Source organism: Mesorhizobium sp. WSM4308, from assembly GCF_002294905.1.
GTDB lineage: Bacteria > Pseudomonadota > Alphaproteobacteria > Rhizobiales > Rhizobiaceae > Mesorhizobium.
The window spans coordinates 110,243-166,909 of record NZ_NSFW01000003.1 but is presented as its reverse complement, the minus strand read 5'-3'; the positions used below and the strand labels follow the sequence as shown (position 1 = coordinate 166,909).

Below are 56,667 nucleotides of genomic sequence, written 5' to 3'. Positions count from 1 at the left end.
GTCCAGGCCTCCTTCAGCGTGATGTCGGTGAGGTAATAGCGCACCAGCTCGCAGATACGCGGGCCGCCGTCGACATGCGGGATGATCTTGATCAGGAAATTGGGCGCGGCGAGCGCGGCGAGCACGGAATCATGGTCGGCTTCCCGGTGTTTGTAGCCCATCGTGCCGGTGGCGCACAGAACGCTGCCATAATGCAGCGTGCCGACGATCACCTCGCCTTCATGGATGATCTTGGGATTGGCCAGTTTCTTCGGAAAGCCCCACAGCTCGCGGCCGCCGGCGATCGGCGCGTCGTCGTCGAGATACATCGAGTGGACGTAGCCGCCATGCTGGCCCTTGTACTTCACCGGAATGACCTGGCCGGTCTCGGTATAGTCGCCGAAGCCGGTGGAGTCGGGCATGCGGATGAATTCATACTTGACCAGCGGTTCGTCGATCTCCAGGGGCGCCGGCACGACGGCCTCCAGCGCCTCGCGTGTCGTGCGATAGGTGATGATGATGTATTCGCGGTCGAAGAACCGGTAGGGACCTGGCGGGAAGGACGGGTTGGTCAGCGGCATCGCATAGGCGCGCTTCACGACATCGGCGATTTCCAAGCTGCACCCCCAAGGTTCTGTCGGATGAATTTCGTTCAGGAATGACCGCGCGAATGCGCAACCGATTATGTTGCACGGCACCATGACAGTGCCGTGTCAGCCAAACGACCGTGGTTTCGCGGCGGGCGAGGCCGTGCCGGCGCTGTCGTCTGGCTGTAATCGCATCGACACATGGCTCTGTCATTGTCATGTTGCGACGCACAATTATATGCTGTCATTCCCCTCCCACCTCTCGCGAGATCACCATGGGTTCCCTGTCTTCGAAGAATGCCCTCGTCACCGGCTCGACCAGCGGTATCGGCCTGGCCATTGCCCGCGCCTTCGCCGCCGAGGGCGCCAACGTCACAATCAATGGTCTTGGCGACCCCGCGGCCATCGAGCAGGAGCGCTTGGGCATCGAGAGGGATTTCGGCGTCAAGTGCCGCTACTCCGACGCCAACATGATGGATGGGGGGGCGGTAAGCGCCATGGTGCATGATGCCGAGGCGGCGTTCGGCAGTCTCGACATCCTAGTCAACAATGCCGGCATCCAGCATGTCGCGCCGATCGAGGAGTTTCCCGACGACAAATGGGAAGCCATCATCCGCATCAATCTTCTGGCGGCCTTCTATGCCATCAAGGCTGCGGTGCCGGGCATGAAGGCGCGCAAATGGGGCCGCATCATCAACACGGCTTCGGCGCACGCGCTGGTCGCCTCGCCGTTCAAATCGGCCTATGTGTCGGCCAAGCATGGCATTGCAGGGCTGACCAAGACGGTGGCGCTGGAAGTCGCGCAGGACGGCATCACCGTCAACGCCATCGCGCCCGGCTATGTCTGGACGCCGCTGGTCGAAAAGCAGATCCCCGACACGATGAAGGCGCGCGGCATGACCGAGGAACAGGTCAAGCATGACGTGCTGCTCGCCGCACAGCCGACGAAGGAATTCGTCACTGTCGAGGAACTTGCCGCGCTGACGCTGTTCCTGTGCTCCGATGCCGCCAGGCAGATCACCGGCACGACCTTGCCAATGGACGGCGGCTGGACGGCACAGTAGAGGGGCAATCGAGCGTCGCGTGTTCTGGCCGGCGCCACGCGGCACCGGCGGGAAGGGTACGGCCAGTTCCATGAAAATCATCCAGCTCTCCGATCCGCATCTGATGACGCCGGGTGGCCTGCTCTACGGGTCCGATCCGCTCGTAAGGCTGGAGGCCTGCCTTGCCGACATCGGCAAGAACCACGCCGATGCCGAACTGGTGGTGATCTCAGGCGACCTGACCAATGACGGCGAGCGTGCGGCCTATGCGGCGTTGCGGGACGGGCTGGCGCAATTTTCGCCGCCCTGCCGGCTGATGCTCGGCAACCATGACGACCGGACGCTCTTCCTCGAAATGTTCCCCGATGCCGCCGCCGAGCAGGGGTTTGTGCAGAGCGTGTTCGATGGCACAGAGGGCCGGCTGATCCTGCTCGACACGCTGGACAGCGGCCATGTCGAGGGCAGGCTCTGCCCGGCGCGCCTCGACTGGCTCGACGAACGGCTGCAAGAGGCGGGCAACCGGCCGGTCTTCCTGTTCATGCATCACCCGCCGTTCCGGATACACATGCCGGTGCTCGATGAGGTCAGGCTTGCGGACGCCGATGCCTTCCATGACGTGCTGTCGCGCCACGGCAATGTCCGCCATATCTTCGCCGGCCATGTCCACCGGCAGATCGCCGGCAGCTGGCGAGGAATACCGGTCAGCACGCTGCGCAGCACCAACCACCAGACCGCGCTCGATTTTTCGCAGAGCTGGAGCCTGGGGCACGAGCCGCCCGCCTATGCCGTGATCTTGATCGATGCGGAGGGGGCGATCGTGCATTTTCACGATTTTCCCGTCGGCGCTGCTGACCGGGCTCCGTAAGGCCGTCCATCCCTGGATAGCGGTCCTGACGACACAGTCGCCATGGCCGGTGGACAAGTCCTGTGCCGCCGTCGCGGCTGTGGGCTTTTACACTTGTTCGCAGTCTGCGCAGCGACGTCAAAAAGCATTCGGATTTGGACATTAGTCTTGACAGAAATACAGATGTTCAATACCCGTCAAGCGAATGAACAAGCCTGCAATGTGGGAGGAATGAGCGGTATGGCTTCCAATATTTCGTTGACGGGCCTTGCCCGCGATCTCGATGAGCGCGGCAAATCGGGCAAGCCCATCCGCATCGGCCTGATCGGCTCCGGCGAGATGGGAACCGACATCGTCACCCGCGTCGCCCATATGTCCGGCATCGAGATCGGCGCGATCTCGGAACTGAACCTGCCGGCCGCCAGCAAGGCGGTGGACATCGCCTTCCAGGAAACCGGCCATGCGCGTGAAGTGTCGAACGCTTCGGCGATGACGGCTGCCATGGAGGCCGGCAAGGTGGCGGTCACCAATGACGCCAGCCTGGTCATCAACAATGATCTGATCGACGTGGTGATCGACGCGACCGGCGTTCCCGCCGTCGGCGCCGAGATCGGCCTGCGCGCCATGGAGCATGGCAAGCATCTGGTGATGATGAATGTCGAGGCCGACGTCACCATCGGCGCCTATCTGAAGAGCGAGGCCGACCGGCTGGGCGTCACCTATTCGCTGGGCGCCGGCGACGAGCCGTCCTCCTGCATGGAGCTGATCGAATTCGTCTCGGCCATGGGCCATCCCATCGTCGCCGCGGGCAAGGGCAAGAACAATCCGCTCAACATCGACGCCACGCCGCCGGCCTACGAGGAGGAGGCCAGGCGCAGGCATATGAATGTGCGCATGCTGGTGGAATTCGTCGACGGTTCGAAAACCATGGTCGAGATGGCGGCGATCGCCAATGCCACCGGGCTGGTGCCCGACAAGGCCGGCATGCATGGCCCCGCCGCGACTCTCGGCGAGCTCTCGAAAGTACTGGTGCCTGAAAAGGATGGCGGCGTGCTGTCCAGGGTCGGCGTCGTCGACTACTCGATCGGCAAGGGCGTGGCGCCCGGCGTCTTCGTCGTCGCCGACATGTCGCATCCGCGCATTTCGGAGCGCATGGAAGACCTGAAGATGGGCAAGGGCCCGTATTTCACCTTCCACCGCCCCTATCACCTGACCTCGCTCGAAGTGCCGCTGACCTGTGCCCGCGTCGTGCTCTACGGCAAGGCCGACATGGTGCCGCTGGCCAAGCCGGTGGCCGAAGTCGCCGCCGTGGCCAAGAAAGACATGCAGCCCGGCGAGAAGCTCGATGCGATCGGCGAATATTGCTACCGCGCCTGGATCATGACGGCGCCGGAAGCGCATGCCGCCAGGGCCATTCCCTGCGGGCTGCTGCAGGGCGGCTCGGTCACCGCGCCGATCAAGAAGGGCGAGCTGATCACCTATGCCAATGCCGCCCCGGCCCCGGGCTCCAAGATCGCCGAACTGCGCGCCCGCCAGGACAAGCTCGTCTACGGAACCGTGGGAGCCTGATCATGGCCGGAGCCAGCAAAGCCGTCGCGGACAGTCGCGCCAACCTGCCTTTCGTCTATCGCCAGTACAGCGCTGAGCAGCTCAAGCAGGTGCTCTACAAGATGTACCTCATCCGCCGCTTCGAAGAGGGCGCGGAGGAGAGCTACACGCGCGGCCTGATCCACGGCACCATGCACCTGTCGATCGGCCAGGAAGCCAGCGCCATGGGCATCTGCATGCCGCTTGGCGAGGATGACCAGATCACCTCGACGCATCGCGGCCATGGCCACTGCATCGCCAAGGGCGCCGAGGTCAAGCGCATGTTCGCCGAGTTCTTCGGCAAGACCACCGGCTACTGCAAGGGCCGCGGCGGTTCGATGCACATCGCCGATGTCGCCAAGGGCAATCTCGGCGCCAACGGCATCGTCGGCGGCGGCATTCCGATCGCCGTCGGGGCGGCACTCTCCTCCAAGATGATGAAGACCGGCAAGGTCGTCGTCTCCTTCTTCGGCGACGGCGCCAACAATGAAGGCGCCTTCCACGAGGCGCTCAACATGGCGGCGGTCTGGAAGCTGCCGGTCATCTTCGTCTGCGAAAACAATGGTTACGGCATGTCGACTTCGACCGCCCGTTCGACCGCGGTCAAGAACATCGCCGACCGCGCCGCCGCCTATTCGATGCCCGGCGTCATAGTCAACGGCAACATTTTCTCGGAGGTCGCCGAGGCCTCGTACAAGGCCGTCGAGCGCGCCCGCGCCGGCGAGGGGCCGACGCTGATCGAGTCCAAGACCTACCGCCATCGCGGCCATTCCAAGAGCGACCGCAACCGCTACCGCACCAAGGAAGAGATCGAGGACTGGATGTCGAACCGCGACCCGATCACGCTGTTCGAGAACGAACTGCGCGACTTCGGCTTCATCGACGACAAGGGCATCGAAGCCATTCGCAGTGAGGTGGCGCAGGAGATCGCCGATGGCATCGAGTTCGCCAAGGCGAGCCCGTCGCCTGACGTCAGCGAGACCGGAAATTACGTGTATACGGAGCAGGCGTGATGGACGCGATGGTGCGTGAACTGAGCTACGCCCAGGCGATCCAGGAAGCCATGGCGATCGCCATGGACATGGACGAACGCGTCTTCCTGATGGGCGAGGATATCGGCGTCTATGGCGGCGCCTTCCAGGTGACCGGCGATCTGGTCGAGCGCTATGGCACCGAGCGGGTGATCGACACGCCGATCTCGGAACTGGGCGGCGCGGGCGTTGCGGTGGGTGCGGCGCTCACCGGCATGCGGCCGATCTTCGAGTTCCAGTTTTCCGATTTCGCCACGCTCGCCATGGAGCAGATCGTCAACCAGGCGGCCAAGATGCGCTTCATGCTGGGCGGCGAGGTTTCGGTTCCCGTGGTGATGCGCTTTCCCGCGGGCTCGGGCACAGGCGCGGCCGCGCAGCACAGCCAGAGCCTGGAGGCCTGGCTCGGCCATGTGCCAGGGCTGAAGGTCATCCAGCCGGCGACGCCCTATGATGCCAAGGGCATGCTCCTGGCCGCCGTCGCCGATCCCGATCCGGTGATGATCTTCGAGCACAAGCTGCTCTACAAGATGAAGGGTCCGGTTCCCGAGGACTATTACACGGTGCCGATCGGCAAGGCCGACATCCGCCGCGAAGGCCGCGACCTCACCATCGTCGCCACCTCGATCATGGTGCAGAAGGCGCTCGACGCCGCCGCCACGCTGGAAGCCGAAGGCATCGACGTCGAAGTCGTCGACCTCCGCACCATCCGGCCGATGGACAAGCAGACCGTCATCGACAGCGTCAAGAAGACGTCGCGGCTGATGTGCGTCTACGAGGCGGTCAAGACGCTGGGCATCGGCGCCGAGGTCAGCGCGATGATCGCCGAGAGCGAGGCGTTCGACTATCTCGATGCGCCGATCGTGCGGCTGGGCGGTGCCGAGACGCCGATCCCCTACAATCCGGAGCTCGAAAAAGCCACGGTGCCACAGGTTCCCGACATCATCAGCGCCGCGCGCGACCTCGTCAAAGGGGTTCGCTGAGACATGCCGACCGAAGTCATTCTTCCCAAGGTCGACATGGACATGGCGACCGGACAGATCTCGCGCTGGTTCGCCGAGGAAGGCGCGCGCGTCAAGAAGGGCGATGTGCTGTTCGAGATCGAGACCGACAAGGCGGCGATGGAGATCGACGCGCCGGCCAGCGGCGTGCTGCGCGACGTCACCGGCAAGGAAGGCATCGACATTCCGGTCGGCGCGCCGGTTGCGTGGATTTATGCCGACGATGAGGCTTATGGGGCTGATGTCACTGCGGCAAAGCAGGACAAAGGGCCAATCTCCCCACCCGTGGAGGAGATGTCGGCGAAGCCGACAGAAGGGACCCCGCCAACGTCGCATTCGGTCACGCCCCCCTCTGCCCTGCCGGGCATCTCCCCCACAAGGGAGGAGATTGGCCAATCGCCGTCGGGCGCACGCGCGACACCGCTTGCGCGACGTCTGGCTCGCGAGGCAGGACTTGCTCTTGCAAGCATCATCGGCACCGGCCCATACGGCCGCGTGGTCAAGGCGGACATTGACGCGGCGATTGCCAAGGGTGGCTTCAAGGAGGCGGTGATCCCTGAGGCTCCCGCCGCTGCTATCGCAGCAGTCCCGTCAGCAAAGCCGATGTCGGACGACCAGGTGCTGAAGTTGTTTGAACCCGGCTCCTACGAACTCGTCCCGCACGACAACATGCGCAAGACCATTGCGCGTCGCCTGGTCGAGGCCAAGTCCACCATCCCGCATTTCTACCTCACGCTCGACTGCGAACTCGATGCGCTCCTGGCCTTGCGCACGCAGATCAATGCGGCCGCACCAATGAAAAAGACCGAGAAGGGTGACGTGCCTGCCTACAAGCTGTCGGTCAACGACATGGTCATCAAGGCGATGGCGATGGCGCTGAAGGCGGTGCCGGATGCCAATGCCTCGTGGACCGAAAGCGCCATGGTCAAGCACAAGCATGCCGATGTCGGCGTCGCCGTGTCGATCCCCGGCGGCCTGATCACGCCGATCATTCGGCATGCGGACGAAAAGACACTCTCCACCATCTCCAACGAGATGAAGGATCTGGCCAGCCGCGCCCGCAGCCGCAAACTGAAGCCGGAAGAGTATCAGGGCGGCACGACGGCCGTCTCCAATCTCGGCATGTTCGGCATCAAGGATTTTGCCGCCGTAATCAACCCGCCGCATGCGACGATCCTGGCGGTCGGCGCCGGCGAGGAGCGGGCGGTGGTCAAGAATGGCGAGATCAAAATCGCCACCGTGATGTCGGTGACCTTGTCGACCGACCATCGCGCGGTTGACGGGGCGCTCGGCGCGGAACTGCTGGTCGCCTTCAAACGGCTGATCGAGAACCCGATGGGCATGCTGGTCTAGAAGCCTGTCAAAGCAGCCCTGAGGCTCGTGGGACGCCCGTTCCGCGGGCCCGTATCGTCATGCCGTGAGAGCATTCAGCGCTAGGCTGTTGCCTGATCTGTTTGCGCATGCGCAGTGTCATCCACCAGTCATATGCGCCGTGCAGGGAGGAAGAGACGGGGAGCCGGCCAGGGGCCGGACCGGTCATGCACAGACAAGACAGGAGGTCTCATGAAGACGCTACTCATCAAGCTGCTGGCCAGCCAGCTGGCGCTCGCGGCAACTTTGTTTGCCGGCGTGGCAAACGCCGAAACACTGACGCTCTACACATCGCAGCCGGAAGCCGACGCGGCCAAGACCGTGGACGCCTTCAAGAAGGCGCAGCCCGGCACCGACGTGACCATCTATCGTTCCGGGACCAGCGACATCCTCACCAAGATGGCGGCCGAGTTCGCCGCCGGCAGCCCGCAGCCCGACGTGCTTTTGATCGCCGACGCGGTCTCGATGGAGCTGTTGAAGAAGGACGACCGGCTGCTGCCTTATCCCGAAGCCAAGCTCGATGGCATCGAAGCCGATGCCTATGACGCCGACAAGACCTATTTCGGCAGCAAGCTGATCACCACCGGCATCGTCTACAACACTGCGGCTGCTGAAAAGCCGCAGCATTGGGCCGATCTCGCCAAACCCGCCTATGCCGATGGCCTGGTCATGCCGAGCCCGCTCTATTCGGGTGCGGCCGCCTATCTGCTTTCCGGCTTTGCCGGCGATAGCAACTATGGCTGGGACTTCTTCCAGAAGCTTAAGACCAACAACACCGTCAGTGTGCGCGGCAACGGTGCCGTGCTGAAGTCGGTGGCATCAGGCGAGAAGCCCTATGGCATCCTCGTCGACTTCATGGCGATGAACGCCAAGAAGAAGGGCTCGCCGGTCGAGTTCGTGTTCCCGAGCGAAGGCGTGCCGGCGGTGACCGAACCGGTCGCCATCATGAAGACCGCGAGGGATGTCGACGGCGCCAAGAAGTTCGTCGACTTCATTCTGTCGGATGAAGGCCAGAAGCTGGCGCTGTCCATGGGCTATCTGCCGGCGCGTGCCTCGGTCGGCCGTCCCGAATGGCTGCCGGACGGCGTCAAGGTCAAGGTGATGCCGTTCGACACCAAGGCGATCGTCGCCAAGACCGACGCCGACAAGGCGAAGTTCCAGGAACTGTTCGGCGGCTGAGCCGGCAATCGCGGCGGGATGTCGTTTCGGCGGCATCCCGGATCTCAGGAAACACAACCATGCCAACACGCATCAGGGAAAGCCGGGGCCAGGAAATGGCCCTGACGGCGGCGGCAGCCATCGTCATCGTGCTGCTTTCGCTGCTGCCCATGCTGCGCCTGGTCAGGGAGATCGTGGCACCTGGCGGCACGCTGTCGACCGTGGCCATTGCGGCCGGGCTGAGAAGCCCGGCGACCTGGATCGCGACATGGCATACGCTGGTCGTCGGCATCGGCGGCACCTTGCTTGCGGTGCTGTCGGGAACGCTGGTGGCGGTGCTGGTCTCGTTGACCGACATACGCGGCCGCAGCACACTGGTGCTGTGCTACGTCATGCCGCTGATGATCGCGCCGCAGGTGACGGCGCTGGCCTGGCTGCAGCTGTTCGGCCCGGCAAGCCCATTCCTCAAGCTGTTCGGAGCCGCGCCGCCGCTCGGCACGAAAAACCCGCTTTACTCGACGTCAGGCATCATCCTGCTGTTGGGCGTCCAATATGGCCCGCTGGTGTTCCTGCTGGTGCGTGCCGGCCTGCGCAAGCTGCCGCGCGAACTGGTGGAGGCGGCACGCGCCGGTGGCGCCGACTGGTTCACGGTGCTGGTCACCATCGTGCTGCCGCTGATGACGCCGTCGATCATGGCGGCGGCGGCATTGGCCTTCGTGTCCTGCGTCGGCAATTTCGGCATTCCGGCTTTCCTCGGCATTCCCGCCAACTACCTGGTGCTGCCGACCCTTATCTATCAGAAGCTGGCCGGCGGTGGTCCGGCCGTGCTCGGCGAGACCGCGTTCCTATCGGTGCTGATCGGCGTCATCGCCATGGCTGGCATTCTCGCCCAGGAGGTGATGGGCCGCCGCCGCGACTACCGCATCTCCTCGACATCGCTGCCGGCCGAACCCTACGAACTCGGCCGCTGGCGGGCTATTGTCCAGGCCGGCCTGTGGCTGCTGATCGTGCTGGTGCTGTTCCTGCCGCTGTTCGGGCTGGTGCTGACCTCGCTGGTGCCGGGCTATGGCATCGCGCTCACCGCCAAGACGGCGACGCTCGACAATTATCGTTTCGTGCTGTTCGAGCATGACGCCGCCAACCGCGCCTTCTTCAACAGTTTCTGGCTGTCGATCGCGGCCGCCTTCTTCGCTGTCGTGGTCGCCGTGCTGATCGGCTACCTCATCGCCTGGGGCAAGCAGCGCTGGGTGCGGCTGCTCAATCTGGCGGTCGAACTGCCCTATGCCTTGCCCGGCGTGGTGCTGGCGATCGCCTCGCTGCTGCTCTTCCTCAGGCCGATCCCACTGACCGGCATCCAACTCTACAACACGGTCTGGATCATCCTCTACGCCTACCTCGCCCGCTTCCTGGTGCTGGCGCTGCGGCCGACCATCAGCGGCTATCACCAGATCGACCGGGCGCTGGAGGAGGCCGCGCAGGTGGCGGGCGCCGGCCTGTTCACGCGCATGCGCACCATCATCTTTCCACTGGTCGCGCCGGCGGCGATCGCCGGTGGTCTGCTGATCTTCATGACGGCGCTCAGCGAACTCACCGTCTCGGCGCTGCTGTGGTCGTCAGGCTCGGAGACGATCGGCGTGGTGATGTTTTCCTTCGAACAGGGCGGCGATTCCAACTATGCGGCGGCGATGTCGGTCATCACGGTCGCGGTCACCTTCGTGCTGATGCTGGTGACCAATCTGCTTGCCCCTTACCTTCCCAGCGGAGTGTTGCCATGGCGCGACTGAGCCTGGACCATGTGACCAAGAGCTTCGCCAACTTCGACGCCGTGAAGGACGTCTCGATCGACGTTGCCGACGGCGAGTTCCTCGCCGTGCTCGGACCTTCCGGCTGCGGCAAGACGACGTTGCTCAGGCTCGTCGCCGGATTCGAGAAAGTGAGCTCGGGCGAAATCCGCATCGGCAGCGATGTCGTGTCGAGCAGCGTCGGCAGCGTCGCGCCGGAAAAGCGGCGCGTCGGCATCGTCTTCCAGAACTATGCGCTGTGGCCGCACATGACGGTGGCCGAGAATATCGGCTATTCGCTGAAGGTGGCGAAGCTCGACAAGGCGGTGGCGCGCCAGAAGGTGGAAGACGCGCTGGCTCTGGTCAATTTGCAGGGACTGGGCGAGCGCAGGCCGGCCAATCTTTCCGGCGGCCAGCGCCAGCGCGTGGCGCTGGCGCGCTGTCTCGTCGCCGCACCGTCGCTGGTGCTGTTCGACGAGCCGCTCGCCAATCTCGACGTGCATCTGAGGGCCTCGATGGAGGATGAGTTCGCCGCTTTTCACAAGCGCACCGGTACGACCATCGTCTACATCACCCACGATCAGGCCGAGGCGATGGCGCTGGCCGATCGCATCGCCGTGATGGATCATGGCCGCCTGGCACAGCTGGCGACGCCGCGCGAGCTCTATCATGAGCCGGCAAATGAGATGGTGGCGTCTTTCATCTCGCAAGGCATCCTGCTGCCGGCGGATGTCCTGACGGGCGAAGACGGCGGCCATTGCAAGGTCAGGGTCCTGGGAACCGAGCTGGTGGTCCGCTGCCGCCCCGGCGAACGGCCGCGTGCGGGTGCTAAGATCTGCTGCCGGTCGGCCGATCTCGACGTCTCGCCGGATGGGCCAGGCTTTGACGGTCTCGTCAAACGGGTGATCTACCAGGGTGGCGGTGCGCGCATCGAATTCGCGCCCGCCGCGGCGCCCGACCTCACTTTGCATTTCGAGCAGCCAGACCCGGTTGCGCTCGGGAGCGGAGCCCAGGCACGGCTGCGCATAAGATCCGGCTGGCTGATCCCGGCGGGGCCCGGTTCGTGATGATGCTGGACCTGCTTGGCGGCTTCGGGGAAAAGGGCCGGACCAGCCTTGCCGTCGGCAGCGGCGGCGACCGCATCCTGCTCGATATAGGCATCAAGGTCGGCGCCTCCGGCGCGGAATATTATCCGGCGCTCGACGGTCCGGTCGACGACATAGACGCTCTTCGTCTCGCACGCCCACGAGGATCATGTCGGTGCGCTGAGCTGGCTGTTGTCGCGCGTGAAGAATCCTGAGTTCACCGACGGCGACGACCCATGGCTTGGCGCGCTGATCGCGTCATTGTGGCAATCGCGCCAACTGGGCGACAGAAGGCCATTGGTTGAGCGTGAACCTGCCGACCGCGCTGCCGGCGGAAATCCGGCAGCCGCGCATCGGCCGTGACAAGATCGGCCGCACGGCCGAGATCGTGGAAAGCGAAGGCGATCGTACCGTCATCACGGTGCCGCGCGGGCGCGCTCACGCCAGTGAGCCGGGCGACAAGAACGAGGCGATCGATACCGGCTTCGTCAGCATCAACAGGCTGAACTGGTTTGGCGAAACGCGGCTGGACGAACGGTTTGTGGGCGGGATTCTGGACTGAGCTTCCTATGTCCGACCGTCCCGATCACCAAGCTGTCAGCGGCTAAACCGCGCCAATCCGATGCCTGTGCTTGAAGCAGCCGCTATTTCATTCCACATCGGGCGCAATGAACGGCAAGATACGAGAGTGGTTTCGCAATTGGCGATGGGCCATGGCCGCATCGCTGATCCTGCATGCCTTGATCGCAGCGTTCTTGTTCTTTGGCGTGCCGAGATCCGAGCAGCAGCCGCAACAGCAGGAACAGCCCGTCAATGTCGCGATTGTGCCGCCGCCCGAGAAGCCTAAGCCGAAACCTGCTCCAAAGCCACCTGAGCCGAAACCCGAAAACAAGGCTGAAAAGCCGCCTGAACAAAAGCCGCCTCCGGAGCCCCCGAAACCGCCAGACGACCATGTTCTGAAGCGCGTTTTCCAGTACGGCCAGAAAGATACGGGGCCGGAGAAATCGCTCGACGGAAGCAGCGCCAAACCCAACACGCCGTCACCGGACAAGGATGAGGCGGCGAAGCCGCCTATAACACCGACACCCGCGCCGACCCAGCCCGCCCCGGCTGCAACGCCGCAGCAGAAGGCAGAGCCCAGCAAGCCTGACGAGAAGCCGGCTACCGCCGCGCCGGACGAAAAGCCCGCGCAAGGCGAGGAAAAGCAGGAGGCCGCCTCGCCGGACGCCAATCCCGCGCAAAACGAGGAGAAGCAGGCGACCGAGGACGCTGACAAACAGCAGCCGGACAAACATGGGGTCGCACCGCAGCCCGCCGAAAAGCAAGCGGTTGTGACACCAAAGCCATTGGCGGCCGAGACTGGTAGCAAGCCAGCGCCTCCAGCCTCAACCGGAAAGGCAAAGCCCAAACCGGCCAAGACGTTGACGTTCAAACCCGCAAGGGCCTTCAAAGCGCCGATCGGGAATGCTGGAAGGTCAAATCCCGCCAACGACGATGTTGCAGGATCGCCAATCTATTCCGGCCTTCCGGGTGTCAGAAAGCTTTACTCGCAGGGAGCAACCGGCAATGCCTTCGCCACAACCTCCATGGAGAATGTGCCGCGCGGTCAGCGCGTGGCCACCCTTTGCGGCAATGTTCTGAGCCAGGAACTGCAAAGCGCCGACTATTCGGTCAAATGGGTGCCAACCATTACGCTGGACAAAGGCAATGTTCTCAACCCTAGCCAAGCGGCCTTCAGCACCAGAAACACCTGGTACAATCTAAATTTCCGATGTGAAGTCGATCCCGATGCGACCAGGGTCCTATCCTTCAACTTTCGTGTGGGGTCATTGGTCCCGCCTGGCGAATGGGCTAGCCGTGGATTCACCAAGTATCCGCTGAATTAGGCCGGCACGCCGAGCCCGGATAATTGCCGGCTAATTCTTGCCAGTCCGCGCAGACGAAATCGGCACCGGCCGCCGTCAGCCGCGCGGTGTGCCCGGCACAGGTGTGGCCGTCGCCGGTATAGCCGATCGCCGTCATGCCGGCGGCGGCGCATTGAGCCGCCCGGGCGCCTTGGTCGGGCCGCCCTGGGTGTGGTGATGCAAATCGACAAGCTGTCGCGGCCATATGCGCAAATCCGGTGCTTATGCTTGAAGCCGCCGCTATTTCATTCCACATCGGTCAGGATGAAGGACGAGGCACGAGAACGGCGCCGGTATCTGTTGTGGGGCATTCCCGCATCGCTGATCCTGCACGTGCTTGCCGCGGCGCTCCTTGTGTATGGCCTGCCCGTGCCTCTCCAACCGCCGCGCGAGGAGCAGCCAGTCAATGTCGCGATCGTGCCTCCGCCCGATCAGCCAAAGCCGAAACCTGTTTCGCCTGCGCCAAAGCCACCGGAACCGAAGGTTGAAAAGCCGCCTGAGCAGAAAATTGAAAAACAACCTCCGTCGGAGAAGCAGCCGCCAGGCGAGGTCCTGAAGCCTGTCTTTCAGTTCGGCGACAAGGATACCGGCCCGAGGAAATCGCTGAACGGGACCAGCGCCCAAGACAGCTCGCCGTCGCCGGCCAAGGATGACGATCCGAAGCCGCCTGTCGGGCCGAAGCCTGCAGACAGCCAACCTGTCACGCCGGCAGACGCCGAGGGGCAGGCAGCTTCAAGCGCGGAGATGGATAAACAACAGGCAGCTAAACAGGAGCCAGACAAGCAGGCGGCGCTCGACGACGCCAAGCAACAGGGCGGGGCACCAGCGCCTTTGGCTGCCGATAGCGGCGGCGAGATCGAGCTTCCCACATCAGCCGAAGCACCAAAGCCCAAACCCGCAAATGCGCCGAAGCCCAGCCCCTCGAAGGCCTCGAAGTCTGCATCTCGCAACGACTCGGGCCTTCCGGGTGTTCGCAGGCTCTACTCGCAGGGCGCCACCGGCGATGCGCTGGCCACGACCTCGATGGGCGGGGTGCCTCGCGGTCAGCGTGTGGCCAAACTCTGCGCCAGCGCGTTGCAGCAGGAGTTGCTGGATGCTTCCTATTTTCCCAAATGGGTACCGTCTCTTCCGCTGAAGGTGGGCAATATTCTAGACGCCCCGGATGTCGCTTTCAGCACGACAACCACATGGTACCATCTGGGCTTTCGGTGCGAGGTCGACACCGATGCGACGAGGGTCCTGTCCTTCAACTTCCGCGTGGGGGTACCAATCCCGCCCAGCGACTGGGGCGGTCTTAGATTACCCAGCCCCTACTAGATCAGGCCGGCACGCCGAGCCCGGACAATTGCCGGCTAATTTCTTGCCAGTGCGCGCAGACGAAATCGGCACCGGCCGCCTTCAGCCGCGCGGCGTGCTCGGCATAGGTGTGGCCGCCGCCGGTGTAGCCGATCGCCGTCATGCCGGCGGCAACCGCGCCCTGGATGCCGAAGGGCGAATCCTCGATGACGATGCAGTCGGCCGGATCGGCGCCCATCCTGGCGGCGGCGAACAGGAAGATGTCGGGCGCCGGCTTGCCGTTCTTGACCATGGAGGAGCTGTAGATCGCCTCGCCGAAGAACGGCGCCAGCCCGGTGACGGCCAGGCTGTGGTTGATGCGCTCGACGGAGGACGACGAGGCGACGCAGCGTTCGCCCTCGAGCGTCTCCAGAAACGCCGCGATCCCCGGGGTCGGTTTCAATTCCTCGGTAAACAGGATCTTGGTCTCGGCCCAGATGTCGCCGTCGGCGGCAGCGGGAAACTGATGGCCGGTCAATTCCCTGATCCTGGCGATGATGTCGGACTGCTTCATGCCGACGCATTGGGCGATGATGCCGCCATGGACGCCCGGCATGCCGTGCTTTTCATAGACGCGTTCGTAGGCCCTGGCGGCCAGCGGCTCGCTGTCGACGAGAACACCGTCGCAATCGAAGATGATAGGCCTTGGTCGCGTCACGCGCTTGTCTCCTCACGTCAAATTTCGCACATCGCTATCGGCAAAAAGTCAAATGTTCAATAGTGCGATGTCTTCAGCGCGTTTTGGGGCTGCAACGGCGGGCAGTCAAAGCTGGCGCAGCGCATCGCTTGCGCGGCCGGATCCGAGCGCCCGTTGCATGGCTTGCCGGGATTGTGCGCGGTCGGGCGTGATCCAGTTCGGCTCCGCACCGAGGAAGCGGTCGAGGAACGCCACCGCATAGGCCGGCATCTCGGTCACATTCTCGCGATAGGACCACCAGGTGCGCAGATCGTCGGCGCATTTGTCGATGCTGGGCGCGTTGCCGAACTCCTGCTCATAGATCGCCGAAATCACCGAGACGCAGTAGTTGGTGTAGAGGAAGCCTTCCGGCCAGAAGCGGATGATGTCCAGCGTGCCGGCATTCTGATCCGTTTCGATGAGTTGCGCGAGGCCGGAGATCTCCCTGGCCGGCGCCTGTTTGATCAGCTCGCGCAGCACGAGGCCGGCGGCAAAGACGATGAAATCGGCGCGGTCGATCGCGGCGAAGCGCTTCTGCGCTTCCATGATCTCGACCCAGTCGAGAAAGGCCCGCGTCAGCTTCGCCTCGTCGATCTCGAAACGCACGCCGAACGTCTCCGAGACCACCTTGGCGCTGCCGCGGAAAGTGGCGCGAAACCAGCGCAGCTGCCGCAGCCGGTGGCGCAGGTCGGGCATAAGGGCCAGTTCATCCCTGAAGGGCAGTTCCATTTCATGCATCCCGTTTGACGACAGGCTAGCACAGCCATGCCGCCGCCGAAATCGGCAGACGGCTCTGTGGATGGCGTAGCGGAGACTAATATCTTACATATTGACATTCGCGGAAACAAATGTTCTCACTTTGATGTTGTCGCGTGCCGGTCCAAGGTGCGGTTCAACGGAGGCTTCGGGAGGAGAACCGAATGGCGATTTGGCAGTGGGGACTGCTTCTGCTGGTTATTGTGTGGGCGCTGCAGTCGCTCGGCGTCTGGCTGCAGATGCGGCACTATTCGGATGTCTTCCGGGGCGTCACCGACCAGTACAAGGACGGCTTCATCGGAGCCGGCAATTTTCGCGGCCGGCTGGCCAAGGGCACCATCGCGCTCGTCGTGGTGACGCCCGACCTGATCGTGCGCCGCCTGATGGTGATGAGCGGCCGGTCCGTCTTCACCAAGTTCAAAAGACATGAAGAATTCGAGGGTGTTCCCCTCGATCGACTCCGGTCCAACCCTGCGATCATGGGGGAGGGGGAACCCGGTGTGGCCGAGGCCGTGAAACGGGCGATCGAACAGATCGACAAAACACGGTCGGAGCCGGGGAAGAAGCCGGGCCTGGCCGGCTTGAACGTAGCAAGGGCTTAGAGGACGCCGCGCACCGACTGGGATAACCGGCGGGCGGCATAAGGAGGAGAAATGTCTGTATTTTCGTTGTTGGCGCAGCATGCCGACATGGCCGTGCACAATCTGCATGTCGCAGGTACTATGGTCTCGGATGCCGCATTGCATGGCAAGCTCGCCGTCGAGCATGCTTCCGACCATCTCGTTGTCCTGGCACAAGCGGACAGCGGACCCATAACCGTCGATCAGTTCAAGGAAAAACTGAAGGAAGTCCAGCAGGAAGAGCAGCTCGGCTGGCTGACCGCCATCGGCAAGTACTTCATCGGCATCTTCCAGAAGGGCGGCGAAGTGTTCGCCGGCTTCGTCACCGGCATCATTCCGACGTTGGTGGTGCTGATGACCGCGTTCTACGCCGTCACCGAACTGGTCGGCGAAGAGCGCGTGCATGGCCTGGCGCGCGGCGCCGGCAGGATTGCCTTGACCCGCTATACGCTGCTGCCGCTGCTGGCGGTGTTCTTCCTCACCAACCCGATGGCCTACACGTTCGGATCGTTCCTGGAGGAAAAGCACAAGCCGGCCTTCTATGACGCGGCCGTGTCCTACGTGCATCCGCCGCTTGGCCTGTTCCCACACATCAATCCGGGCGAATATTTCGTCTGGGGCGGCATTCTCGTGGCTCTGCTCGAGCTTGAGAAGAAGGGCGTTGTCGTCGCCGGTTACCACGTCAAGGTGGCGATCTGGTACGCCATTGTCGGCCTCGTCGTCATCCTGCTCAAGGGCATGCTCACCGAGCGCATCACCACCATCATGGCACGCCGCCAGGGCGTCGAGCTGTAAGGGCGGGGAGGACATCATGGACAGGACATTCAAAGCCGTAAAGATCTCCCGGGGCAACACAGGCTGGGGCGGCCCGCTCGTCATCGAGCCGACCGCGCAGCGCGACAAGGTCGTCTCCGTCACCGGCGGCGGCATCCATCCCGTCGCCCAACTCATCGCCGACATGACCGGCGCCACGGCGGTCGACGGCTTCAAGGCGCCGCCGATCGAAGGTGAGATGGCAGTGGTCGTCGTCGATTGCGGCGGCACCGCACGCTGCGGCGTCTATCCGCGCAAGCGCATCCCGACCGTCAATCTGACGCCGGTCGGCCAGGCTGGGCCGCTCGCCCAGTTCATCACCGAGGACATCTACGTTTCGGGCGTGAAGCCGGCCAACGTCACAATGGCGGACGGATCCGAGGCGGTCACCACTGCGGGGGGAGCAGCATCGATGAGTTCAGGCAATAACACAGCAGCGGCGGCGCCACAGCCGCTGCCGAGCGAAGGCGGTCTGATCGGCCTGATCAGCTCGATCGGACGCGTCATGGGCCGGGTGGTCGGCATCTTCTTCAATGCCGGCCGCCGCACGATCGACCAGGTGGTGCGCAACGTGCTGCCGTTCATGGCCTTCGTGACCATGCTCATCGGCCTGATCCTCTACACCGGCATCGGTGACGTGCTCGCCCAGCCGATGGGACCGCTGGCCAACAACATCGTCGGCCTGCTGATCATCTCGGCCATTTGCGGCCTGCCGTTCCTGTCTCCCATCCTCGGGCCGGGCGCCGTCATCGCGCAGGTCATCGGCGTGGCCATCATCGGCCCGCAGATCGCCAACGGCACGATTTCGCCGGCGATGGCTCTGCCGGCGCTGTTTGCCTACAATACCCAGGTGGGCTGCGACTTCGTCCCCGTCGGGCTGGCGCTCGGCGAAGCCAAGCCGAAGACGATTGAAATCGGTGTGCCGGCGGTGCTCATCAGCCGCCAGATCATGGGCCCCGTATCCGTGCTGATCGCATGGGTCGTCAGCCTGATCGTATTCTAAGGACATGAGAGAATGAGGTTCGCCACATGACGGTTCTGCTGAGAACACGGGTCACTTCCATCGGGCCCGAAGTGGCGGATCTTGCCGAAGGGGGCGTGGTCATCCTGTTTGCGGATGGCTCGCCGCCGGAGCTTGCCGAGGTTTCGGTGCTCCACAAGACGGAGGTCGGACCGAGCGACGGTGCGCCGCAAAAGGGCGCTTCGATCACCCTTGGTCCGGTTTCCGCAGTCATAACCGCCGTCGGCTCCAGCGCGTGGAGCAAGGTGCTCGAGATGGGCCACGTCGTCATCTCGTTCAACGGCGCCACCGAGGCCGAGAGGCCGGGCGAGATCTGCGCATCGCAGGTCGATGCCCAGGCGCTCGTGTTCGCTCTGAAAACGGACGCGATCATCACCATCGCCGCCTGAAGCATTCGCGCCGCGACCCATCTGGTTTTGGCGCTTAAAAAAGCAGAGTATTTGCCATGGAACGCTCGACCATCGTCAGAGTGCATGAAGGTTTGCACGCCCGTCCCGCCACGCGGTTCGTCAAGCTCGCCAAGGGCTTCGAATCCGATGTCGAGCTGGTCAAGGACGGCAAGGCGGTCAGCGCCAAGAGCTCCGTCAAGCTGATGCTGCTGGCGGTCAAGGAAAACCAGGAAGTCACCGTGCGGGCGAACGGCGCCGACGCCATCGAGGCGATCGAAGCGCTGATCGGCTATCTCGAGAATCCCAAGGCGGGTCTCGACGACGAAGCCGAGCCGCAGCGCCCGGCGAATGATGCCGGCCAGGCGGCATCCTTGTCAGCACCCCAATCCGTGCCGGCTGCAACAGGCCAAACGAACGGCCTGCGGGGGGTCGCGGCAAGCGAGGGCGTCGCCATCGGGCCGGCCTTCGCGCATTTCCCGCTCGAGATCGCCGGACAGGGCCGCATGCTGCAGGCGGAAGAGATCGCCGGCGAGATCGACAGGTTCCGTGCCGCCGTCGCCGCCGTCCAGGCGCGCATGGACCGGACCTTGGCGCACGACAGCTTGTCTGCCGCAGACCGCGGCATCGTCGCGGCACTCAGGGATATCGCCGCCGACGACAGCCTGACCGGCGAGGCCGAAAAGGCGATCAGGGGCGGAAACGACGCGGTGTCTGCCGTCATCACCGCAGCCTCCACGATCGCCGCCGATTTCAGCGCGGTCGACGATCACTACCTCAATGCGCGGGCCGACGATGTCCACGCCGTCGGACGGCAGATCTGCCTGGTGTTGCTGGGCCAGGACGACGTCAGCCTCGAAAGCATTCCCGAAGGCGCCATTCTGATCGCCGACGACATCGGCGCCTGGGATCTGGCGCGGGCGCCGCTGAAGCGCATCGGCGGGGTTATTTGCGGCCATGGCGGCGCCACCTCGCACATCGCCATCATCGCGCGCTCGCACGGCATTCCGGCGGTGCTGGGCCTTGGCGACCAGGTCAATGCCTTGCGCACCGCGCGCGACGTGGCGCTCGACGGCAACACCGGCCATGTGATCATCGACCCGGACGCGGCGACGCGCGCCGATTATGCCGGCCGCGTCGAAGCGGCGGCGAAGGAGCGCGCCGGCCTGACCGCCTTCAAGACGGTGACGCCGAAACGCGCCGACGGCAAGGTGATCGAGGTCGCGGCCAATATCGGCTCGCTCGAGGAGATCGAGGCGGCGCAGGAGGCGGGCGCCATGGGCGTCGGCCTGTTCCGCACCGAGCTCCTGTTCATGCGCCATATGCATCTTCCCTCGGAGGACATGCAGGCCGAGACCTATGCAGCGCTGGCCAAGGCCTTCGCGCCCTATCCGGTCATCGTGCGCACGCTCGACATCGGCGGCGACAAGCCGATCGCCGGCATCGAGTTTCCCGACGAGGAGAACCCCTTTCTCGGCTGGCGCGGCATCCGCATGTGTCTTGACCGGCCCGATATCTTCAAGCGCCAGCTTAGGGCGCTGCTGCGGGCCGCCGTGCACGGCAACATCAAGGTGATGCTGCCGATGGTGTCCGATATTTCCGAAGTCACGCGCACCCGCGCACTGGTCGATGAATGCGCCGCCGAACTCAAGGCCGAAGGCGTGCCTTATGCGACATTCGATCTCGGCGTGATGATCGAAACCCCGGCGGCCGTGCTGATCGCGCCGGCGCTGGCCAGGGAAGTGGCCTTCTTCTCGATCGGCACCAATGACCTGACCCAATACATCATGGCCGCCGACCGGCTCAACCCGACGGTCGCCAGGCTCAACGACGTCACCAATCCGGCGGTCATGTCGGCGATCGAGCTGACGGCCAAAGCCGGCGTCGCCGCCGGCATCATGGTGGGCATGTGTGGTGAGGCGGCCGGACGCCCGGATCTGATCCCGGCCTTCATCGAAATGGGTCTGACCGAGCTTTCGATGAGCCCGGCCTCCATTCAGCGCGCCAAGAAGACGATCACGGCCATGGCAGCAGGGGATTAGCCATTCCAGGAAAAGTGTGAGCGGTTTTCCTGGGAAAAGCGCGTAGCGCTATCCCTTGGGAATCGCGTTAAAACAAAGAGTTAGAGCGGTTCGCCGTTTCCATGAAACGGTGAAACGCTCTGGATTTCCGGAAGCGCTGCTGGAGCTTACGGCAAATGCGCAAGCAAGATGGCGAAGACTGGCGTCAGTTCATCGACCGGGCTTGCCTTGGCGCAGGCCTGTACGATGCGATCGTGACGGATATCGGCAGCCAGGATCGCGATCTCCAGCATGTCGGGTTCCGGCGCGCCGTCACGGCCGGTTGTCGCCAAGCCGCAGGCCAGAACCACAGGCGCCAGGCAGCTTATGTCGAGCGCGCGCTCCCCGGCGATTCCCGGCGCGGCTTCGCCAAAGTGCACCGGACGCTGGCTGAGCAACTCGACCAGCAACGCCGCACAAGTGGCCGCGATTGCCTGCAGCCCGGAGCCCGGCGTGGTCAACGCGGACAGGAAATCACCATGGCGCTTGCGCATCGTGGCATGCGCGGCGGCGAAATCGGCTTCGTGGATGCGGGCGTTGTCGATCTTCAGCTCGGCGAGCACCGCCTTCGTCAAATAGTACATGTCGCGCCGGAACAGGCGCTCGGCGCTCAACTGCCGCTCTTCGTTTCCGGCCGGAAAATAGGTGCCGAGGCCTTTCACGGTCGTGCCGTCCACCTTGATCGGGCGCTCGTGCGGGACAAAGGATTCGGCGATCGACAGAGCCTCGTCGACGGCGCTTGCGGCATGGCTGAGCAGGCCTTCGATGCCTTTGCCCGGAAACGGCGGCAGATGGCTGGTCGCTTCGTGCAGCACGCTGGCGTCACCGGTGCCGTCATGGCGGCTTTGCCGGATGATGTCGCGGACCTCCCGCAACCGGTCCTTCAAATTGACGCGGACGTCTTCGGAGATTTGTCGGAGCATCGCGGTCTGCCTCGAAAGTGCCTTGCAGGACGGCCGGCCAGGGCCAGCCACCGACTCTACATTGTTCCTATCGATTGGTAGATCAATAGGCGATACTAGACCAGCATGCAGAATCGGCGACGGCGCGCTCGTCCGTCGCCGCGGGGGAGGGATGATTGGCCAGGCGACGACAAACCGAAGAAGGGCGGGCCGAAGAAGGGCGGACAGGAGCGGAGACGACCGAGCAGGTCGCTGGTGAAAGCCGGACGGACCGCCTCAGGATTCGCGCCGCCTGGATGTATTTCGTCGAGCAGATGACGCAGAACGAAATCGCCGACGTGCTTGGCGTCGGCCGCGTCACCATCGTGCGCATGCTGGCCGAGGCGCGCTCGCGCAACGAAGTGAAGATCACCATCGAGAGCGAATTGTCGGAGATCGTACGGCTGGAGCGCGCTCTGGAGCGGACCTTCGGCCTGCAGCAGGCGCTGGTCGCCCCGCTCACCGCGCCCAATGCCGATCCGATCCCCGCAATCAGCGCCAAGACCGGGGCTTTCCTGTCCGACACGATGAAATCCGGCATGCGCGTCGGCGTCGGCTGGGGCCGGACGCTGTTCTCCAGCCTGCCCTTCATCAGCGCCAAGTCGCTCTCCGATTTCAAGGTCATTTCGCTGCTGGGCGGTGTCGGCGTCGTGCGACGCTACAACCCGGCCGAGTTCGCCTGGCGCTTCGCCCAGATCTTCCAGGGCGACGGCTATCTGATCCCGACGCCGGCCGTTGTCGACAGCGTCGAGACCAAGATCGCGCTGGTCGAGCGCTGCGGCCTGCAGGAGGTCTTTGAGATGGCCAACGTGCTCGATGCGGTTCTGTTGAGCGTCGGCGGCATCGCCTCGGCCACCACCTTCTCTCGCGGCGGTTTTCTCAGGGAAGCGGACCGCGAGGCCCTGCTCGAGCGTGGCGCTGTCGGCGACCTTCTGTTCCATTTCTTCGACCGCAACGGCGATCTGGTCGACCATCCCGTCAACAGCCATGTGATGTCGGTGGAAGTCGACCGTCTGCGCGCGGCGCCAATCCGCATCCTCACCTCCGGCGGCGAGGAGAAGACCGAGGCGCTGCTCGGCGCGATGAACCTGATTGCACCGACGATCCTGATCACCGACGAGGAAAGCGCCAAGCGCATGCTCGAGGCGGTCAGCGCAAGCTGAAGGATGCCGTGATGTAGTCGGGCCAGGCCTGTTGCTCGTCGAAAACGGCGGCAAGGTCCGGCGTGTCCGCCAAAATGCCGCCGAGCACCAGCGCCGTGGCGACGCCGGCGCCGTTGCCGCCAGCTATGTCATGCTCGACGCTGTCGCCGATGCAGACGACGCTGCCGCGGTCAGGTTCGCCGGCCAGCGCCAGGGCCGCGTCGAAGATCGCCGGATAGGGCTTGCCGATGCGGGTGACGCTGCCGCCCAGGCTTTCGTAGAGGTCGGCGATCTCGCCGGCGCCGAAGCGCGGTCCGACCGCCGTCAGCATGATCCTGTCGGGGTTGGTGCAGAAGCACGGCACCTGTCGCGCCGCCGCCGGGGCGAGCAGCCGGCGATAATGGTCGAGGTCGTGGCGGTCGCCCTCGCTGGCCGAAATCAGTACCAGTTCGGCGTCCTCGCCGGCCTCGGTCAGCACAAAGGGCAGGCCCTCGACCGCCGTGCGGTCGTTGTCGCGGCTGATTAGCAGGCATTTTGTCCCCGGACGCAGCTTTCCCGATGCCGCCATCTCGTTGAAGGATCGCCACGCCACCTCGCCGGAGGAGACAAAATGGTCCCAACTGCCGGCGGCGAAGCCGAGCTTCAGCAAGCGGTCCTCATTGGGCCTGGCGCGTTTGCCGGAATTGGAGATCAGCACCACCGTCTTGCCGCCGCGCTTCAGCGCCGACAATGCCTCTACCGCGCCTGGATAAGGAGCCTGGCCGTCATGCAGCACGCCGAACTGGTCGAGCAGGAACACCTGATAGCGCTCGGCCAGCGGCCCGATACCGTCGAGGCGTTCGATTGCTTTCGCGCTCATGCCAGTCCTGCCTTGCTTGCAGCCTTTAGCGCCAGCCGCGCCGTGCCGGCGGCCGCCTCGTCGGAAAGTGCGGGCAGGAAATCGACGCCGAGCTTGCGTCGCCGAATCGCGGTCCAGGCCGGATTTGCGGCGCCGCCGCCGACGCTCCTGACCGAGGTCAGCGCCGGCGCGCCGAGGTCGGCCAGCCTGCGGTAGCCGAGCGCCTCGATCGCCGCCATGCCCTCGAACATCGCCTTGAGATAGTCGGTGTCGCTTTCCGGTCGCGGCGAAAGACGCGGCGGCAAAGTGGGATCGGCGATCGGAAATCGTTCACCCGTCGTACTAAGCGGATAGTAGTCGAGACCGGTTTGCGTCGTAGGATCGATTGCCGCGCTGAGTTCGATGATCCGCGCCAGCGGAAAATGCTGGGCCAGCACCTTGCCGCCCGAATTCGACGCGCCGCCGGCCAGCCAGGTGTCGCCAAGGCGATGGCTGTAGATGCCGAAGCGCGGTGCCGAGATCGGCCGGCTGGACAGGATCTTGATGGTGAGCGAGGATCCCAGCGCCGTGACGCCGTCGCCGGCCGTCGTGGCGCCCGTCGCCAGGAACGAGGCACAGCCATCCGTCGTGCCGGCGACCACGACCACATCGCGCGGCAGGCCGAACAGTTCCGCGGCGGCCACGGTGAACGTGCCGGTGACATCGCCCGGCTCGACCACATGAGGCAGCAAGTCCATGCGCATGCCGGTGGACGCGATCCAGTCCGGCCAGCGGCGCGCCTCGACATCAAAGCCCGTCTTCAGCGCATTGTTCTCGTCACTGACGTCGTAGTGGCCGGAGAAGTTTGCGGCGATCCAGTCGGCCTGGTGCAGCACGGCCGCGATGCCGGGCAGATGCTGGAACCGTAACGCCTTGGCCAGGCCTGAAGTCGCGCCGTGCGCGGCGCTCGCCTCAGGCGCCTCGCGGGCGATGGCTGCCAGGATGCCGGCGTCGTCGACCTTGTCGTTGTACATCAGCGGCTCGGCCAGCGGTTGCCCGGCGGCGTCGACGGGCAGCAGCGTGCCCGACGTGCCGTCGACGGCGATGGCGCGGACAGCAGTGCGGTCGATGCCCGAAAGCAGTTCTGTCAGAGCCGCCCGGACCGCTTGCCACCATGCCGCGGGGGAGCGGGGATTTTGGCCGAATTTGTCGAGCCGGACCGCCGACTGGCCGGCAATGGAAAAATCCGGACGCATGGCGACGGCGCGCGCGCCCGATGTGCCGATGTCGATGCCGATGACAAGAGGCATCATGTCTTCAGTCCTTTGCTAGCCGCCTGTGGCATTGAGCTTCTGGCGATACTGCTCGGCGTCCCAATTGACCAGTTCGTCGTTCTCGGCAGCGGTGAGATAATTCAACCGCGCCGCGACGTCGACGCGAGCCGTCACGTCGGCGAGGCAGCGCTGCATGGCGTCGGCGCCAGCACTGGCGTCGCCGCGCATCAGCACGCCGGCGCCGGGAAACAGGATCGCCACAGGGGCCGTGCCGAGGCGCGCGGCGACGCTAGCCGCGTTCTCGCCTGGCTTGGCCACCACCGAACCTTGGCCGAGGAAGATGACATGGTCGGGATAGAGGCTGCCGGCCTCCGCCATGCGGCGGCTTTGCGCATCGAGCGCAACTGCGTGGGCTTCCAGATCCACCGGCAGCCGGTAGGCGCTGTCGGCGGCAAGCGCTGTCAGGGCCGCGATGTCGGGCGCGGCGGTCGCGCGCGCCGGCCGTGCCAACAGCGAGCGGACGCGATGGAGCAGCCGCTCCGCCTCGGCCACAGTTTGCGCGGCGACGACCAGCCCATGATTGCCAAGGATCAGCACATCGACACCAGGCCGCAGTTTCTCGGCAATGCCGCGGGCGAGCGGCAGACCCGGCCGGCAATAGGGCACATAGGCACATTCGACGCCGCCGAGCCGCCTGGCGACCTCGGCCTCGCCGTCGGCCTGCACGGCAAGCGAAATCGTGTCGACGCAGTGGACATGCAGAACCACGCGTTGCGGCATCAAGGCATGCACCGTGGTTTCGATCGAGGGGCGCAGGCCGCGCGGATTGAGTTCGTCGATGGCGAAGGCCTGCGGCTTGTCGGCGGCGGGATCGCGCTCTTCGACCGCCTTGAGCAGCGGCGCCATCGCCACCGGAACCATGATGTCGTCGCTGAGCGCATCCTTCAGCCAGGTGCCGGAGGCCTTGATCCACAGCGTGTCGCCGGCCTTGAGCGACGTGTTGCCGCCCGCCGCCTGGGTCATATGCGGGTTGAGCCCGATACGGGCTGAAAGCGTCCGCAAGGCCGCCAGTTCCTGCGCGTCAGCTTGGGTTGCCATGGCGCCTTTCCTTCAACGCTTGCCCGGGATCCGCCGCCGGGACCGGGTGTTGGCGCTGATATCGCAGATGCGAGCGACTTACGTCAACAGTGATCTACTATCATCAAAACCAGCTTGCAATCTGACTAATGTTGAGTAAGTTGCACCAATTGCCGTGGAAAATGGCATTGGGAGGAAAAGAGTTGAGCGACTCCGGCCGCCAGCGTCAGATCGTCGAACTGCTGCGGGACCGCCCGTTCGCCTCGGTGCGCGAGCTGCAGGAGCGGCTTGGCGTTTCGGCGGCGACGGTCAGGCGCGACATCGACCGGATCGACGAGGCCGGCGAGGCGCGCAAGGTCTATGGCGGGATTTCCGCGCTCGACGGCGCATCGCATGCGGGTGTTGCCTATGCCCGGCCCTATGACGAGAACCGTGACCTCGCAGTCGAGGCCAAGCGGCAGATCGCGGCCATCGCGGCGACCATGGTGCGCGACGGCGACGCGGTCATCGTCCATGGCGGCTCGACCTGCTTCCATCTCGGCGTCAAGCTCGCCGAGCGCAACATCCGCCTCTACACCAATTCGATGCCGCTCGCGGCCTATCTGAGCGACCATGGCCATTGCAGCCTGACCGTTGCCGGCGGCGAGCTGCATCGCGAACCCGGCATCATCCATTCGTCGGTCCAGGCGACGCCCTTCTACGCGTCGAAATTCTTTCTCGGCGCGCAAGGCCTCAACCAGGAAGGCGTGCTGGAATCGCATCCGCTGCTGGTGCGCTCCATTGTCGATCTCAGCCTGTGCGCCGACCAGATCGTGGTGCTGGCCGACAGCCGAAAACTGTCGATCCACGCGCGCAATGTCGCTCTGCCGCTGTCGCGCATCGGCACGCTGATCACCGACGACGGTCTTTCGGATGCCGATGCGCGCATGCTGGAGGATGCCGGCGTCATGGTGCGGATCGCGTCCACCACGGGAGCCGTCCCGTGAAAGTGGCGGTGCTCGATTTTGGCAAGACCAATTCGAAGCTGTTCGTCTTCGGCCAGGATGGACGCATCCTCGACGAGCGCCGGACCCAACCGAAATGGATGCGCCAGGACGGCTTCAGCGTGCTCGACGAGGCCGCCCTCCATGACTGGGCGCTCGCTGCCGTCACGGAGGCGGTCGAAAACCATCGCGTGGAAGGGGTGATGGTGTCGGGCCATGGCTGCACCTTCGCCCTCGTGGACGACGCGGCGCTGACGCATCCGATCCTCGACTACGAACAGGAGCCGCCGGCCGAAATCGCTGCCCGGATCGATCGCCGCATTCCGGATTTTGCCGAGACGTTCTCGCCCCGCCTGCCGCTCGGCTTCAACTATGGCCGTCACATGCTGTGGCTGCAGGACGTCGATGCCGATGCGTTCGCGGCGGCGAAATCGGTCCTCGGCTACCCCCAGTACTGGAGCTGGCGCCTCGGTGGCAGGCCGATCTCGGAGGTATCCTATCTCGGTTGTCATTCGCATTTGTGGGCGCCGCGCAAACGGGACTTTTCCTCATTGGTCGATGCCGAGGGCTGGCGCCGCCAGATGCCGGCCTTCGCGCGCGCCGGCGCGGTCATCGGCGAGCGGCGTCTTGGCCGAGCGGCACGGCCAATCGCCATCCACAATGGCGTCCACGACTCGAATGCGGCGCTCCATGCCTATCGCCGCCAGGAGCTTGGCCCGCTGACCGTGGTGTCGACCGGCACCTGGGTCGTCGTGCTCAATCCCGACTGCCCGCTGGACGTTCTCGACCGTGACCGCGACATGCTGGTCAATGTCGATGTCGACGGCGGCCCGGTGCCGACCATCCGCTTCATGGGCGGGCGCGAATTCGCCGCCATCAGCGGCGACTGGCAAGGCGCGATCCCGCATGGCTCGATCCAGCAAGCGATCGATGCCGGCATCATGGCGCTGCCGAGCTTCGCGCCGGGCGGGCCGATGCCGGACCATCCCGGCCGCCTGGTCGGGCGCACGCCCGATGCCGCAGAACGCGCCGCGGCGGCGCTGCTCTATGTGGCGCTGATGGTCGATCGCTGCCTTGACCTCATCCATTCTCAAGACACCGTCATCGTCGATGGCGGGCTGAACGCTGGCGGCCTGCTTGCCGGAGTGTTGGCTGAGCTGCGTCCCGGCCAGGCCTTCCTGCAGGGCGCCACGCTGGAGGGCAGCGCCACGGGCGCGGCAGCACTTGCCTTCGAGGGCGTCGGACGCGACTTCGCCGCCGAGGCGCCGGAGCCGGTGCATGCGGCACGCTTCGCCGGCCTTGCCGGCTATCGCGACGCCTGGCGCGATCGCGTTGGCGGGCAGGGCGACGCCATCAAGGCGGCGGGTGGTGCACGATGAGCGCGGCGGCACAAAAGCGGGCAAGCGGCCATCCGGTGCTGGAGATGCGGCACATCTCCAAGACCTTCGGCGCGATCCGCGCCTTGCAGGATGTTTCGCTCACCGTCCAAGCCGGCGAGCTGCATGCTCTGATGGGTGAGAACGGCGCCGGCAAGTCGACGCTGATGAAGGTGCTGTCGGGCGCCTATCGGCCGGATGCCGGCGGCGAGATCCTGATCGATGGCGTGCCCGCCGCGACCGGCGATCCGATCAAGGCTCGCGCCGCTGGCATCGCGGTGATCTATCAGGAGCTGTCTCTGGCGCCCAATCTGACGGTGACGCAGAACATCTTCCTCGGCAACGAGCCGCGGAGCTTCGGCATTGTCGACCGCGACCAGTGCAACCGGCGGGCGAACGAAATCATAGCGCGGCTCGGCGTCTCCTTCTCGGCGCGTGCGCTGGTCTCCAGCCTGTCGCTCGGCGAGCGCCAGCTGGTCGAGATCGCCCGCGCGCTGTCGACCAATGCGCGCATCATCGTCATGGACGAGCCGACGACGTCGCTGACGTCGCGCGAGACCGACAGCCTGTTCGAGGTGATCGCGACGCTGAAGGCGCATGGCATCGCCATCATCTACATCAGCCATCGCATGGAAGAGGTCTACCAGCTCGCCGACCGTGTCAGCGTGCTGCGCGACAGCGGCTATGTCGGCACACTGGAGCGCGCCGACCTCAACGCCTCGCGGCTGGTGTCGATGATGGTCGGCCGCGATCTCTCCGCCTTTTACAAGAAGGATCATCGTCCGCCGGACGCGAAGCGCGCCATCGCACTCTCGGTGCGCGGCATGTCCGACGGACGTCTGCTGAAGAACTGCTCGTTCGACCTGCACAAGGGCGAGGTGCTGGCTCTGGCAGGTCTTGTCGGCTCCGGCCGCACCGAGCTCGCCCGGCTGATCTTCGGCGCCGACAGGCGCAGCGCCGGCACGCTGGAACTCGACGGCAAACCGATCTCAATCGGCTCGCCGCGCGAAGCGCTCGACGCCGGCATCGCCTACCTGACCGAGGACCGCAAGGAACTCGGCTTGTTCCTCGACATGTCGATTTCCGACAACATCAGCATGGGCGTGCTGGCCAGGGACGCGCGGACCGGCGGATTGCGCGACTTCGGCGCCGCCGACAGGCGCGCGGCTAAAGCCATCGCGGACCTGTCGATCCGCACCCGCTCGGCGCAGGCCAATGCCGGCTCGCTGTCGGGCGGCAACCAGCAGAAAGTGCTGCTCGCCCGGCTGCTTGAGACCGAGCCGAAGGTCGTCATCCTCGATGAGCCGACGCGCGGCGTCGATGTCGGCGCCAAGTCGGAAATCTACCGGCTGATCGACAACCTCGCCAACCGGGGCATCGCCATCCTGATGATCTCCAGCGAATTGCCCGAGGTGATCGGCGTCGCCGACCGCGTGCTGGTGATGCGCGACGGCGCCATAGCAGGCGAGGTGACGGCATCCGGAGGCGAGCCGCTGCGCCAGGAGGCGATCATGGAACTTGCGACGGGAGCGGCCCAGGAATGACCGACAGAACGACGACGAGCGTGGATCAGGCGGCGGTCAGTAGCCGGCGGCTGCGCACAACCTTCGCGGCGCTCGGCATGCTGCCGGTGCTGGTGCTGCTGGCGGCCGGCTTCCAGTTCATCAATCCCCGCTTCCTCACCGAGACCAATCTGCTCATCGTCACGCAGCAATCGTCGATCAACATCGTGCTTGCCGCCGGCATGACCTTCGTCATCCTGACCGGCGGCATCGACCTGTCGGTCGGCTCCATCCTCGCCGCGTCGGCGATGGTGGCGGTGCTGGTGTCGTTGGTGCCCGACTGGGGTCTGCTCGGCGTGCCGGCGGCCATCCTCGTCGGCCTCGGCTTCGGGCTCGTGAACGGGCTGCTCGTCGCCTATATCAGGCTGCCGCCGTTCATCGTCACGCTGGGTTCGCTGACGGCCGTGCGCGGCATTGCCCGCCTGCTCGGGCAGGACACGACGGTGTTCAACTCGGACCTGCCTTTCGACTTCATCGGCAATGGCTCGCTGTTCGGCATTCCCTGGCTGGTCGTCATCGCGCTGTCGGTCGTCGTGCTGTCCTGGCTGGTGCTCAAGCGCACCGTGCTCGGCACCTGGATCTATGCCGTCGGCGGCAATGCCGAGGCGGCGCGGCTGACCGGCATCAAGGTGCCGCTGGTGCTGCTCTTCGTCTATGGCGTGTCCGGCCTGCTCGCCGGGCTCGGTGGCGCCATGTCGGCGGCAAGGCTTTACGCCGCCAACGGCCTGCAGCTCGGCCAGTCCTACGAGCTCGACGCCATCGCCGCCGTCATCCTTGGCGGCACCAGCTTCGTCGGCGGCGTCGGCTCGATCTGGGGCACGCTGATCGGCGGCCTGATCATCGCGGTGCTCTCCAACGGGCTCATCTTGGCCGGTGTCTCGGACATCTGGCAGTACATCATCAAGGGATTGGTCATCATCGTGGCGGTCGCCCTCGACCGCTACCGGCTCCAGGCAGGGGCGAGAACGTGAGTGACCTGGTCGCCGGCATCAAAGACCGGCTTGTGTAACGCACCGTGAGAGGCTCGGTGCATCAGGAGGAAGTAAGCGTAATGAAGACCATCGCCAAACTGCTCTGCGGCGCCGCGTTCGCGGCCGTCGCCATCGCGCCGGCATCGGCCAAGGACCTCAACAAGGTCGGCATCTCGGTCGGCCTGCTCGGCAACCCCTTCTTCGTCGCCACCATCAAGGGCATCGAGGACGCGGCCAAGAAGAACAACCCGAAGGTCGAGGTGACGTCGGTATCGGCCGACTATGATCTCAACAAGCAGGTCTCGCAGGTCGATTCCTTCATCGCCGCGGGCGTCGACGTGATCATGCTCAACGCGGTGGACGCCAAGGCGATCGCGCCGGCGGTGAAGAAGGCACAGGCCGCCGGCATCATCGTCGCCGCCTTCGACGTTTCGGCGCCGGGCGCCGACGTCACCGTGATGACCAACAACGTCAAGGCCGGCGAGGAAGCCTGCCAGTACCTGGTCGATCATACCGGCGGCAAGGGCGACTACGTCATCCTCAACGGTCCGGCATCGTCGTCGATCCTGGAGCGGGTAAAGGGCTGCAAGAACGTGCTCTCGCAGCATGCCGACATCAAGATCCTGTCCGACGACCAGAACGCCGAAGGTTCGCGCGACGGCGGCCTGAAAGTGTTCCAGTCGCTGCTCACCCGCTTCGACAAGATCGACGCGGTGTTCGCCATCAACGATCCGACGGCGATCGGCGCCCAGCTTGCCGCCAAGCAGCTCAACCGCTCGGAATTCATCTTCACCGCGGTCGACGGCGCGCCCGATATCGAAAAGGAGCTCTCGTCCGGCTCCTCGATGATCAAGGCCTCGGCCTCCCAGGATCCCTATGTGATGGCCGGCCAGTCGCTGACGATGGCGGCCGAGCTGCTTGCCGGCAAGAAGCCGGCTGAGGCCACAGTGCTTCTCGATCCGAAGCTGATCACAGCCGAGAACCTGAAGGACTACAAGGGCTGGACCGCGGCCCGCTGATCACTCCAACAAGCGCGGCCGGACTTGTCCGGCCGCGCCTATTCTCATCGCCGCAAACCGGAGACGATCATGGCGCGCATCGGAATCCATTCTTTCGTCTGGTCGGCAAGCTCGGAACAGAGCGAGCTTGAACGCACGCTGGCCAACACTAGGGAGGCCGGCTTCGACCTGATCGAATTCTCCTACCTCGACCCGGCCGATGTCGATATTGGCGGGCTTGCCAAACGCATCGCCGATCTCGGCCTCGGCGTGGCGATTAGCATCGGATTGCCTGGTGACGGCGACATATCGAGCGCCGACAAGGCGGTCGCCGCGCGGGGCGTCGAGGTCCTCAACGAGACCATCGCGCTGACGCGCGATCTTGGCGGCCGCAAGGTCGCCGGCATCCTGTCGGCAAGCCACGGCCTGCAGGTCGAAGCGCCAACGCGCGACCAGTGGACCCGCAGCGCCGTAACGCTGGCCAAGGTCGCCGAGACGGCGAAGGCGGCCGGCGTCACGCTCAATCTCGAAATCGTCAACCGCTTCGAAAGCAACCTGCTCAACACCGCCGCGCAAGGTCTCGCCTTCATCGAGGATAGCGGCTCGGACAACATCTTCCTGCATCTCGACACGTTCCACATGAACATCGAGGAAGCCGATGTCGGGCTGGCCATCCGCCACGCCGCGGGCAAGATCGGCTATGTCCATATCGGCGAGAGCCATCGCGGCTTCCTCGGCACCGGGAATATCGATTTCGCCGGGATTTTCGATGCGCTGATCGCCATCGGCTATGCCGACGATCTCAGCTTCGAATCCTTCTCGTCTGAGATCGTCGACGAGAACCTGTCGAAGAAGACCGCGATCTGGCGCAATCTGTGGACCGACAATATGGCGCTCGCCAAGCACGCGCGCGCCTTCATCGGCCTCGGGCTGGAGACGGCGCGGCGCAAGGCGGAACTGGTCTCGGCCCGTCACAAGCCGTAGGGCGGCCGCGGGCGGCAGGCCCCCCGCAGGCGTGATGCCTGGATGCGTAAACGCTCTTCGTTCCCGGGGTGCCTGCATTGCCCCGGTCCCATGCATCGGCTATCCGACCTTGCGACACATGAAGCAGAAGGAACCCGGCATGACGAACAAGACGATCCTCAAATTCGGCCCGGTCGAACACGCGGAAGCCGGCGACCTGCCTGGCTGGGTCGTGGTCGAAGGCCAGCCGACCATGCAAACCGCTGTCCAGCACACGACGGAGGACGGCAAGGTGATGTCGGGAACCTGGCGGGCGTCGCCCGGCACCTATCACGCGACCTACACCGACTATGAGTTCGTGCACATGATCGCCGGCCGCATCATCATCACCCCCGACGGCGGCACACCGGTCGAAGTCGGCCCCGGCGACGCTTTCGTGGTGGAAGCCGATTTCAAGGGAACCTGGAAGATCATCGAGCCGGTGACCAAGCATTTCGTCGTCCGGGTGGCCTGAGCCGGCCGACTCGGTTGTGCCAAGCTTGCAGGTCGGCAATGGGCCGACCTGCAAGTGGCGGGGACCATGCGGTTCGATTTACAACGCCGTGGCTTTATTTGTATCTGATCTGCTGATACATAACCCGTGTGACCAGTGCGGGGCCATATGTCAAATGAAATCATGGTTGTCGATCCGCTTGAGCGGCTCGACCTGTTGAAGAGCCTGGCGAGCGAGGTCCGGGTCCGGATTCTCGAACTGCTGCACCGCAAGGGGCCGAAAAACGTCAATCAGGTGGCCGAAGAACTGGGTCTTCCGCAATCGACGATTTCGGCAAACATCCAGGTTCTTGTCGATGTCGGTTTGATCGAGACGAAATCACAGAAGGCGCGCAAGGGAAGCCAGAAGGTCTGCTATTCGACCTTCTCCGAGCTGGTTGTCGTCTTCAAGGACCGCACCCCGGCGCAGGATCTCGGCGTCATAGAAGTGGCGATGCCGCTTGGGCTCTATACAAGATGCGAAGTTTCCGCTCCCTGCGGCCTGTGTTCAAAGGACGGCGTCATCGGACTTCTCGATGTGCCCGACACCTTCCTTGATCCCGACCGTATGCGGGCCGGGCTGCTGTGGTTCACGCGCGGCTTCGTCGAATACCAGTTTCCCAACAATGCGACGCTTGCCAATGCCAAAGTCGGTGGGCTGGAGTTGGCGATGGAGCTTTCGTCCGAGGTGCCGGGCACATCGAAGGATTGGCCGTCGGACATCACGGTCGCGATCAACGGGCACGAGATAGATACCTGGACGGCGCCGGCCGACTATGGCGACAAGCGCGGCAAGCATACGCCCGGCTGGTGGAAGCTGGCCGGATCACAGTATGGCGACCTCGCACACTGGCGCGTCACGAACAACGGCACCTATCGCAACAACACCAAGGTTTCCAAATGCTCGCTGGCTGACCTGGAGCTCGAGCGGCACCGCTCGATCCGGATACGAATCGGCGTGAAGGATGATGCGCGTCACCCCGGCGGCATAAACATCTTCGGCAGCGGCTTCGGCAATTACAGCAACGACATCGTCCTGCGCCTGCTGAAGGCTTGAGAGCATATTTGGCCCTTGACGGGCGGACGAACTCGACCCTTAACTGATCCACGACCCGGATATAGATCAGAAAGTCGGATTGATAATCCGCAGTGGGAGGGATCATGAAGGCCAGAGTCACGGCGAACGCGGCCTATGCCGTCGCGGATATCGACAAACGCCTTTACGGCTCGTTTCTGGAGCATCTTGGCCGGGCGGTCTACACGGGCATCTACGAGCCCGGACATCCGCAAGCGGACGCGGAGGGGATGCGCAAGGACGTGATCGAGCTGGTGCGTGCGCTCGACACTCCGATTTGCCGCTACCCAGGGGGCAACTTCGTGTCCGCCTATAATTGGGAAGACGGCATAGGCCCAAAGGAGAACCGCCCGCGGCGGCTCGATCTTGCGTGGCGCACCGCGGAGCCGAACCTGGTGGGCATCCACGAATTCGCCGACTGGGCCGAAAAAGCCGGCACCGAGATGATGCTTGCCGTCAATCTCGGTTCCCGCGGCCTCGACGAGGCGCGGGCCTTCGTTGAATACGTCAACCACCCGGGCGGCAGCTACTGGTCCGACCTCAGGGCCAAGAACGGACGCGCGCAACCCTGGAACTGCCGCCTCTGGTGTCTCGGCAATGAAATGGACGGCCCCTGGCAGGTCGGCCACAAATCGGCGAGCGAATACGGCCATCTCGCCAACGAGACCGCCAAGGCGCTGCGCGGCCTCGACCCGACGGTGGAACTGGTCGTCTGCGGCTCGTCGCATTCCAATATGCCGACCTATCCGCAGTGGGAAGCGACGGTGCTGGAGGCGACCTACGAACAGGTCGACTACATCTCTCTCCACATGTATTTCGAGAACTACGAGAAGAATACGGCCGAGTATCTCGCTCTTCCGGCCAAGCTCGACCGCTACATTGGCACGGTCGCGGGCATCATCGACTATGTGAAGGCCAAGACCCGCTCGAAGCGGGACGTGAAGATCTCCTTCGACGAGTGGAACGTCTGGTACCATCAGCGCAAGCAGGACGCCGCGCGCATGCGCAGTTGGGACTGGCCGGAAGCACCCAGGCTTCTGGAGGACATCTACAATTTCGAGGACGTGCTGCAGGTCGGTTGCATCCTCAACACCTTCATCCGCCGGTCGGATGTTGTTCGCATCGCCTGCATTGCGCAGCTGGTCAACGTTATCGCGCCGATCATGACCGATCCCGGCGGCAGCGCCTGGAGGCAGACGATCTACTGGCCTTTCATGCTGGCCTCCAGGCACGGCCGCGGCACCGCGCTGCAACTCGCGGTCGAGGTCCCTACCTATGACGCGGCTGCGGCCGACAAGGTGCCATGGCTCGACATAGCAGGCGTGCACGATTCGAACGCCGGCACGCTGACCTTCTTCGCAATCAACCGGCATGGGTCCGAGACGATAGAGGCCGACGTCGCCCTCGAGCGGTTCGCCGCCAAGTCCATCGAGCATACGATCATCCGTCATGACGATCTCGAGGCCTGCAATACGAAGGAGGCGCCGGACAACGTATCACCGGTCAAAGGCAATGGGGCAACGCTCAGCAGCAAGGGAATGACGCTGAACTTGCCGCCGCACTCCTATTCGATGGTGCGCGTGACGCTCTGAGTTAATATCCGACTATCAGATACATACCGTAAAATCCGTTGCAGGCGGATTGGTTTGGTGTAGCATTGAAACGTTCAAGGCGGATCTAACCGCCGTACTCGGGAGGAAGCTGAGATGAACTTTCGCAGGATGATGGCCATAGCGGTGGTTGCGGCCGGAGGAATTTGGGCCGTCGCGGCCCAGGCCGAAGAAACCGTCATGTGGTGGGATTTCCTCGGCGGCGGCGACGGTGTGCGCATGAAGCAGATGATCGCCGACTTCAACACCGCTCACGCCGGCAAGATCAAGATCGACGCCACGACGCTGGAGTGGGGCACGCCCTTCTACGCGAAGGTGCAGACCTCGGCGGCGGTCGGTGAGGCGCCAGACGTCATGACCTACCACGCCAGCCGCATCCCCCTGGCGGTGAGCCAGGACATTCTACAAGAAATCACCGCCGACGACATGAGCAAGATGGGCCTCTCGGCCTCGGACTTCGCCGAGACGACGATGGGCGCCGTGACGGTCGACGGCAAGCAATACGCAGTGCCGCTCGATACCCATCCGATCGTCCTGTATTACAATCGCGCCCTTCTGAAGAAGGCAGGCGTGCTCGGCGACGACGGCCGTCCCATGGGCATGAAAAACAAGGAGGAATTCACCGCGACACTGCAGAAGCTGAAGGATGCCGGCGTCGAGTTCCCGCTGGGCAGCGTCACCGCCGACGGCAACTTCATGTACCGCACCATTTACTCGCTGGTGTGCCAGCAAGGCGGCGAGCTTCTGACGGGCAACGAGTTCCTCGCCGGCGACAACGGCAAGAAGCTGGCGAACGCATTGACAGTCCTGCAAGGGTGGACGAAGGCCGGGCTGCAGTCGACCTACACGGACTATCCCGCGACCGTCGCCCTGTTCACCTCGGGCAAGGCCGCAATGATGATCAACGGCGTCTGGGAAGTTCCCACGATGACCGACCTCGCCAAGCAAGGCAAGCTGTTCGACTGGGGCGCCGTCGAGATCCCGGTGATCTTCGACAAGCCATGCACGTATGCGGACAGCCATTCGTTCGCAATCCCGAAGAACAAGGGCAAGGAGATCGGCCCGGAAAAGCGTGCCGCCGTTCTCGAGGTGATCTCATGGATGGACAAGCACTCGCTGTTCTGGGCCACGGCAGGCCACATCCCGGCATACAAGCCAGTCACCGAGACGGCCGAATACAAGGCAATGCAGCCCAATGCGACCTACTCGACGCTGACGGCCAACATGATCTTCGATCCTAAGTCGCCCAAGGCCGGTGTCGCCGGACCGATCTTCGACATCATGTCCAATTACTTCGTGCCGACCCTCAACGGCGAGATGGACCCGGGCGAGGCGGTGAAATCCATCAAGGAAGAGCTGAACAGCATGTAGGGCTCAAAGGCTGGGACCCCTCCCCAGGGTGGTCCCAGCCATCTCCAAGGAAGAGCCATGCTTCGCAACTCCCGCACTGAACGTCTTGTCGCGCTGGTGCTGATCGCTCCTTTTCTGGCGATCTACCTGCTGGCGTTCGTCTATCCGACGGTCCAGATGTTTCGCATCTCCTTCACCGATGCGCCGCTGATCGGAACGGGGCGGTGGGTCGGTCTCGACAACTACCTGCGGCTTGACAACGACCCGATGTTCCGGCGCGCGCTCTGGAATACCGCCTACTTCGTGGTGATGACGGTCGTCCCCGGGACACTCATCGCCCTGCTGATCGCGCTTGGCGTTTCACGTCTCAAGGGCCGGTTCCAGGCGATCGTGCTGGCGCTGTTCTTCCTGCCCTACATACTGCCGGTGTCCGTCGTCTATCTGATCTGGGACTGGACGCTGAATTTCCAGTTCGGGATCGCGATGCATGTGCTGGACTGGCTGGGAATCCCGCGCGTGCCGGTCTTCAAGTCGCGCGTCTGGTTCTTGCCTGCGGTGGCCGGGGTGACGATCTGGTGGACCGCGGGCTTCTCGATCCTCCTCTTCCTCGCCGGATTGCGGTCCATACCAATGGAGATCTACGAAGCCGCCGCACTCGACAACTCGACGCGATGGACGACCTTCCGGCGTATCACCTGGCCCCTGCTGTGGCCGATCACCTCGCTGGTATTCACCATTCAGCTCATCCTGCAGCTCAAGATCTTCGATCAGGTCTATCTGTTCTCGATAGGCGGCCGGCCGAACGACAATATGGTGCTTGTCTACTACGTCTTCCAGAAGGCCTTCCAGCAGAACCAGGGAGGCAGGGCGGCGGCTGTCGCCGTCACCCTCTTCGTGCTCGTGGTGGTCGTCTCGGTCCTGCAATTCCAACTGCTCCGGTTTGCCGAAAGGCGGCGCCGATGAACGCCATGGCAGCGAAACGCTGGAACGTCTGGGGCGGGATTATCACGGCGCTGACGCTCGTCTGGGCCATCCTGTGGGCGTTCCCGCTCTATTGGGGCGTGATCTCATCGCTCAAACCGGACGACGAGGTCATCCGGCCTTACATCGAACTCTGGCCCGAGACGCCGACGCTGGAGAACTACATTGACGCCCTGACCACCACCCAGATCGGCGCCTGGTACGTCAATTCGGTGGCGGTCGCGGTCGGCGTGACGATCATCACCATCTTCATCTCGATGCTGTGCGGCTACGCGATCTCGCAGTTGCGGTTCCCGGGGCGGATCGCGCTGTGGTATTTGATCCTCGCCTCCTTCATGGTGCCGACTTCGGCGCTGATCATCAATCATTTCGTGCTGGTCGCCAACCTTGGCCTGCTCAACAGCTGGGCCGGGATCATGTTGCCGCAGCTCATCCACCCCGTCATCATCATCGTGTACAAGCAGTTCTTCGACCAGGTTCCGAAGGACTTCCGCGAGGCCGCGGTCATGGACAATGCGTCTGAATTCGGGATCCTCTTCAAGATCTACATGCCGATGAACTGGGGGGTAACGACGGCGCTGTCGATCGTCTGCTTCATCTGGACGTGGAATGCGTTCTTATGGCCGTTCCTCTCGGTGACCCGCACCGAGATGATGACGATCACCGTCGGCATCACGCAGGTCAATGACGCCTTCGGTGTCTACTACGCGCGCCAGCTGTCGGCAGCCGTACTGGCCGGCCTTCCGGTGGCACTGGCCTACCTCTTCTTCCAGCGCCGGGTAACCGAAGCGATAACGCTCTCGGCAGGCATCAAGGGCTAAAGCGCGTCGCGTGGAACCGGATTTAGGCTCGGCAGGTTCAGGCCCCGTCAGCGCCCGCGTGCCAGGCCGATCCGTCCGCGGCGAAGAGATGCAAGGCCGTGGTGTCGAGCTTCAGCCGAACGGCGTCGCCCGGTTTGACGCTCGAAACCCCACGGTCCTGTGCCGTGACCTGCGTCCCATCCGCAAGCCGCGCATAGACCAGCGTTCGCTCGCCAAGGCGCTCGACGACGGTGGCCGTGGCCGATGTTTCACCGCCTTCGGCGACGACAGTCAGCGATTCCGGCCGCACCCCGAGTTCGCGCCAGTCCATGTTGACCTGCGCGCTGGGAAGTTCGACCAGCGATCCGTCGGTCAAGCGCGCATTGAGCCTGTCGCCCGAGCCCGAAACCGTGACAGGCAGAATGTTCATCGCCGGAGACCCGACGAAGGTCGCGACGAATCGCGACGCCGGACGTGCATAGACATCGACGGGTCTGCCCATCTGCTCTATCCGGCAATTGTTGAGGATGACAATGCGGTCGGCGAGCGTCATCGCTTCCACCTGGTCGTGGGTGACGTAGATCATCGTCGACTTCAAACGCTGATGCAGTTCGGCAAGCTCGACGCGCGTGCGGGCTCTAAGCGCCGCGTCCAGATTGGAGAGCGGCTCGTCGAACAGGAATGCCTTGGGCTCCTTGACGATCGCACGCCCGATGGCCACGCGCTGGCGCTGCCCGCCAGAGAGCTGCGACGGCCGCCGCTGAAGCAGCCCTTCGATCTCCAGGATACGCGCAGCCTCAGCGATCCGTTGGCGTATGACATCCGGCGCGACCCGAATGTTCCTCAGCCCAAAGGCCATGTTCTCCGCGACCGTCATATGCGGGTAAAGCGCATAGTTCTGGAAGACCATCGCAACGTTGCGCCTGCCCGGCGCAAGGTTCTCCGAGCGCACCCCGTCGATCGTCAGCGTGCCTTCGTCAATGCTTTCGAGGCCGGCGATCATCCGTAGCAGCGTCGTCTTGCCGGAACCGGACGGACCGAGAAACACGACCAGCTCTCCTGGCTCTATGTCCAAGCTCACGTCGCGGATCACCTCGACTGTGCCAAAGTGCTTTGATACGCCCGAAAGCGCGATTCCGGCCATGCCTGCGATCCTTCTTTCCTACATAATTTCGGATAAATACCCGATGTCAAGGAACTATGGGCGCCGTGTCGATCAGGCGGCCCAAACGCCGCATTGACGTGGCCAGGCATCGGCAGTCTCCTAGGACCCTTGGGTGTTCAACGACTGGTCGAGGAAACGAAAGATGCATCGGCGAGGTTTTCTGGCGGCAGGTCTTGCGACGGTTCTTGTGAGCAAGCGTGCCGTCGCGCAGATGAAGATGGACGACATGCCCGGCATGGATATGGGCGGTCACTCAGGCCACGACATGGCCGCCGTGCCGCAAGGCACGGTGGTTCTGCCCGAGGGCGAGGCGCTGCGCGAATTACCCCTGCTGGCGAACCAAGCCAGCAGGCCGGGCCTGTTCAAGGCGACGCTGACGGCCGGGTCCGCCACGGCACGTTTTGCGGAGGGATTGGACACGCCGATCCTCGCTTACAACGGCACCAGCCCCGGACCGCTGATCGAGGCAGTCGAGGGCGACCGCGTCGAGATCACCTTCGCCAACCGGATCGCGAACGAGGCAAGCACCATTCATTGGCACGGCATGCCGGTGCCGGCCGATCAGGACGGCAACCCGATGGACCCGGTCGTCGCCGGCACCGACCGCACCTACAGTTTCGATCTGCCGGAAGGCAGCGCCGGGTCCTATTGGTATCACCCGCATCCGCACGGCAAGACCGCCGAGCAGGTCTACCGCGGCCTTGCCGGCGCGTTCGTGGTCAAGCCGAAGGCCGATCCGATCCCGGCCGCCTATGGCGATACCGTGCTGGTGTTCACCGACCTGCGCCTTGCGGCCGATGGCAGCTTGCCCGACAACACGATGACGGACCTGATGAACGGGCGCGTCGGCGACCATGTGCTGGTCAACGGCCAGAAGAATCCCACACTGACGGTGCCCTTTGGTGCGAAGCGGCGCTTCCGGCTTTACAATGCGACCAACGCGCGCTTTCTGCGGCTCTCCTTTGACGGCGCGGCGATGACAATCATCGGAACCGACGGCGGTCTGCTGGAGACCCCGGTCGCGGCCGGCGACATCCTGCTCAGCCCGGCGGAACGGCTCGAACTGGTCGTCTCTTTCAACAAGCCCGGCGCGGCCGCGCTTACCACGCAAGATTATGACCGCGGCTGGATGGGTCCCGGGCGACCAGCCGATGCCGGACTGACGTTGCTGACGGTCAATGTCTCGCAGACCGAGGCGGACCCAGTTCCGCCACTTCCCGACAGGCTGCGGCCGATCGCGCAACTCGGCGCTCCGGCTGTCAGCCGCCGGTTCGTCTTCACCGAAACCATGGCCATGAACGCCAGCGGCATGGAGATGGGCTTCCTGATCAACGGCGCCGCTTTCGACATGAAGCGCATCGACGTCGTCGCCAAGGCCGGTCAGGTCGAACTCTGGGAGATCGTCAATGAGGCGGACATGGATCATCCATTCCATGTGCATGGGACGCAGTTCCAGGTGATCGAACACGAACGCGGCGGTAACGTATCAAAGCCGGCCTATCGCGCCTGGAAAGACACCGTCAATGTCGCGCGCGGGGAGACGGTAAGGCTGCTGCTGCGGCAGGACCGGCCGGGGCCGAGGATGTATCACTGCCATATCCTCGAGCATGAGCAGCTCGGCATGATGGGCGTAGTCGACGTGCAGGCATAGTCCGGCGTGGCGGCGCTCTATGGCGCACTGTTCCTCAGCGCCTTCCTCGCCGCAACCGTCCTGCCGGTTTCGTCGGAGGCGGTGCTCGCCGGCCTTGTCGTCTCGGGCCGCGGTGACCCCTGGCTGCTCCTTATGGTGGCAACGATCGGCAACACGCTCGGCTCCGTGTTGAACTGGGTTCTGGGGCGTGGCATTGACGGGCTGCGCAACAGGCGCTGGTTTCCGGTCACCGCCGATCGCTACGAGCAGGCGTGTCGAACGTTCCGGCGCTTTGGCGAATGGACACTGTTGTTTGCCTGGCTGCCGGTTGTCGGAGATGCTCTCACCCTTGCCGCGGGCGCTGCGCGTACGAACCTCGGTGTGTTCGTCGCTCTTGTCGCGACAGGCAAGGCTGCACGCTATGCAGTGATCGTCGCGGGAGGGTTGTGGGCGACGGCGTGAGCCATCTCCACATCATCGACCGCAAGCAGCATTGTCATCCGCGCGAGGCCTTTTTCGGCCGGCCGAAGACCATGCTTCGCATGACGCCATCGCGCAACAGCCCCAAATGCACCGTGGCAGCCAGGACGTGAATGCCGACAAGTCCAAGCATTATCCAGACCAGCTTCTGATGCACGAACGCGAAACCCCTTGCCGACAGCGCGCCAACCGATGGTGCCAGCGGCACGGGCAAGGTTCCAAAAAGCCGTGCGGGGGGCATGAAAGGCATTGGCCGGTAGCCCAGCCATCCCGTTATCAGGACGGCGAGGATGGTGACGTAGAGTAACATGTGGAAGAAAGCCGTCGCGAACCGCACGAACCGTGAGGTTGGCCTGGCCGGGGCCTGGGTGAAGCTGCGCCAGCAAAGCCTGAGGACGATGATGGCCAGGATCGTCGCGCCGATCGACATGTGAAGCGGCAGCCAGTTCATCATCGCCATGCCCGGCCCCCGCATCGGCCCGAAGGCAATGGCGATTTGCGCCGCGAGCGCCGCCACGGTCAGCCAGTGCAGTAGACGAATGCCGAAATGCCAATGCAAGCGAGGTTTCCCGCTCACCTTCGCGGTCCGACATCTATCAAGGGGGCGCATGAGGGCGTGATGTCTTCGTCCTCTTCAACGGACCTGATTTCGCAAAGAGGTACAGTACTTCTTCGCCAAGCACTTGAAAATGCATGGTGATCCCGACAGGAATCGAACCTGTGACCTACAGATTAGGAATCTGCCGCTCTATCCTACTGAGCTACGGGACCACGCGGCCCGACACATAACCGCTTCGGACCGTTTCGCCAAGAGGCCGGCCGCATGCAATCGGCCGGCCTCTTGTGCAGTGCTCATCACGCGGCCAGCGCGGTTTCCGCCAGCTTCACCCAGTAGCTCATGCCGTGCGGGATGGCCTCGTCGTTGAAATCATAGGCCGGGTTGTGAAGACCGGCGGTGTCGCCATTGCCGATGAAGATGAAGGCGCCGGGGCGGGCTTCCAGCATGTAGGAGAAATCCTCGCCGCCCATCACCGGCTGGATGCCGCGGTGGACATGGGCGTCGCCGGCGACATCGGCCGCTATATCGCTGGCAAACACCGTCTCATCGGCATGGTTGAAGGTCACGGGGTAGTTTGCCTGGTAGTCGATCTCGATCTTGGCGCCGAAAGCGGTCGCCAGGCCGTCACAGATGGTGCGGATGCGCTCTTCGGATTTCTTGGCGATCTCCTTGCGCAAGGTGCGCACGGTGCCGGCGATCTCCGCCGATTCCGGGATGATGTTGTAGGCGTCGCCGGCATGGAACTTGGTCACCGACACCACCACGGCCTCGACCGGATCGGTGCTGCGCGAGGCGATCGTCTGCAGCGCGCCGACCAGCTGGCTGGTGATGACGATCGGGTCGATCGTGCCGTGCGGCATCGCGGCGTGACCGCCCTTGCCTTTCACGGTGATGGTGAATTCGGCCGTCGCCGCCATGATGGGGCCAGGACGGATGGCGAACTGGCCGACGGGCAGGCCCGGCATGTTGTGCATTCCGAACACCTTGGAGATGTCGAATCGCTCCATCATGCCGTCCTTGACCATCTCGTTGCCGCCGCCGCCGCCTTCTTCCGCCGGCTGGAAGATCACCGCCACGGAGCCGGCGAAGTTGCGCGTCTCGGCGAGGTATTTCGCGGCACCCAAAAGCATCGCCGTGTGGCCGTCATGGCCGCAGGCGTGCATCTTGCCGGGAACGGTCGAGGCATAGGGCTTGCCGGTGATTTCGTTGAGCGGCAGCGCATCCATGTCGGCGCGCAGGCCGATGGTGGCGCCTTCGCCTTGGCGGCCGCGTATGATGCCGACGACGCCGGTCTTGCCGAGACCGCTGACCACATCGTCGCAGCCGAACTCTTTCAGCTTTTCGGTGACGAAAGCCGCCGTCTTGAAGACATCGAAGTTCAGCTCCGGCGTCTGGTGCAGATGCCGGCGCCAGCCGGCGACTTCGTCCTGCATTTCAGCGGCGCGGTTCAGGATTGGCATGATGGTTCCATTCGTTGTTGGAGCAGCCGGCTTCAGCCTGGTCTTCTGCAATTGTGCCCGGGGTTTTGCAATTGTGCCGGGGCTTTGGAATTGTGATTGTCAGGCACTTTGCCATGTTGGCGTCACATAGGGTAAATAGCACCGCACCGATGTGGTCCGTTTTTGAGGGTCGGACTCATTGTGCTGGCGGTCGCGTAACGAAATCTTACGGAGCCAGGGGCAATCAGGGCAAGAGGCGATTTCGGATTAGATCATGCGGCACAGGCATTTCCTCAAACTATTCTCGGCTGGCGCGATCATGCTGTCGGTCCTGGCCGGACCGGCGCTGGCCAATCCGGTGGTTGTCTTCGATTTGAAGAACGGCCAGATCCTGCAGCACCAGGATGCCTTCAAACGCTGGTATCCGGCCTCGCTGAGCAAGCTGATGACCGCCTATGTGACCTTCCGGGCGATCGCGGCCGGCGAGGTCCAGCTCGATTCGCCGATCAAGGTGACCAAGCACTCGGCCGGTGAGCCGCCAAGCAAGATGGGTTTCAAGCCGGGCTCGGTGATGCGGCTCGACAATGCGCTGAAGATGATGCTGGTCAAATCGGCCAATGACATCGCCATGGCTGTCGGCGAGAATGTCGGCGGCTCGCAGGCCGCCTTCGCCGAAAGGATGAATGCTGAAGCCGCACGGCTCGGCATGAACGGCACCCATTTCGTCAATCCGAACGGCCTCTATTCGCCCGACCAGTACACGACGGCGCGCGACCTCGCCGTGCTGGTGATGGCGATCCGCCGCGAGTTCCCGCAATATGCGCCGTGGTTCTCGATCGAAGGTCTTGCGGTCGGCAAGAAGGCCATTTCGAACTACAATCTGCTGATCGGCCGCTATCCCGGCGCCGACGGCATGAAGACGGGCTTCGTCTGCCCTTCCGGCTTCAACATGATCGGTTCGGCGACGCGCAACGGCCGCACGCTGGTCGCGGTTGTGCTGGGCGAGAAGTCGGCGGTCAGCCGCGCCGAAACCGCGGCAAAACTGCTCGACCAGGGATTTGACACGCCCACGACCGGTTCGGCCACCGTCGCCACGCTGGCGCCCTATGGCGACACGGTTTCGCCCAACGACATGCATGACGAGGTCTGCAAGAAGAAGACGAAGGAGGAGCAGTCCGAGGCGCCGCCGGCGGCCGCTGCCAAGGACGCGCCGAAATCGCCCTATCAGGAAAAGCTCGACCATGTGCCGACGCTGGTCGCCGTCGGCCTCGGCGGCGCCACCGGCCCGGCGCCGAAGGCGATGCTCGACCAGGGCGGCCAGGAATATGCCGACGTGCCGATCCCGAGCTGGCGGCCCGATCGGCCGGCGCCGACCGGCTCCGGTCCGGCCGTTGCCGGTTCCGCCGCGCAGGGCGACCAGCCGGTCAAGGTCGCGAACTAGAGCATGATCCCGAACAGTGGAATCCGGTTTTCGGAAAAGATCATGCTCAAACAAAGAGACAGAGCCTAATGAATGGGTTTCCGATCCCCGTCTCGGTGCTGACCGGCTTCCTCGGCGCCGGCAAGACGACACTGCTCAACCGGCTGCTGAAGGACCCGGCGCTGGCCGACACCGCGGTCATCATCAACGAGTATGGCGAGGTGGCGATCGACCATTTGCTGGTCGAGCAGGCTTCCGACGGGATCATCCAGCTTTCCGACGGCTGCCTGTGCTGCACCGTGCGCGGCGAACTGGTCGATACGCTGGCCGATTTGGTCGACCGGCTGCAGACCGGCCGTATCGCCCGGCTTGCCCGCGTCATCGTCGAGACCACGGGGCTGGCCGACCCGGCGCCGGCGCTGCAGTCGATCATGGCGCATCCGGCGCTCGTCCAGGCTTTCCGGCTCGACGGTGTCATCACCCTGGTCGACGCGGTCAATGGCAATGCCACGCTCGACGCCCATGTCGAGGCGGTCAAGCAGGTCGCCGTCGCCGACCGCATCGTGCTGAGCAAGCCCGACCTGGTGACCGATGCCGGCGATCTCGACACGCTGCGGGCGCGCCTGCGGCAGATCAATCCGGGTGCCGAACTGCTTGATGCCGGCCATTCAACGACCGGCGTGGCGGCGCTGTTTGATTGCGGCCTCTACAATCCCGCCACCAAATCCGCCGATGTGCGCCGCTGGCTCGGCGAGGAAGCGGCGCATGACCACGACCATCACCACGATGGTCATGACCATGATCACAGTCATGGGCATGGCCATCGCCACGATTCCCGCGTGCGCTCCTATTCGCTTGTCCATGACGGTCCGGTGCCGTTTTCAGCGATAGAAATGTTCCTCGACCTGCTGCGTTCGACGCATGGCGAGAAGCTGCTGCGCATGAAGGGCGTGATCGAACTCAGCGAAGATCCGTCACGCCCGCTGGTCATCCACGGCGTGCAGAAGATCCTGCATCCGCAGGCAAGGTTGCCCGCCTGGCCGAACGGCCAGCGCGGCGCGCGGCTGGTGCTGATCACGCTCGACATGCCGGAAGACTATGTGCGCAGGCTGTTCGCCGCCTTCACCAACCGGCCGTCGATCGACACGCCCGACCGCGCGGCGCTGGAGAACAATCCGCTGGCGATCGCCGGAAGATAGCGCTTCACACTGAAATTCAGATGGTCCCGCCGCGCTCGACCAGGAACCGATGGCCGCCTGATACTGCGGCTGTTTCAATCAGCTGGTGGCCGGCATCCGAGCAAAAGGCGGGAATATCGATGACGGCGAGCGGGTCGGTGGTCTCGAGCCAGAGCCGGCTGCCCGGCTGCATTCCCGCCAGCCGCTTCTTTGCCTTCAGTACCGGCAAAGGGCAGTTCAGCCCTTTCAGGTCGTAGACAGCGGTCCCCCCGGCCAAGACCAAGCTCAGCCGCCGAACATGCCGAGCAGCTTGTTCTTCAGCTTGGTCACCCGGCTCTCATCGGCGCTCGCTGCCTGCGTTTCGGCTTCCGGCGCGGCCTCCGTCGGGGCGGCTATGGTGGCGGTGGCGACCGGGGCTTCCTTGGCGGCCTTGGCCGCTTCCTTTGCCGCCACGGCTTGCGCCTTGGCCGCTTCCTTTTCGGCCAGCGCCTGTGCCTTTGCGGCCTCCTTGGCTTGCTTGGCGGCCTCTATGGCGGCCAGCCTCTGCTCCTCGGCCTTCTGCTTGGCGGCCTTTTCGGCGTCGAGTGCCGCCATCTTGCGACCGGCCGGCGAATCGATGCGGCCCATGCGCGCCGTTTCGGTCACCGTGCCGTCATTGTTGAGCGAAGGCGGATCGATCGGCACGCGCTCGCCGCGCGCCCGGCGCTTCGACCAGTCGGAGACGATGCTGGCTTCCTTGATGCCGGCGATGGTCGGCTTCGGTGGCGGCACGCTTGCCTTGAGCGCGCTGTTGAAGGCCGCGTCATAGGTGCTCTGATAGGCGTTGTAGGCGCTCTTCAGCGAATCCGGCTGGGTGGTTGCCGGGCATGGTCCGGTCGGATCGAATGTCTGGCCATCGGCGGCGACCTGGTTGAAGACGTAGCGCTTCTCGCAGACATCGACCTTCGGCGGCACCTTGGTGACCTCGAAATTGTCGTAGCCGACCTTCAGCATCTTCCAGAACTCGTAGTTCGGGTCGCTGCGATAGCGGGCCATGTTGGCGGCGGTCATGCGGAATGGGAAGGCCTGAACCTGGAACTCGGTCTGGCCGCCCTGGAAAGCGTCGCGGCCGAAGGCATAGATCTGCTCGATCTGCGCGTCGGTCATCGAATAGCAACCCGAGGATGAACAGGCGCCATGCACCATCAGGTTCTGGCCGGTACGGCCGTTGGCGCGGTCATAGGCGTTGGGAAAGCCGATGTTGAAGGACAGATGGTAGTTGGAGCGCGGATTCATCTGCGACGGGCGGACCGTGTAGAAGCCTTCAGGCGCCTGGCGGTCGCCTTCGGTGTATTTGGGACCGAGCTTGCCCGACCATTTGCAGATGTCGTAGCTCGCCACCATGTCGTAGCGGCCATTGGTCTTGGCCTTCCAGATCTCGAGCTTGCCCTCTTCCTTGAAGATGCGCGCCATCACCGAGGAGGTGCGCACCATGCCCTTGGCCTTCATGTCGGCAAGGATCTTGTCCGGCAGCGGCTTGTTGGCTTCCGGGGCAAAGTCCTTCATCGACGAATCATTGCAGCCGGCGATGGCTATCGAGGCGGCGAGGACTCCGGTGCGGGCGAGCTTGGCAAACATGGATACGGCTATGTCTTTTCCCTCGGGCCAGGCTGCGAAACTGCCGAGCCCATATGCTGAACACCGACGGACCGTAAGCCCGTTAACCTTGAAAATTCCTTACCGCAAGCGTCGACCAACCCCTCACGGCAATTTCATTGACCCGAATCCGGCGGCATTTTTGTGGCGAAATTGCACATTGCCGCCACATTGCCGCGCGCGCGGGGCTTCCAATGGCCTTGTCCGCTGGCGGATGCCGTCAGAGGCTGCGGCCCATCGCCAGATATTTCTCGCGGCGCTGTTCGCGGAAATCGGTGTTGGCGCCAGCAAATTCCTTCATCGTCCTGGCAATGAGGTCGCCGGTCGCGGCAATCACCGTTTCGGGCGCGCGCTGGGCGCCGCCCATCGGCTCGGGGATGATGGCGTCGATGATCTTCAGTTCCAGAAGATCCTGCGCGGTGATCTTCATGTTGGTCGCCGCGTCCTTGGAGCGCGTGGTGTCGCGCCAAAGGATCGAGGCCGCCCCTTCCGGCGAAATCACCGAATAAATGGCGTGTTCGAGCATGTAGACGCGGTTGGCGGTGGCGATGGCGATGGCGCCGCCCGAACCGCCTTCGCCGATCACCACCGAGATCGACGGCACCTTCAGCGCAAGGCAGGCCGAGGTCGAGCGGGCAATGGCTTCGGCCTGGCCACGCTCCTCGGCTCCGACGCCGGGATAGGCGCCTGCCGTGTCGACCAGCGTCAACAGAGGGATCTTGAAGCGGTCGGCCAGTTCCATCAGCCGCACCGCCTTGCGGTAGCCTTCCGGGCGCACCGAACCGAAATTGTGCCTCAGGCGGCTGGTCGTGTCCGAGCCCTTCTCCTGGCCGATGATCGCGACAGGCTCGCCGCGAAAGCGGGCAAAACCGCCAACGATCGCCTGGTCCTCGCCGAAATTGCGGTCGCCGGCGAGCGGCGTGAAGTCGCTGAACAGGCCCTTGATGTAGTCGACGCAATGCGGCCTGTCGGAATGGCGGGCCACCTGCACTTTCTGCCAGGGCGTCAGCGCCTTGTAGAGATCGCGCAGCGCGTCGCGCGAACGCTTCTCCAGCCGGGTGATCTCATCGGCGACATCGACCGCTTCGCCATTCTCGGCAAGCTTCTTGAGCTCGAGGATCTTGAGCTCGAGATCCTGCACCGGCTTTTCGAAATCGAGGTAATTGTACATGCTTGAGCGGACCGATACGTCGGAAGGCAAGGACTGCGGAACCCTTGAAACCAAGGCCCCCGGCGGTGAAATGTCGTCCTCACATAGCGATATGAGGCCTAGTCGGCAAGCGGATGATGATCGTTGACCAGCCGCACCAGCCGCTCCTCCAGCACATGGGTGTAAATCTGTGTCGTCGATATGTCGGCATGGCCGAGCAGCTGCTGCACCGCCCTGAGATCGGCACCGTTCTGCAGGAGATGGCTGGCGAAAGCATGGCGCAGCATATGCGGCGATATCTTCGCCGAGGCGATGCCCGCCCGCGCCGCCAGCCCTTTCAGATCGCGGGCAAAGACCTGGCGCGAGAGGTAGCCGCTGTCGGACGCTGCCGGAAACAGGAACGGGCTTTCGGCGAAAGCGGCCACGCCGGCCCGGGCGGCAAGCCAGGCGCGCATCGCCACCCGCGCCTTGGCCGACAGCGGCACCATGCGTTCCTTGTCGCCCTTGCCGCGCACCATGAAGAAACGGTCGTCGCGCTGCGCCACCGTCACCGGCAGGCCGACGAGCTCGGAAACGCGCAGGCCGGTGGCGTAGAGCACCTCGACCAGCGCATGCAGGCGCAGCGCGGCCAGCCTGTCACTGTAGCCGAGCCCGGCGTCGCCGGCTTCCACCGCGGCGCGGTCGATCAGCCGGCCGGTCTCGGCCTCGCTCATCGTCTTGGGCAGCGGACGGCCTTTTTTCGGGCTGTCCAGCGTGCCGGTCGGGTCGTCGATGCGCAGGCCCTCGGCGTAGAGGAATTTGAAGAACTGGCGTATCGCCGACAGTTTGCGCGCCTGCGACGTCGGCGCGAAGCCGCGCGCCGCGATATCGTCGAGATAGGCACGGATATCGGCGGCGGCAGCACCGGCAAGCCCGCCATCGATCCCGCTCGAAGCGTCTTCGAGGTCACGTCGGTAGGAGGACAGCGTGTTTTCGGCGGCGCCGCGCTCGGCGCTCATCATTTCCAGGAAGGCCTCGATGCGGGCGGCGCTGTTCATCCTCGGGGATCAGCTTTTCTTCTGTCAGTTTTTCTTGGGGCTCAGCTTTTCCGGCGGGATGCGTACGCTCATCTCCGCTTTTTTGGGCTCGACGAACATTACCAATGCGAACATCGTACCATAGGCAATGCCGGCCAGAATCGCGAGGATCACGACAAAGCGAAACAGTGTCGGCATCAATTTTCGCCCGTCTTCTTGTTCTGCGTTTCCAAACCCTGTGCCCTTATGGGACGCCAATCCGACCAATTCAAGGAAGAAGCGGAGGCCTGTCGGCAACTTCTGATGCAGGCATCCTCCGCCCGATATAAGCTTGCCTATACTCGGCACGCTTGACGCAAACCGGCTTTTCATGTCGATACGCCGGCAAAGAGGGCCCAAGAAACAACTGATGAACGCGCACCAGGCAAATCCTCCAGGCGAGAGCCACGCCGCGCTGCTTGGCCGGCTGGGCAGCCGGTCCATCGTCTTTGTCGGCCTGATGGGCGCCGGCAAGACGGCGATCGGGCGCAAGGTGGCGACGATGCTTTCGCTGCCTTTCATCGACAGCGACCAGGAGATCGAAAGCGTCTCGCGCATGACCGTGCCGGAGCTGTTCGAACGCTATGGCGAGACCGAGTTCAGGGCCCTGGAACAGCGCGTCATCCTGCGCGTGCTTGAGAATGGCCCGCAGGTGCTTTCGACCGGCGGCGGCGCCTTCATGAACGCGCAGACGCGCGAGGCCATCGCCGGCCATGGCGTGTCGGTGTGGCTGAAGGCCGAACTCGATCTTCTTATGGACCGGGTGTCGAAGAAGCAGAACCGGCCGCTGTTGAAAAGCGCTGATCCCCGCGCCGTGCTGGAGCGGCTGATGGGCGAGCGCTATCCGGTCTACGCGACATCAGATGTCACCGTGCCGACCCGCGACGACCGCAAGGAGGTCATCGCCGCGGAGGTGCTGAACGCGCTGTGCCGGCATTTCGGCATCGATGAAATTGCAGCGACGGGCGAGATCGAATCGTGAGCGTGGACCAGCCAGTCACCGTCGAAGTCGGCCTTGGCGACCGCGCCTACGACATATTGATCGGCTCCGGCCTTCTGTCGCGCGCCGGCGAGGAGATTGCGCGCCGGCTGCCGGGTACGCGTGCGGCTGTCGTCACCGACGAGAATGTCGCCGCCGCGCATCTCGATACGCTGAAGGCAGGGCTCGAGAAGGGTGGTATCCAGCCCACCGTCATCACGATGCCGCCTGGCGAGAAGACCAAGAGCTTTGCCCATCTCGAAGAGGTGGTCGACGGCGTTCTGGCCGCCAGGCTGGAGCGTGGCGACGTCGTCGTAGCGCTGGGCGGCGGCGTCATCGGCGATCTCACCGGTTTTGCCGCCGGCATCGTGCGGCGCGGTATGAATTTCGTGCAGATCCCGACCTCGCTGCTGGCGCAGGTCGATTCCTCTGTCGGCGGCAAGACCGGCATCAACAGCCCGCGCGGCAAGAACCTTGTCGGCGTCTTCCTGCAGCCGAAACTGGTGCTGGCCGACACGGAAGTGCTCGACACGCTGCCGATCCGCGAATTCCGCGCCGGCTACGCCGAACTCGCAAAGTACGGGCTGATCGACCGGCCGGAACTTTTCGCCTGGCTTGAGGCGAACTGGCAAAAAGTGTTCGCCGGCGGGCCGGAGCGGGCGCAGGCGATTGCCGAAGCCTGCCGTGCCAAGGCCGATGTCGTGGCCCGCGACGAATTCGAGACCGGCGACCGGGCGCTGCTCAATCTCGGCCACACATTCGGCCATGCGCTCGAAGCCGCCACGCAGTATGACGGCGCCCGGCTCGTCCATGGCGAGGGGGTCGCCATCGGCATGGCGCTGGCGCATCGCTTCTCCTCGCGGCTCAATCTGGCGAGTCCCGACGACGCGGCACGCGTCGAGACGCATCTGCGCGCGGTCGGTCTGCCGTGGCGGATGGCCGATATTCCGGGTGAATTGCCCGATGCCGAGGCGCTGCTTTCCTTCATCACCCAGGACAAGAAGGTGTCGCGCGGCGCGCTGACCTTCATCCTGACGCGCGGCATCGGCCAGGCTTTTATCGCCAAGGACGTTCCGGCTTCGGAAGTGCTGTCGTTCCTGCGGGAAAACCACCCAGCCAGCCGGAAAGCCGGCTGAAATGGACAATGGCTGGATCGTCGTCGCCGTTCTTGCCATCCTCATCCTGCTGGTCGTTGCCGTGCGCACACGCCTTCTCGCCATGTTCGGCTATGAGCTGTCGCGCATCGAGCCGCAGCGCTCGAGCCAGGATGAGTTGCGCGGTGCTGTCGACGATTTCCGCCGCGACGGCCAGGTGGTGCGCGAGGACCGCGACCGTATCGGCGGCCTGTTCGACCTCGAAGAGCTCGAAGTCTCCGATATCATGGTCCACCGCACCAACATGCGCTCGGTCAATGCCGACAACGCCCCGGAAGCAGTGGTGCGCGAGATCCTGCAGAGCCCGCACACCCGCATGCCGCTGTGGAAGGGCTCGCTCGACAACATTGTCGGCGTGCTGCACGCCAAGGATCTGCTGCGCGCGCTGAACGAAGTCGGCAACGACTTTTCCAAGATCGACGTGATGAAGATCGCCTCGAAGCCCTGGTTCGTGCCCGACACCACGACCTTGCAGGAACAGCTCAACGCCTTCCTGCGCCGCAAGGCGCATTTCGCCGTCGTCGTCGACGAATATGGCGAGGTCGAAGGGCTGGTGACGCTGGAGGACATCATCGAGGAGATCGTCGGCGAGATCGCCGACGAGCACGATGTTGACATCCAGGGCGTCAAGCAGGAGGCCGACGGTTCCGTCGTCGTCGACGGCAATGTGCCGATCCGCGACCTGAACCGGGCGCTCGACTGGAACCTGCCGGACGAGGAGGCGACCACGATTGCCGGCCTCGTCATCCACGAGGCGCAGTCGATCCCCGAGGAGAAGCAGGCTTTCACCTTCCACGGCAAGCGCTTCATCGTCATGAAGCGCGACAAGAACCGGATCGCCCGGTTGAGGATCAGGCCGATCGCGTAGCGCCACTTTCGGCCACCTTACCGATCCTTCATTGGAACTTCGGCGTCCCGGTGCATTTTGCGCCGGGCAGTCAGGAGAAGATGATGATCGATCGGCGAACCCTGCTTCTGGCTTCGATGGCGGCTTTTGTGCCGGCCACGACGCTCGCGCGCCAATCCTCACCATCTCCCAAAACCTTCGACTACGGACCGGCCAAGCTCGACATCTATGCGCCCGACGGCGCAAGCGGGTTGCCTGTCGTCTTCTTCGCCCATGGCGGGGCCTGGGAGTTCGGCAAGCGCAGCCAGGTCGGCGCTAAGCCGGCCTTCCTGCTCGCCAACGGCTTCTGCTTCGTCTCCATCGACTACCGCATGCTGCCCGAGGCCGATGTCGCCACGCAGGCCAGTGACGTCGAAAAGGCCTATGCCTATGTCAGCGCAAATATCGCCAAGCATGGTGGCGACCCCAAGCGCGTTGTCGGCATGGGCCATTCCGCCGGCTGCCATCTGATCGCGCTGACCGGCATGCGCGGCGGGCTGCCCGGCGTCGCCGGCCTGCTTCTCGACGACACCAGGGCCTATGATCTTGCGGCGCTCGAGAAGAATGGCCGCATGGTGCGTGCCTATGCGCGGGTCTTTTCCGACCCTTCGCAATGGGCGGCACTTTCGCCCGCCAGCTATGTCGATGGCCGCAAGCATCCGCCGACCTTCATCGCGTATTCGGGGGCGTCAGGCCGTGGCGAGGAGTCGAAAGCCTTCGCCGAGCGCTTGCGCGCCACGGGCACCGAGGTAACGCTGTTCGACGGCAGCGCCTATACGCACATGTCGATCAACCGCGATTTCGGCAGGGATGGCGACGCGCTGACCGCTGCCGCCCTGGCCTTCCTGAAATCGACGGTCGGCTGATCGCTGTCGACTTCCGCTCGCCAACTTCTGCGACTGGATCATGCCAAAAGCGGCGGCGGGATATTGCCGTGCGGACATCCCTAAGTGCATTTGGTCCTCATGACTTGGAGAAAAATTGCATGAATGGCGCCGATGTCCTGTGCGACGTGCTGCTGGCCAACGATGTGACGGTCTGCTTTGCCAATCCCGGCACCTCCGAAATGCATTTCGTTGCGGCACTCGATCGCAAGCCTGAGATGCGCTGCGTGCTTGGCCTGTTCGAGGGCGTGGTGACGGGCGCGGCCGACGGCTATGCGCGCATGACTGACCGCCCGGCCGCGACTTTGCTGCACACCGGTCCGGGCCTCGCCAATGGGCTGGCCAACATGCACAACGCCCGGCGTGCGTTCAGCCCGACGATCAACATCGTCGGCGACCACGCTTCCTATCATTTGCCGCTCGACGCGCCGCTCACCAGCGACATCGAAGGCCTGGCGGCGCCGATGTCCAACTGGGTTCGCCGCATCGCCGGGCCGGCCGATGTCCAGCCGGCCACGGAGGCGGCCTTCCGCGCCTCGCTGACGCCGCCCGGGGTCACGACGCTGATCCTGCCGGCGGATGCCGCCTGGGGCGATGCTGCCCCGGCCTCGCCGGGCAAGGTCATCCTTTCGCCGCCACCGGCCGTCGATAGCGACGCCGTGCGCGCGACCGCCGCGGCGATCCGTGCGGCTTCCGGCCGTGTCGGCATGATCGTTCGCGGGCGAGCGGCGCGCGCCGATGCGCTGGAGATCGCCGGCCAGATTTCGGCGGCCTGCGATGTCCAATTGTTCAGCGAGGTCCTGATCGCGCGGATGCAGCGCGGGCGTGGGCGCGTCGCGCCGACACGCATCCCCTATCCGATCGATGCGGCGACGGCGCTGCTGGCGGATATCGACGTGCTGGTGCTGGTCGGCGGCAAGGAGCCGGTTGCCTTCTTCGCCTATCCAGGAAAACCGGGGCGGCTTGTCCGCGACGGCTGCCAGGTGCTGACGCTCGCTGCCCATGGGCAGGATCTGCGTGCGGCGCTGGAAGCGCTGCGCGACGAACTCGGCGTCAAACCATCGCAACCGACCGACTTCGCAACCGCTTTTCCCGACGAGGCCGCGCCGCGCGGCGGGCTGACGGAAGACGCCATCGCGCTGTCAGTGGCGCGCAAGCTGCCGGAAAATGCGATCGTCTGCGACGAAGCAGTCACTTCGGCCCGGCGTTTCTTCGCCCTGTCGGCCTTTGCCGCGCCGCATGACTACCTGATGGGCACCGGCGGATCGATCGGCGGCGGCATCCCGATGGCGACAGGAGCGGCGATCGCCTGTCCCGACCGCAAGGTGATCAATCTGGAGGCCGACGGCAGCGGCATGTACACGGTGCAGGGCCTGTGGACGCAGGCGCGGGAAAATCTCGACGTGGTGACGATCGTCTTTTCCAACCGCACCTACGCGATCCTGCATGGCGAGATGAAGAATGTCGGCGTCAACGCGATCGGCGAGAATGCCAGGCGCATGCTCGACCTCGACCATCCCGCGCTCGACTGGGTGTCGCTGGCCAAGGGCATGGGGGTGGAGGCGGC

Annotated in this window: 54 protein-coding genes, 1 tRNA gene and 1 pseudogene (2 of these 56 only partly in view); 40 read left to right on the top strand and 16 right to left on the bottom strand. The window is 64.2% G+C overall.

The genetic code is table 11. The annotated features are described in order from the left end of the window. Positions 1-596, bottom strand: partial view of an acetoacetate decarboxylase gene (locus CK227_RS06565; protein WP_095772195.1) — the 5' portion only. 193 nt of this gene lie to the left of the window's left edge; only the first 596 of its 789 coding nucleotides appear in the window; its start codon is at positions 594-596; its stop codon lies beyond the left edge, outside the window. 245 nt (positions 597-841) lie between these two features. Between CK227_RS06565 and CK227_RS06560 the strand changes: the two genes are divergently transcribed. The 13 genes and pseudogenes from CK227_RS06560 (at position 842) to CK227_RS06500 (ending at position 14,685) form a co-directional block, all read left to right on the top strand. Then, the gene (locus CK227_RS06560; RefSeq protein ID WP_095772196.1) at positions 842-1,630 is read left to right on the top strand and encodes a 3-hydroxybutyrate dehydrogenase; all 789 of its coding nucleotides are present in this window, start codon (positions 842-844) and stop codon (positions 1,628-1,630) included. A 70-nt stretch (positions 1,631-1,700) separates the two neighbouring features. Beyond that, a complete protein-coding gene (locus CK227_RS06555) occupies positions 1,701-2,474 on the top strand; it encodes a phosphodiesterase (protein ID WP_095772358.1) in 774 nt (257 codons plus the stop codon). A gap of 219 nt (positions 2,475-2,693) precedes the next feature. Continuing rightward, on the top strand, positions 2,694-4,022 hold the full coding sequence (locus CK227_RS06550; RefSeq protein WP_095772197.1) for an NAD(P)H-dependent oxidoreductase: 1,329 nt from the start codon (positions 2,694-2,696) through the stop codon (positions 4,020-4,022). A 2-nt stretch (positions 4,023-4,024) separates the two neighbouring features. Beyond that, positions 4,025-5,053 (top strand): thiamine pyrophosphate-dependent dehydrogenase E1 component subunit alpha, encoded by a 1,029-nt coding sequence (locus CK227_RS06545; RefSeq protein ID WP_095772198.1) that lies wholly within the window; start codon positions 4,025-4,027, stop codon positions 5,051-5,053. Further along, the gene (locus CK227_RS06540) at positions 5,053-6,051 is read left to right on the top strand and encodes an alpha-ketoacid dehydrogenase subunit beta (RefSeq protein ID WP_095772199.1); all 999 of its coding nucleotides are present in this window, start codon (positions 5,053-5,055) and stop codon (positions 6,049-6,051) included. The genes CK227_RS06545 and CK227_RS06540 overlap by 1 nt, the downstream gene beginning before the upstream one ends. Positions 6,052-6,054: 3 nt before the next feature. Then, positions 6,055-7,422, top strand: a complete 1,368-nt coding sequence (locus tag CK227_RS06535; RefSeq protein ID WP_095772200.1) for a pyruvate dehydrogenase complex dihydrolipoamide acetyltransferase — start codon at positions 6,055-6,057, stop codon at positions 7,420-7,422. Positions 7,423-7,632: 210 nt separating this feature from the next. Beyond that, positions 7,633-8,619, top strand: a complete 987-nt coding sequence (locus CK227_RS06530) for an ABC transporter substrate-binding protein (RefSeq protein ID WP_095772201.1) — start codon at positions 7,633-7,635, stop codon at positions 8,617-8,619. Positions 8,620-8,678: 59 nt separating this feature from the next. After that, positions 8,679-10,382 (top strand): iron ABC transporter permease, encoded by a 1,704-nt coding sequence (locus tag CK227_RS06525; RefSeq protein WP_095772202.1) that lies wholly within the window; start codon positions 8,679-8,681, stop codon positions 10,380-10,382. Beyond that, entirely contained in the window at positions 10,370-11,446 is a 1,077-nt protein-coding gene (locus CK227_RS06520; protein ID WP_095772203.1) for an ABC transporter ATP-binding protein, read from the top strand. Before CK227_RS06525 ends, CK227_RS06520 begins: the two co-directional genes overlap by 13 nt. After that, positions 11,446-11,665 (top strand): annotated as a pseudogene (locus tag CK227_RS36635) (MBL fold metallo-hydrolase); the annotation flags it as partial. The gene CK227_RS06520 and the pseudogene CK227_RS36635, both read left to right, overlap by 1 nt. A 100-nt stretch (positions 11,666-11,765) precedes the next feature. Continuing rightward, complete coding sequence (locus CK227_RS06515) at positions 11,766-12,026, top strand: hypothetical protein (RefSeq protein WP_348628962.1); 261 nt, start codon at positions 11,766-11,768, stop codon at positions 12,024-12,026. Positions 12,027-12,132: 106 nt separating this feature from the next. Beyond that, positions 12,133-13,350, top strand: coding sequence for a DUF930 domain-containing protein (locus CK227_RS06510; RefSeq protein ID WP_095772204.1), 1,218 nt, complete (start codon positions 12,133-12,135; stop codon positions 13,348-13,350). Positions 13,351-13,632: 282 nt separating this feature from the next. Further along, positions 13,633-14,685, top strand: coding sequence for a DUF930 domain-containing protein (locus CK227_RS06500; protein WP_095772205.1), 1,053 nt, complete (start codon positions 13,633-13,635; stop codon positions 14,683-14,685). Between the two features lies 1 nt (position 14,686). On the opposite strand, the gene CK227_RS06495 is transcribed toward CK227_RS06500, so the two are convergent. Continuing rightward, on the bottom strand, positions 14,687-15,361 hold the full coding sequence (locus tag CK227_RS06495) for an HAD family phosphatase (protein WP_095772206.1): 675 nt from the start codon (positions 15,359-15,361) through the stop codon (positions 14,687-14,689). Positions 15,362-15,466: 105 nt separating this feature from the next. Beyond that, a complete protein-coding gene (locus tag CK227_RS06490) occupies positions 15,467-16,108 on the bottom strand; it encodes a hypothetical protein (RefSeq protein ID WP_095772359.1) in 642 nt (213 codons plus the stop codon). A gap of 191 nt (positions 16,109-16,299) precedes the next feature. Here CK227_RS06490 and CK227_RS06485 point away from each other — a divergent pair, with 191 nt between their 5' ends. Genes CK227_RS06485 through ptsP form a run of 5 tightly spaced genes read left to right on the top strand, consistent with a single transcriptional unit; the run spans position 16,300 to position 21,017 of the window. After that, complete coding sequence (locus CK227_RS06485; RefSeq protein ID WP_095772207.1) at positions 16,300-16,737, top strand: transcriptional regulator GutM; 438 nt, start codon at positions 16,300-16,302, stop codon at positions 16,735-16,737. 51 nt (positions 16,738-16,788) lie between these two features. Beyond that, a complete protein-coding gene (locus tag CK227_RS06480; RefSeq protein ID WP_095772208.1) occupies positions 16,789-17,550 on the top strand; it encodes a PTS glucitol/sorbitol transporter subunit IIC in 762 nt (253 codons plus the stop codon). Positions 17,551-17,566: 16 nt separating this feature from the next. Next, on the top strand, positions 17,567-18,571 hold the full coding sequence (locus CK227_RS06475; protein WP_010911816.1) for a PTS glucitol/sorbitol transporter subunit IIB: 1,005 nt from the start codon (positions 17,567-17,569) through the stop codon (positions 18,569-18,571). A gap of 26 nt (positions 18,572-18,597) precedes the next feature. Then, the gene (locus CK227_RS06470; RefSeq protein WP_095772209.1) at positions 18,598-18,978 is read left to right on the top strand and encodes a PTS glucitol/sorbitol transporter subunit IIA; all 381 of its coding nucleotides are present in this window, start codon (positions 18,598-18,600) and stop codon (positions 18,976-18,978) included. Positions 18,979-19,034: 56 nt separating this feature from the next. Then, positions 19,035-21,017 carry a phosphoenolpyruvate--protein phosphotransferase gene (ptsP, locus tag CK227_RS06465; RefSeq protein ID WP_095772210.1) on the top strand — a complete coding sequence of 661 codons (1,983 nt, stop codon included), beginning with the start codon at positions 19,035-19,037 and terminating at the stop codon, positions 21,015-21,017. Between the two features lie 146 nt (positions 21,018-21,163). Here ptsP and CK227_RS06460 read toward each other — a convergent pair whose 3' ends face one another. Beyond that, on the bottom strand, positions 21,164-21,958 hold the full coding sequence (locus CK227_RS06460) for a hypothetical protein (protein WP_095772211.1): 795 nt from the start codon (positions 21,956-21,958) through the stop codon (positions 21,164-21,166). 155 nt (positions 21,959-22,113) lie between these two features. Between CK227_RS06460 and CK227_RS06455 the strand changes: the two genes are divergently transcribed. Further along, complete coding sequence (locus tag CK227_RS06455; RefSeq protein ID WP_095772212.1) at positions 22,114-23,139, top strand: sugar-binding transcriptional regulator; 1,026 nt, start codon at positions 22,114-22,116, stop codon at positions 23,137-23,139. On the opposite strand, the gene CK227_RS06450 is transcribed toward CK227_RS06455, so the two are convergent. The 3 genes from CK227_RS06450 to CK227_RS06440 are packed head-to-tail and all read right to left on the bottom strand — an operon-like array spanning position 23,126 to position 26,307. Next, positions 23,126-23,977 carry a TIGR01459 family HAD-type hydrolase gene (locus CK227_RS06450; protein WP_095772213.1) on the bottom strand — a complete coding sequence of 284 codons (852 nt, stop codon included), beginning with the start codon at positions 23,975-23,977 and terminating at the stop codon, positions 23,126-23,128. The genes CK227_RS06455 and CK227_RS06450 overlap by 14 nt on opposite strands. After that, on the bottom strand, positions 23,974-25,248 hold the full coding sequence (locus CK227_RS06445) for an FGGY-family carbohydrate kinase (RefSeq protein WP_095772214.1): 1,275 nt from the start codon (positions 25,246-25,248) through the stop codon (positions 23,974-23,976). The genes CK227_RS06450 and CK227_RS06445 overlap by 4 nt, the downstream gene beginning before the upstream one ends. A gap of 15 nt (positions 25,249-25,263) precedes the next feature. Then, entirely contained in the window at positions 25,264-26,307 is a 1,044-nt protein-coding gene (locus CK227_RS06440; RefSeq protein ID WP_095772215.1) for a class II aldolase/adducin family protein, read from the bottom strand. Between the two features lie 182 nt (positions 26,308-26,489). On the opposite strand from CK227_RS06440, the gene CK227_RS06435 reads away from it, so the two are divergent. The 12 genes from CK227_RS06435 (at position 26,490) to CK227_RS06380 (ending at position 39,507) form a co-directional block, all read left to right on the top strand. Further along, on the top strand, positions 26,490-27,272 hold the full coding sequence (locus tag CK227_RS06435; protein WP_095772216.1) for a DeoR/GlpR family DNA-binding transcription regulator: 783 nt from the start codon (positions 26,490-26,492) through the stop codon (positions 27,270-27,272). Beyond that, positions 27,269-28,648 (top strand): carbohydrate kinase, encoded by a 1,380-nt coding sequence (locus CK227_RS06430; protein WP_095772217.1) that lies wholly within the window; start codon positions 27,269-27,271, stop codon positions 28,646-28,648. Before CK227_RS06435 ends, CK227_RS06430 begins: the two co-directional genes overlap by 4 nt. After that, positions 28,645-30,189 (top strand): sugar ABC transporter ATP-binding protein, encoded by a 1,545-nt coding sequence (locus tag CK227_RS06425; RefSeq protein ID WP_095772218.1) that lies wholly within the window; start codon positions 28,645-28,647, stop codon positions 30,187-30,189. Before CK227_RS06430 ends, CK227_RS06425 begins: the two co-directional genes overlap by 4 nt. Further along, positions 30,186-31,178 (top strand): COG4158 family protein, encoded by a 993-nt coding sequence (locus CK227_RS06420; protein WP_095772219.1) that lies wholly within the window; start codon positions 30,186-30,188, stop codon positions 31,176-31,178. Before CK227_RS06425 ends, CK227_RS06420 begins: the two co-directional genes overlap by 4 nt. An 80-nt stretch (positions 31,179-31,258) precedes the next feature. Further along, on the top strand, positions 31,259-32,197 hold the full coding sequence (locus tag CK227_RS06415) for an ABC transporter substrate-binding protein (RefSeq protein WP_095772220.1): 939 nt from the start codon (positions 31,259-31,261) through the stop codon (positions 32,195-32,197). A gap of 69 nt (positions 32,198-32,266) precedes the next feature. Then, positions 32,267-33,160 (top strand): sugar phosphate isomerase/epimerase, encoded by an 894-nt coding sequence (locus CK227_RS06410; protein WP_095772360.1) that lies wholly within the window; start codon positions 32,267-32,269, stop codon positions 33,158-33,160. 139 nt (positions 33,161-33,299) lie between these two features. Next, entirely contained in the window at positions 33,300-33,653 is a 354-nt protein-coding gene (locus tag CK227_RS06405) for a cupin domain-containing protein (RefSeq protein ID WP_095772361.1), read from the top strand. Between the two features lie 147 nt (positions 33,654-33,800). Then, the gene (locus CK227_RS06400; RefSeq protein ID WP_095772221.1) at positions 33,801-34,727 is read left to right on the top strand and encodes a transcriptional regulator; all 927 of its coding nucleotides are present in this window, start codon (positions 33,801-33,803) and stop codon (positions 34,725-34,727) included. Positions 34,728-34,831: 104 nt separating this feature from the next. Next, entirely contained in the window at positions 34,832-36,337 is a 1,506-nt protein-coding gene (locus tag CK227_RS06395; RefSeq protein WP_095772222.1) for an alpha-N-arabinofuranosidase, read from the top strand. Between the two features lie 114 nt (positions 36,338-36,451). Beyond that, entirely contained in the window at positions 36,452-37,726 is a 1,275-nt protein-coding gene (locus CK227_RS06390) for an extracellular solute-binding protein (protein WP_095772223.1), read from the top strand. A gap of 57 nt (positions 37,727-37,783) precedes the next feature. Continuing rightward, on the top strand, positions 37,784-38,668 hold the full coding sequence (locus tag CK227_RS06385) for a sugar ABC transporter permease (protein ID WP_095772224.1): 885 nt from the start codon (positions 37,784-37,786) through the stop codon (positions 38,666-38,668). Beyond that, complete coding sequence (locus CK227_RS06380) at positions 38,665-39,507, top strand: carbohydrate ABC transporter permease (RefSeq protein WP_095772225.1); 843 nt, start codon at positions 38,665-38,667, stop codon at positions 39,505-39,507. The genes CK227_RS06385 and CK227_RS06380 overlap by 4 nt, the downstream gene beginning before the upstream one ends. 37 nt (positions 39,508-39,544) lie before the next feature. Here the strand turns inward: CK227_RS06380 and ugpC are convergent, their stop codons facing one another. Next, on the bottom strand, positions 39,545-40,630 hold the full coding sequence (ugpC, locus tag CK227_RS06375) for a sn-glycerol-3-phosphate ABC transporter ATP-binding protein UgpC (RefSeq protein ID WP_095772226.1): 1,086 nt from the start codon (positions 40,628-40,630) through the stop codon (positions 39,545-39,547). A gap of 163 nt (positions 40,631-40,793) precedes the next feature. Here ugpC and CK227_RS06370 point away from each other — a divergent pair, with 163 nt between their 5' ends. Beyond that, positions 40,794-42,302 (top strand): multicopper oxidase family protein, encoded by a 1,509-nt coding sequence (locus CK227_RS06370; RefSeq protein ID WP_095772227.1) that lies wholly within the window; start codon positions 40,794-40,796, stop codon positions 42,300-42,302. A gap of 6 nt (positions 42,303-42,308) precedes the next feature. After that, complete coding sequence (locus CK227_RS06365) at positions 42,309-42,743, top strand: YqaA family protein (protein ID WP_095772228.1); 435 nt, start codon at positions 42,309-42,311, stop codon at positions 42,741-42,743. A gap of 34 nt (positions 42,744-42,777) precedes the next feature. On the opposite strand, the gene CK227_RS06360 is transcribed toward CK227_RS06365, so the two are convergent. From CK227_RS06360 to CK227_RS06350, 3 genes are all read right to left on the bottom strand, one after another. After that, entirely contained in the window at positions 42,778-43,320 is a 543-nt protein-coding gene (locus CK227_RS06360; RefSeq protein ID WP_245318092.1) for a cytochrome b, read from the bottom strand. Between the two features lie 135 nt (positions 43,321-43,455). Then, positions 43,456-43,532: transfer RNA gene (locus tag CK227_RS06355), tRNA-Arg, on the bottom strand. 84 nt (positions 43,533-43,616) lie between these two features. Next, entirely contained in the window at positions 43,617-44,780 is a 1,164-nt protein-coding gene (locus CK227_RS06350; protein ID WP_095772362.1) for a M20 aminoacylase family protein, read from the bottom strand. A gap of 253 nt (positions 44,781-45,033) precedes the next feature. Between CK227_RS06350 and CK227_RS06345 the strand changes: the two genes are divergently transcribed. Both CK227_RS06345 and CK227_RS06340 read left to right on the top strand, forming a co-directional pair. Further along, on the top strand, positions 45,034-46,200 hold the full coding sequence (locus CK227_RS06345) for a D-alanyl-D-alanine carboxypeptidase family protein (RefSeq protein ID WP_095772230.1): 1,167 nt from the start codon (positions 45,034-45,036) through the stop codon (positions 46,198-46,200). A 68-nt stretch (positions 46,201-46,268) separates the two neighbouring features. Continuing rightward, a complete protein-coding gene (locus tag CK227_RS06340; protein WP_095772231.1) occupies positions 46,269-47,378 on the top strand; it encodes a GTP-binding protein in 1,110 nt (369 codons plus the stop codon). Between the two features lie 16 nt (positions 47,379-47,394). Here the strand turns inward: CK227_RS06340 and CK227_RS06335 are convergent, their stop codons facing one another. From CK227_RS06335 to CK227_RS06315, 5 genes are all read right to left on the bottom strand, one after another. Beyond that, positions 47,395-47,634 (bottom strand): sulfurtransferase TusA family protein, encoded by a 240-nt coding sequence (locus tag CK227_RS06335; RefSeq protein ID WP_179295879.1) that lies wholly within the window; start codon positions 47,632-47,634, stop codon positions 47,395-47,397. An 8-nt stretch (positions 47,635-47,642) separates the two neighbouring features. After that, positions 47,643-48,974, bottom strand: coding sequence for a murein L,D-transpeptidase family protein (locus tag CK227_RS06330; RefSeq protein WP_095772233.1), 1,332 nt, complete (start codon positions 48,972-48,974; stop codon positions 47,643-47,645). A 238-nt stretch (positions 48,975-49,212) separates the two neighbouring features. Then, positions 49,213-50,163: an acetyl-CoA carboxylase carboxyltransferase subunit alpha gene (locus tag CK227_RS06325; protein WP_095772234.1), complete on the bottom strand. Its 951-nt coding sequence runs from the start codon at positions 50,161-50,163 to the stop codon at positions 49,213-49,215. Positions 50,164-50,261: 98 nt separating this feature from the next. Beyond that, entirely contained in the window at positions 50,262-51,179 is a 918-nt protein-coding gene (locus CK227_RS06320; protein ID WP_095772235.1) for a site-specific tyrosine recombinase XerD, read from the bottom strand. 24 nt (positions 51,180-51,203) lie between these two features. Continuing rightward, positions 51,204-51,356: a histidine kinase gene (locus CK227_RS06315; RefSeq protein ID WP_095772236.1), complete on the bottom strand. Its 153-nt coding sequence runs from the start codon at positions 51,354-51,356 to the stop codon at positions 51,204-51,206. A gap of 211 nt (positions 51,357-51,567) precedes the next feature. Between CK227_RS06315 and CK227_RS06310 the strand changes: the two genes are divergently transcribed. The 5 genes from CK227_RS06310 to CK227_RS06290 form a co-directional block, all read left to right on the top strand. Next, positions 51,568-52,179: a shikimate kinase gene (locus tag CK227_RS06310; RefSeq protein ID WP_095772363.1), complete on the top strand. Its 612-nt coding sequence runs from the start codon at positions 51,568-51,570 to the stop codon at positions 52,177-52,179. Next, positions 52,176-53,312, top strand: coding sequence for a 3-dehydroquinate synthase (gene aroB, locus CK227_RS06305; RefSeq protein ID WP_095772237.1), 1,137 nt, complete (start codon positions 52,176-52,178; stop codon positions 53,310-53,312). Before CK227_RS06310 ends, aroB begins: the two co-directional genes overlap by 4 nt. Before the next feature lies 1 nt (position 53,313). Next, positions 53,314-54,198: an HlyC/CorC family transporter gene (locus tag CK227_RS06300; RefSeq protein ID WP_095772238.1), complete on the top strand. Its 885-nt coding sequence runs from the start codon at positions 53,314-53,316 to the stop codon at positions 54,196-54,198. Between the two features lie 83 nt (positions 54,199-54,281). Further along, positions 54,282-55,082 carry an alpha/beta hydrolase gene (locus CK227_RS06295; protein WP_095772364.1) on the top strand — a complete coding sequence of 267 codons (801 nt, stop codon included), beginning with the start codon at positions 54,282-54,284 and terminating at the stop codon, positions 55,080-55,082. Positions 55,083-55,201: 119 nt separating this feature from the next. Next, on the top strand, positions 55,202-56,667 hold the 5' portion of the coding sequence (locus CK227_RS06290) for an acetolactate synthase large subunit (protein WP_095772239.1). Its footprint extends 88 nt past the window's final position; the window shows 1,466 of its 1,554 coding nt (coding positions 1-1,466); it begins with the start codon at positions 55,202-55,204; its stop codon lies beyond the right edge, outside the window.

What these genes read in the sequence shown, in the direction of transcription:
- CK227_RS06560 (WP_095772196.1), top strand. Translation starts at nt 842, where the DNA reads ATGGGTTCCCTGTCTTCGAAGAATGCCCTCGTCACCGGCTCGACCAGC.
- CK227_RS06555 (WP_095772358.1), top strand. Translation starts at nt 1,701, where the DNA reads ATGAAAATCATCCAGCTCTCCGATCCGCATCTGATGACGCCGGGTGGC.
- CK227_RS06550 (WP_095772197.1), top strand. Translation starts at nt 2,694, where the DNA reads ATGGCTTCCAATATTTCGTTGACGGGCCTTGCCCGCGATCTCGATGAG.
- CK227_RS06545 (WP_095772198.1), top strand. Translation starts at nt 4,025, where the DNA reads ATGGCCGGAGCCAGCAAAGCCGTCGCGGACAGTCGCGCCAACCTGCCT.
- CK227_RS06540 (WP_095772199.1), top strand. Translation starts at nt 5,053, where the DNA reads ATGGACGCGATGGTGCGTGAACTGAGCTACGCCCAGGCGATCCAGGAA.
- CK227_RS06535 (WP_095772200.1), top strand. Translation starts at nt 6,055, where the DNA reads ATGCCGACCGAAGTCATTCTTCCCAAGGTCGACATGGACATGGCGACC.
- CK227_RS06530 (WP_095772201.1), top strand. Translation starts at nt 7,633, where the DNA reads ATGAAGACGCTACTCATCAAGCTGCTGGCCAGCCAGCTGGCGCTCGCG.
- CK227_RS06525 (WP_095772202.1), top strand. Translation starts at nt 8,679, where the DNA reads ATGCCAACACGCATCAGGGAAAGCCGGGGCCAGGAAATGGCCCTGACG.
- CK227_RS06520 (WP_095772203.1), top strand. Translation starts at nt 10,370, where the DNA reads ATGGCGCGACTGAGCCTGGACCATGTGACCAAGAGCTTCGCCAACTTC.
- CK227_RS06510 (WP_095772204.1), top strand. Translation starts at nt 12,133, where the DNA reads ATGAACGGCAAGATACGAGAGTGGTTTCGCAATTGGCGATGGGCCATG.
- CK227_RS06500 (WP_095772205.1), top strand. Translation starts at nt 13,633, where the DNA reads ATGAAGGACGAGGCACGAGAACGGCGCCGGTATCTGTTGTGGGGCATT.
- CK227_RS06490 (WP_095772359.1), bottom strand. Translation starts at nt 16,108, where the DNA reads ATGGAACTGCCCTTCAGGGATGAACTGGCCCTTATGCCCGACCTGCGC.
- CK227_RS06485 (WP_095772207.1), top strand. Translation starts at nt 16,300, where the DNA reads ATGGCGATTTGGCAGTGGGGACTGCTTCTGCTGGTTATTGTGTGGGCG.
- CK227_RS06480 (WP_095772208.1), top strand. Translation starts at nt 16,789, where the DNA reads ATGTCTGTATTTTCGTTGTTGGCGCAGCATGCCGACATGGCCGTGCAC.
- CK227_RS06475 (WP_010911816.1), top strand. Translation starts at nt 17,567, where the DNA reads ATGGACAGGACATTCAAAGCCGTAAAGATCTCCCGGGGCAACACAGGC.
- CK227_RS06470 (WP_095772209.1), top strand. Translation starts at nt 18,598, where the DNA reads ATGACGGTTCTGCTGAGAACACGGGTCACTTCCATCGGGCCCGAAGTG.
- ptsP (WP_095772210.1), top strand. Translation starts at nt 19,035, where the DNA reads ATGGAACGCTCGACCATCGTCAGAGTGCATGAAGGTTTGCACGCCCGT.
- CK227_RS06460 (WP_095772211.1), bottom strand. Translation starts at nt 21,958, where the DNA reads ATGCTCCGACAAATCTCCGAAGACGTCCGCGTCAATTTGAAGGACCGG.
- CK227_RS06450 (WP_095772213.1), bottom strand. Translation starts at nt 23,977, where the DNA reads ATGAGCGCGAAAGCAATCGAACGCCTCGACGGTATCGGGCCGCTGGCC.
- CK227_RS06445 (WP_095772214.1), bottom strand. Translation starts at nt 25,248, where the DNA reads ATGATGCCTCTTGTCATCGGCATCGACATCGGCACATCGGGCGCGCGC.
- CK227_RS06440 (WP_095772215.1), bottom strand. Translation starts at nt 26,307, where the DNA reads ATGGCAACCCAAGCTGACGCGCAGGAACTGGCGGCCTTGCGGACGCTT.
- CK227_RS06425 (WP_095772218.1), top strand. Translation starts at nt 28,645, where the DNA reads ATGAGCGCGGCGGCACAAAAGCGGGCAAGCGGCCATCCGGTGCTGGAG.
- CK227_RS06420 (WP_095772219.1), top strand. Translation starts at nt 30,186, where the DNA reads ATGACCGACAGAACGACGACGAGCGTGGATCAGGCGGCGGTCAGTAGC.
- CK227_RS06415 (WP_095772220.1), top strand. Translation starts at nt 31,259, where the DNA reads ATGAAGACCATCGCCAAACTGCTCTGCGGCGCCGCGTTCGCGGCCGTC.
- CK227_RS06410 (WP_095772360.1), top strand. Translation starts at nt 32,267, where the DNA reads ATGGCGCGCATCGGAATCCATTCTTTCGTCTGGTCGGCAAGCTCGGAA.
- CK227_RS06405 (WP_095772361.1), top strand. Translation starts at nt 33,300, where the DNA reads ATGACGAACAAGACGATCCTCAAATTCGGCCCGGTCGAACACGCGGAA.
- CK227_RS06400 (WP_095772221.1), top strand. Translation starts at nt 33,801, where the DNA reads ATGTCAAATGAAATCATGGTTGTCGATCCGCTTGAGCGGCTCGACCTG.
- CK227_RS06395 (WP_095772222.1), top strand. Translation starts at nt 34,832, where the DNA reads ATGAAGGCCAGAGTCACGGCGAACGCGGCCTATGCCGTCGCGGATATC.
- CK227_RS06390 (WP_095772223.1), top strand. Translation starts at nt 36,452, where the DNA reads ATGAACTTTCGCAGGATGATGGCCATAGCGGTGGTTGCGGCCGGAGGA.
- CK227_RS06385 (WP_095772224.1), top strand. Translation starts at nt 37,784, where the DNA reads ATGCTTCGCAACTCCCGCACTGAACGTCTTGTCGCGCTGGTGCTGATC.
- CK227_RS06380 (WP_095772225.1), top strand. Translation starts at nt 38,665, where the DNA reads ATGAACGCCATGGCAGCGAAACGCTGGAACGTCTGGGGCGGGATTATC.
- ugpC (WP_095772226.1), bottom strand. Translation starts at nt 40,630, where the DNA reads ATGGCCGGAATCGCGCTTTCGGGCGTATCAAAGCACTTTGGCACAGTC.
- CK227_RS06370 (WP_095772227.1), top strand. Translation starts at nt 40,794, where the DNA reads ATGCATCGGCGAGGTTTTCTGGCGGCAGGTCTTGCGACGGTTCTTGTG.
- CK227_RS06350 (WP_095772362.1), bottom strand. Translation starts at nt 44,780, where the DNA reads ATGCCAATCCTGAACCGCGCCGCTGAAATGCAGGACGAAGTCGCCGGC.
- CK227_RS06345 (WP_095772230.1), top strand. Translation starts at nt 45,034, where the DNA reads ATGCGGCACAGGCATTTCCTCAAACTATTCTCGGCTGGCGCGATCATG.
- CK227_RS06340 (WP_095772231.1), top strand. Translation starts at nt 46,269, where the DNA reads ATGAATGGGTTTCCGATCCCCGTCTCGGTGCTGACCGGCTTCCTCGGC.
- CK227_RS06330 (WP_095772233.1), bottom strand. Translation starts at nt 48,974, where the DNA reads ATGTTTGCCAAGCTCGCCCGCACCGGAGTCCTCGCCGCCTCGATAGCC.
- CK227_RS06325 (WP_095772234.1), bottom strand. Translation starts at nt 50,163, where the DNA reads ATGTACAATTACCTCGATTTCGAAAAGCCGGTGCAGGATCTCGAGCTC.
- CK227_RS06320 (WP_095772235.1), bottom strand. Translation starts at nt 51,179, where the DNA reads ATGAACAGCGCCGCCCGCATCGAGGCCTTCCTGGAAATGATGAGCGCC.
- CK227_RS06315 (WP_095772236.1), bottom strand. Translation starts at nt 51,356, where the DNA reads ATGCCGACACTGTTTCGCTTTGTCGTGATCCTCGCGATTCTGGCCGGC.
- CK227_RS06310 (WP_095772363.1), top strand. Translation starts at nt 51,568, where the DNA reads ATGAACGCGCACCAGGCAAATCCTCCAGGCGAGAGCCACGCCGCGCTG.
- CK227_RS06300 (WP_095772238.1), top strand. Translation starts at nt 53,314, where the DNA reads ATGGACAATGGCTGGATCGTCGTCGCCGTTCTTGCCATCCTCATCCTG.
- CK227_RS06295 (WP_095772364.1), top strand. Translation starts at nt 54,282, where the DNA reads ATGATCGATCGGCGAACCCTGCTTCTGGCTTCGATGGCGGCTTTTGTG.